The organism is Rubrivivax sp. A210 (genome assembly GCF_904426505.1).
Lineage (GTDB): Bacteria > Pseudomonadota > Gammaproteobacteria > Burkholderiales > Burkholderiaceae_C > Rubrivivax.
Map to the genome: position 1 here is coordinate 444,289 of NZ_CAJGBN010000012.1, position 57,671 is coordinate 501,959.

Consider the following 57,671-nt stretch of genomic DNA (forward strand, 5'->3'; position numbering starts at 1 on the left):
CGCGGCCCTGAACACCCGCCAGATCCTTGCGCTGAACACCACGCAGGCCGCCGCCCTGAGCTCGGGCGACCTGGCAGCCATCGGCAGCACGCAGTTTGCCGCCTTGGGCACCGCCAACGTGGCGGCGCTGGCCGTCGATGCCATCGCAGGCCTGACGACGAGCCAGATGGCCGCCATGAGCACGGCCCAGGCCGCCGCACTGGAAGTCGCGGCACTGAACGTGATGGCGACTGCCGACCTGGCGGCGATAGGCACGGCGCAGATCCGCGCGTTCTCGGCAGACCAGCTCAATGCGCTGGATGCGGCACAGCTGGCCGGGCTGACCACGCGCCAGGTGGCCGCGCTGACCACGACGCAGATCGAGTCGATGCTGCCGGCCTCGTTGGCCGCGCTGGGCACGGGCCACTTCGCCGCCATGGGCACGGCCCAGGTGGCGGCCTTCACGACCGACCAGGCCGCGGCGCTGGAAACCGCCGATCTGGCCCGGCTGTCGACGGCCCAGATCCAGGCCCTTTCGAACCAAGACCTCACCGCCCTGGATGGCAGCCAGGTCGCGGCACTGACGACCGCGCAGGTGGCCGCGCTGAACACCGCGCAGGTGGCCGCCATCGACCCGTCTGACCTGGCGCAAATGGGCACGTCCGCCCTTGCGGCCTTCAGCACCGCGGCCATCCGCAGCCTGAGCACCGCCCAGCTCGAGACCCTGGACGGCACCCAGCTGCAGAAGTTCGGCACCTCGCAGATCGCGGCGCTGAGCACCGAGCAGATCGCCAGCCTGGAGGCCAGCGACCTGGCCGCCCTCTCGACCGCGCAGTTCTTCGCCATGAGCACCTCGCAGCTCGCGGCCATCACTTCCACGCAGGCCGGCTCGCTGGAGACCGCCGACGTGGCGGCCCTGAGCACGCAGCAGGTGCGCGCGCTGGACCAGAACGCGGTGGCGGCGCTGTCCTTGGCCACCTTCCAGGCCCTCAGCACGGCCCAGGTGGCCGCACTGCGCACCGAGCAGGTCTCGAGGCTGACGGCCGAGCAACTGGCCGGCATGGAAACCGCCGATGTGGCAGCGCTCACCAGCGCCCAGGTCGCCGCGCTGTCCACGGCGCAGTTCGAAGCCTTCTCGACGCCGCAGCTCGACGCCCTCAACGCCAACCAGATCACGGGTTGGAGCACGACGCAGATTGCCGGCCTCACGCCGGCCGGCCTGGCCGCCCTGTCCACCGACAAGTTCGCCGCCCTGACCACCGAGCAGCTCGGCGCCATCACGGCCGAGCAGGCCGCGGCCCTGCCGGGTGACCGCATCGGGGTGCTGACGACGACGCAGATCCGGGCCCTGGACGCCGATGCCTTCGGCGCGCTGTCCACCGCCGCCATCGTGGCCCTGGGCACGAGCCAGGCCGTCGCCCTGACCTCGGCCCAGCTGCACAGCCTGAGCGCCGAACTGATGGGCGCGATGGAAACGCGCGACCTGGCCGCCCTCAGCACGACCCAGATCACGCTGCTGACGACTGCCCAGCTCGATGCGCTGAACACCGAACAGCTGTCGAACCTGACCACGCGCCAGGTGGAGGCCCTGACCACCGTCCAGCTCGCTGCGCTCGAAGCAACCGACCTGGCGGCCATGAGCTCCGCGCAGTTCGGCGCCATGACCACGCATCAGCTGGCGGCCATCACCACCGACCAGGCCACCCAGCTTGAAGGCGCCGATCTCTCGGCCCTCACGCCCACCGATATCCGCGCCCTTCGCGCCGCGGCGATCGGGGCGCTGTCCACCTCGGCCATCGCCGGCCTCGGCACGACGCAGGCCGCGTCGCTCACGTCGGCCCAGCTGGCCACGCTCAACGCCGACCAGATGGCGGCCTTCGAGACCGCCGACCTGATGAAGATCGCGACGGCCCAGCTGGCCTCGCTGAGCACGGCGCAGATCGACGCGCTGAGCTCGCTGCAGCTGTCCAGCCTGACCACCAGCCAGGTGGCGGCCCTTACCACGACACAGTTTGCCGCCATCGAAGCCAGCGACCTGGCGGCCATGGGCGGCACGCAGTACCGCGGCATGACGACGACGCAGCTGGCCGCGCTCACCTCCGACCAGGCCGGTGGCCTGGAGACCGCCGACATGGCCGCGCTCTCGACCCTGCAGATACGCGCCCTGGACAACGACGCCCTGGGCGCACTGTCCTCGCAGGTGATCGTGGCACTGACCACGGCCCAGGTGGCAGGCCTGACCACGACCCAGATCGGCGGCCTGACGGCCGAGCAGATGCTGGCGCTGGAGACGCGCGACCTCGCGGCCATGGGCACGGCACAGATCGCGTCGCTGTCGACGCTGCAGCTCGACGCGCTCGACACCAGCCAGCTCAACAGCCTGGGCACACGCCAGCTCGCCGCGCTGACCAGCACCCAGATCGAATCGCTGGCACCGGATGACCTCCGGTCGCTGGGCACTGCGCACTTCGCGGCGTTGAAGACCGCGCAGGTGGCGGCCATCACCGCCGAACAGGCAGCCGCCATGGACACGGCCGACATCGCCGTGCTGAACACGCTGCAGATCCGTGCCCTCGCCACCGATGCGCTGGCCGCGCTGTCCGACGCCAGCATCCTGGCCCTGGGCACCCTCCAGATGGCCGCGTTGACCACCAGCCAGCTCACCAGCCTGACGGCCGCACAGATCGCCGTCATCGCCACTGACGACCTGCGTGCCCTGAGCACGACCCAGGTCCAGGCCCTGACCACGAGCCAGATCGATGGACTCATCACCGAGCAGCTGACTTCGCTGACGACGCGCCAGTTCGGTGCCCTCACCACCGAACAGCTGGCGGTGCTCGATGCCGCCGACCAGGCCGCGCTCGGCCCGACGCAGTTCGGCGCCATGAACACGGCCCAGATCGCCGCCCTGAGCGCGGCCCAGGCCGCCATGCTGGTCACGGCCGACATCGCCGCGCTGAGCACGGTGCAGGTCCGCGCCTTGTCCACCGAGGCGCTGGCCGAACTTTCCAGCGCCGCCGTGCAGGCCCTCAGCACCGCGCAGGTGGCGGCGCTCACCACCGAGCAGGTGTCCAACCTCTCGGCCAGCGCGCTCGGCTCCCTCGAGACCCGTGACCTGGCCGCCATGAGCACGGCACAACTCGCGGCGCTGAGCACGGCCCAGCTCGACAACCTCGGCACAGCCCAACTGGCCGGCCTCACGACGCGGCAGATCGCCTCGCTGTCCGCCGACCAGATCGCCGGCCTCGAAGCCAGTGACCTGGCGGCCCTGGGGAGCGCGCAGTTCGCGGCCATGACCACCAACCAACTTGCCGCTTTCACGCTCGAGCAGTCCGCAGCGCTGGAGGGCGCCGACCTGGCCGCCCTGGGCCCGGTGAAGATCCGCGCCCTGCGCCCCGACACCATCGCCGAGCTGTCCACCGCAGCCTTGGCCGCGCTGACCACCCAGCAGGCCGCCGCCCTGACCACCGATCAGGTGGCCGCCCTCAGCGCGGCCAACCTGGTGGCGCTCGAAACGGCTGACCTCAGGGCCTTCAGCTCGAGCCAGATCAACGCCCTGGGCGACGCCGGCCTGGCCGCGCTGACCAGCACGCAGCTTGGCGCGCTGACCACCACCCAGGTGGCCAATCTCGACGAAGGCCTGTTGGCCGGCATGGCGCCAGCCACGCTCAACGCGCTGACTCCGACTCAGTTTGCCGCCTTGCGCACGGCCCAGATCCGCGCCCTCACCGACGAGCAGATCGCCGGCCTCGAAAGCGCCGACCTGCGGGCCCTGACCTCGTCCCAGGTCGCCGCCCTGGGCGACTCGCAGATCGTCGCGCTCGACGGCACCCAGATGGCCAGCCTGACCTCCAACCAGGTGCGCGCGCTCACCACCAACCAGATCGCGGTGATGGACGTGGCCGACTTCACGGCGATGGACACGAGCCAGTTCGCGGCCATGACCACGCTGCAGGTGGCCAACCTCTCGGCAGAGAAGATCGCCGCGCTCGAGACGGCCGACCTCGCCGGCTTGAGCATCACCCAGATCCGCGCCATCTCCACCGATGTCATCGGCAACCTCACGGCCGCGTCGGTGCAGGCCCTCACGGGCAACCAGGCGCAGGCGCTGACCACGTCGCAGCTCGCGGCCATCGCCCCCGCGGCGCTGGCCTCGCTGGACACGGCCGACCTCGCACTGCTCAGCACGGCCCAGATCCGGGCCCTGACCGGCGAACAGCTCGCCGGCCTGACCACGGCGCAGTTCGCCGCGCTGTCCGCACCGCAGGCCGCCGCCATCTCCACCGCCGAGATCAGCAACCTGTCGGTCGCCAACCTCAACGCCCTGGGCAGCGGCCAGTTTGCCGCGCTGAGCACGGCGCAGATCGCCGTGCTCACGGGCGAGCAGATCGCCGGCATGGAGACGGCCGACATCGCCGCCCTCACCACGCGGCAGCTGCGCACGCTCAATGAAGAGCAGCTCATTGCCCTCACCACGGCAGAAGCCGCCGCCCTGGGCACGAGCCAGATTCCCGGCCTGAACACGCAGCAGGTGGCCTGGCTCGAAGCCGCGGACCTGGCCGCCCTTGGCACGGCACAGTTCTCCAAGCTGACCGCCAGCCAGGTGGGCGCCATTACCGAAAGCCAGGCAACGCTGCTCGAGACGGCCGACGTGCGCGCCCTGGGCACGACCCTGATCACCGCGCTCAACACGGCGGCCATCGTGGCGCTCACGACCGAAGTCGTGGCCTCGCTGGCCACTGTGCAGGTCGCGGCGCTCACGACGCGGCAGTTCGTTGCGCTGGAAGCCAATGATCTGGCGGCCATGACCACCGACCAGTTCATGGCCCTGACCACGCAACAGCTGTCCCGGCTGACGGCGGAGCAGGCTGCGGCCTTCCAGACCGACGACCTGAGGGTGTTGACCCAGCCGCAGATTGCCGCGCTCAGCACCGAAGCCATCGTGGCGCTGAGCACGGCCTCGATGTCGCAGCTGACGACCAGCGAGGTCCAGTGGCTGACCACCAGCCAGGTGCAGGCCATCGCGGCCGAAGACCTGGCGGCCATGACCAGCGCCCAGTTCGAGGCGTTCCTGAACCCGCAGCTCGCGGCGATGACGGCCTACCAGGCCGGCGCGCTGCAGAGCGACGACCTCGCGCTGCTGAGCAGCAGCCAGCTGGCCTCGATCAGCACCGCGGCCTTCGCGGCGCTGAGCACCGACGTCATCAATGCGCTGGATTCAAGCCAGATCGCCTCGCTGGGCACGGCCCAGGTCCGCTCCCTGAGTGTCGCCACGGTGGCGGCCATGACCACCGACGACCTCAATTCGCTGACCACGGCACATGTGGCGGCGATGACCACCAGCCAGGTGCGCGCACTGACCAGCGACCAGCTGACGGCCCTGGACAGCCAGCACCTGGCCACGCTGACCACGGCGCAGATTGCCGCGATCGCGGACGTCGACCTGGCAGCCCTGTCGTCGGCGCAGTTCGGCACGCTGACGCCGACGCAGATCGGCTCCCTGAGCGCGGCGCAGATCATCGCGATGGCCACCGACGACATCGCCGGGCTGACCACGTTGCAGATGCCGACCCTGTCCACCGCGGCCATCGTGGCGCTGGACAGCGCCAAGCTCGCGGCCCTGTCGTCCGACCAGCTGCGCTCACTGGTCACGACCCAGTTGCGCGCCCTCGAGACGGCTGACCTGGTGAGCCTGGGCACCGAGGCCATCGGCGCCTTCCTGCCCGGCCAGTTCGCGGTCTTCACCACGGCCCAGATCGCCGCATTGACCACCGACCAGCTGTCGACCCTGCCTGGCGCCAGCCTGGCCGCCATGACCGCGGCGCAACTCCGGGCCATCGATCCGGCCAACCTCGCGAGCCTGACCACCGGCGAGTTCGCCGCGCTGACGCCTGCCCAGATGGGCAGCCTGACGACGGCGCAGATGGCCGCCATGGCCACCGACGACCTGGCTTCGCTGAGCGGCACCTTGCTGCGCGGCATCAGCACGGCCGGCATCGCGGCGCTCAGCGCCGCCCAGCTGGAAACGATGCAGCTCGGCGAGCTGACCACCAAGCAGATCCGCGCCATTGAAACCGCCGACCTGGCCGGCCTGAGCACCACCGCCATCAACGCGCTGCAACTGAACCAGCTGCCCGGCCTGAGCGCCGACCAGATGGCGGCGCTGAGTTCGACACAGCTGATGTCAATGACCGACCCGCAGCTCGGCGCACTGGGCACGACCCAGCTCAACGCCCTCGACTCGGCGCACCTGAACAGCCTGTCCAGCACGCAGTTCCAGATTCTTTCCACGACGCAGGTCGCCGGCCTGAGCACGACCCTGGTCGCTGCGCTGGAGACGGTTGACCTGGCCGCGCTGCGCACCGACCAGATCCGCGCGCTCGGCACCGCGGCCATCCAGGCCCTGGATGCCGCCCGGCTGCAGGCCCTGACCACCGACCAGGTCATGGCGCTGAAGACCAGCCAGATCGTCGCCATCGACTCGGCCGACCTGGCCACGATGGAGACTGCCGACTTCGCGGCCCTGGGCACGGCGCAGATCCGCGCCATGACCAGCGACCAGGTGTCGGCACTGAGCGCGGCCCAGCTCACGGTGCTGAGCACCGCACAGGTCGCGGCCATCGGCACCGCACAGATCGGCGCCATCGCCACCGACGACCTCAATGCCCTGTCCAGCGCGCAGTTCGCGGCCCTCACCACCTACCAGGTGTCGCGCCTGACGACCGCGCAAGTGCAGGCCCTCGAGACGGCCGACGTCGTCGCCCTCTCGACCAACCAGATCCGCGCCCTGGGCACGGCCGGCGTGAATGTGCTGTCGAGCAGCGCGATCGACGCCATGACCAGCAGCCAGTTCATCGCGCTGACCACGGCGCAGGTCCAGGCGCTGAGCACGTCCACCATCGGTGCGCTGCAGACGGCCGACCTGGTGACCATGAGCACCACCCAGATCAACACCCTGGCATCGCCGCAGCTGGCCGCCCTCACCGACTCGCAGCTGGCCAGCCTGACCACAAGGCAGGTGGCGGCGATCAACGTCGGCGCCGTGGCCCAGCTCTCGTCGACCGACCTCAACGTGCTGGGCACGAGCCAGTTCGCGGCCCTGAGCACGGCCCAGATCGCGGTGCTGAACACGACCCAGATGGGCGCCCTGGAAACGGCGGACATCGCCGCCCTGGGCACGACCCAGATCCGGGCGCTGACCACCGCCAGCATCGCCGCGCTCGGCACCGCAGGCATCGAGGCGCTGACCACGGCTCAGGTCGTGGCCCTGGCCACGGCGCAGGTCCGCGCCATCGAGACGGCGGACATCGCGGCCATGCAGACGGCCGACCTGGCCGCGCTGTCGACCCTGCAACTGGCCGCGCTGAGCACGGCACAGATCGACGCCCTGAGCACCGACCAGCTCTCGCACCTCAGCACCACGCAACTGGCCTCGCTGAGCACTGAACAGTTCGGCGCCCTCACGGGAGCCGATCTCTCTGCACTGACCAGCGCTCAGTTCCTGGCCCTGACACCCGTGCAGATGGCCAGCCTGGGCACGGCGCAGATCGCCACCCTGGAAACGCCGGAAGTGGCGCTGATGAGCACGGCACAGGTCCAGGCGCTGAGCGAGGCCAGCATCGCCGCGCTGAGCAGCAGCCAGCTGGTGGCCTTCACCACTGGCCAGGTCATGGCGCTGAGCGCCCTGCAGGTGCAGGCCATCGAGACGGCCGACCTCGTCAACATGGAGTCGGCGGACCTGCGCGCCTTCACGACGGCGCAGATCGCGGCCTTCACGTCCGAGCAGATCGACGCCCTCACCGACCCGCAGCTGGGGCAGCTGACCACCTTGCAGCTGTCGGCGTTGACGACGACGCAGCTGGCCACGTTCGACACCCAGGAGCTGGCGGCGCTGAGCACCGACCAGTTTGCCGCGCTGACCACCCTGCAGCTGCAGTCCCTGGACGAAGTGCAGATTGCCGGCCTGGGCACGGCCGACATCGCGGCCCTGACCACCGCGCAGGCCCACGCCCTGACGACGACGCAGATCGATGCGCTCACGACCACGCAGGTCGAGGCCTTCGAGACCGCCGACCTGGCGGCCATGACCGACGCACACTACAACGCCTTTGCCGGCGAAGACTGGGCCCACTTCAGCAACGAGCAGTTCCAGGCGCTGCAGAGCGTGACCCCGATCGTGCTCGACCTCAACGGCGACGGCGTGAAGACGCTGGCAGCCGCCCAGGGCGTGCAGTTCGACCTGACCGCTTCGGGCCAGGCCAGCCAGGTGGGCTGGGTCAGCGCGCAGGACGCCCTGCTCGTGCGAGACATCAACCAGGACGGCGTGATCAACGACGGGCGCGAGCTCTTCGGTGGCGCCACCGAACTCGCCGATGGGCAGCGCGCAGGCGATGGCTTCCGGGCGATGGCTGCACTGGACAGCAGCGGCGACGGCAAGCTTTCGGCGGCCGATGCCAAGTTCGGTGAACTCAAGCTCTGGATCGATGCCGACAGCGACGGCAAGACCGATGTGGGCGAGCTCAAGGGCCTGGTCGACTTCGGCATCGCCGAGATCAACCTCGACTTCGCCAAGAGCACCGAGACCGACAACGGCAACTTGCTGGGACTCGTGGGCAGCTACACCGCTGCGGACGGAAGCCAGCACGCCATGGCCGACGTCTGGCTCGCCAAGCAGGCGGCTGCGCCGGCCCTCACCGCCGATGAGTTGCTGGCCGCACCCGCGCCGGCCCTGCTGGGCTCGCCGGCCGAGGGCGCGACCGCACAAGTCGCCACGGCAACGGCGGCGCCGATGCAGGTGCAATGCAGCCTGGGCGTCAGTGCCGCCGACGACGAACTGCTGCGGCTCCAGCAGCCGCTGATCTAAGGCAGCGGCCTGCGACCCGCCCCGGCTGAAGGGGCGGTTCGCGGGCTCCGGCCCCAACGCAGGCAATCCGGCCCACAGGGTCGCCTTGAAAGGGTCTGCTCAAAGTGGCGCATAGTGGCGCGTCATTGGCGGCGGGCAGGAACCAGCCGCCACCCAGATTCCGCTCTGGAGGAACACATGATCGAGACGTATGCAGGCCAATCGCCGATTCCAAAAGCATGCTTTTAGTTCGACAAAACACCCGTCCCTCATTTCATTGCCAACCACAATGTAAACTATCCACCATTTCGGATGACTGATCGATCCATTGAAATGGCCGTGGCCGACGAATTTCTGAAACAATATCAGAGAGACGATGTCATGGAAATTGGCGCAACAACGCCATATTATTGGCCACATCGAATACCAAATATCGTCGACCCCACAGACAAGCACCCTCTCGTGAACATTAGAAGAGGTTTCATGGATGTCGAGATTGCCAATACGCCCGCCATCCTGTCGATCTCGACATTCGAGCACATAGGTCTTTCCGATTATGGCCTGCCTGAGGATCCGGCAGCCGTATCGGCCGCGCTGGCCAAGCTGCTGGCCGAAGGCCACGATTTTCTCGTGACCATACCAGGCGGCTACAATCCGACCCTGGACAGGCTGATACCAAAGGCCCGCGCGGGCAACGGCTTTGAAGTGTATTACTGGGAACGCCCAGTGATTGGCAACGAGTGGGTTTGGACCGACCCAGCAAGCATCGATATCGAAAAACTGAAATATGGCCCATTCTGGGCCAACCAGTTATTCATATTGCACCGCGGCCAGCCGCTTTTTGCCGGCACAAAGTAGAGGCCCTGCTCGACACCCCCGGGAACGCCTTTCGCCGGGTGTACTACGGCCTTCAACGCTGACGCCGCAGCACCGGGCGGCGCCGGCGGGCTTCAGCCAGGAAGCCGGGTGGTTTTAGGCACGGCCCAGCACGGACTTCCAGATGTCCAGGTGCTTTTCAGTGTACTTGGCCCAGGTCCAATCCTTGACCGGGTTGTATTCAAGACGCCTGAATATATTGTCCAGGTCTTCCTGGGTGCGGAATGGATAGTCGACCGGCAAGTCCTTCTGCCAATCCTGCACGCTTGAGATGGTTCGAATGCCGGCCTGTGAAGCGTCGAGGATGCTCTGGGCCATGCAATCCTCATCGCCGGTATACAGCACAAAATCCGCCCGCTCCAGGATCACCTTGTAGGTATCCATGTCGAAATCCGGCCGGTACTTGATGTCGAAACCCTCGCGGGCCAGTGGAGCCAGGACATACTCCCAGCCCTTGCCCATGACCAGAAAGGTGAAGCTCGATTTGTCTATCACCTTGCAGACCTCGGCCAGCATCCACTCCCGCTTGCGCTTGTCAGGGTACACGTTGGAGAGAATTGCGACGTTCTTCGGCCGCCTGGGAATGCTGTCATGGGCCGGCAGAACATAATCCAGCTTGCCGACTCCGAAACCATTCAGGTAAGACATCATCGTCGGCGAGAAGCAGATCCCGACATCGGCCGTAGCCATAATCTCCCGAATTCTCTCAATCTTGGAATCCGTGCCCTGGGTAAAATGGGTGATCATCACCGTATTGATGGTGTCCACATACTGGTATGGCCCGTAGTTGATGTGGTGGTTCACCGTCGCATCCGGGTCCGGCAGCGCCTTCACCGTGCATTCGACGCCGAGCTTGTCCAGCTCGGTCTTCATCGCCTGCGCATACTTTGACAGAATGCCAACGATGGCCAGCCCTTCCTCGTAATTGACCAGATTGACTCTCATGCTGATTTCCTTGCAATGTTGCGGCCACCGCCGACATCAATAACCACAATCAAGTTTGCGAGCAAGGGCGTCTTGTCGCCGCCCAAGCGCCAGAATATTGAATCTAGCGTGGCACAAAGCCAGCGCGGAATGCCGATCTTGGCATAGGCGAGCAGCGGCCTGACCCGGCTGGCATCCTCGATGTGGGCCTTGAAGGCACCGGTCTGCGCCAGCAGCCCGGCAATGATTTGGCGCGTGTAATAGTGTCGATGCGTGGGATCGACATAGGGCCGGTAGGTGACCCTCGAATCCGGCAATGACAGATCGTCTTCCTTCGGAATGGAGAGTATGACATTGCGCGAGGCAATCCTGATCATCTCCTGCAGAGCGCCAACATCGTCTTCGATGTGCTCGAGGACATTCCAGGCGATGACGCTCTCGAACTGCTTGTCGGAAAACTGCCTCAATTCGGTGCCGCAGTGAAACTCGCAGTCTGGATGGGCTTTCCGCGCCGCCTCCACATGCGCCGATTCAGAGTCGATTCCAACCGCCGGGATGCCCGTGCGGTTGAGAAACGCGACGAGATTACCCGTGTTGCAGCCGATATCAAGCGCCGAGCCCTGGCAGAACCGAAGAATGTGATTGCACTTCCACGCGTCCAGGGCGCCATCGTACTTGAATGGCTCAGCAGACATCGGCCGTCTCCATCTGCACGACCTTGCATACCCTTTCCACGAATGAATTCGGTATGGTGTAGTAAGTCGGCAAGGTAATGCCGCGATAGGCCACGCCGATGGAGCAGGCGCAACGATGCCTGACGTACTGCTTGTAGATATCCATCTGATGCAGCGGATAGAACATCGGGCGCGTCTCGATGTTGTTTCTGGCGAGCCTGGCCATTACCTCATCCCTGTGGCGGGCGAGGCAGGTATAGAGCCAGACCACCGGCTTGATATTGCTGGGCGCGCACCTGATCTCGATGCCGTCCACGCCGGTCAGCTGTTCGTCATACCAGATACCCACGTTCCGCCGGCGCCGCAGTATGTCGTCGATTTCTTCCAGCTGGGCCAGCCCGAGCGCCGCCTGCGGATTGGTCATGCGGTAGTTGTAGCCAACCACATCGTATTTGTACTTGTTATTCTTGTTCATGCCGTGATCCCGCATCACCAGCATTTTTTCGTAAACCTCGTCATCGTCGGTGGTACACATGCCACCTTCGCCGGTGGTGATGATCTTGTTACCATAAAAGCTGAATGCCCCGATGTCTCCGAGGCTGCCGACTTTTTTTCCCTGGTACTCGGCGCCATGCGCTTCGGCCGCATCCTCGATAATTTTCAGTCCGTACTCCACGCCGATGGCGGCTATCTCACTCATATTACACGGATAGCCGTACAGGTGGACAGGGATGATCGCCCTGGTTTTTGAGGTGATGGCTTCCCGAATCCTGGCCGGAGATATGTTCCAGGTGTCGGGGTCAATATCGACGATGACCGGCGTGGCCCTGGCATGCAGCACCGCATTGATGGTCGCGGCGAACGTCAAGTCCGGCACGATGACTTCATCGCCCTCGCCGATATTCAGGCTCAGCAGTGCGAGATGCAGCGCCACCGTGCCGTTGGTGACGGCCACGGCGTGCTTGGTGCCCACAAAGCGGGCAAAGGCGCGCTCGAAGTCGGGGATGAAGTGGCCCCTGGAACTTATCCAGCAACTGTCGAAGCACTCGTCGACATACAGCCGGGCCTTCTTGCCCAGGTAGGGCTCTATGAGTGGAATCGTCTGTTCGATCATCATGGCATTGGCCTTTGCGCGCCCGGCTGCCCGGCGCCAGCGGCCACGCCATCCCGCAGTTCCGTTGGAGCGCAGACCAACCGCGCACGAGGATTCGCCCAGGCGCAGGGGGTTCTGACTGCCGAACTGCGCATGGCGCCGGCGGCGCCTTGCGGGAACTGGATCGGAAGAGTGGCCACGGCTCAGGCTCTTTGGCTACAGTGCCACGAGCCTATGCGAGGCGTGGCCCGCCGATGGCCTCATTAGGCGTGCTTGCCGGCCCCAATTCGGCCTGTCGCCAGCCGCCAGCGCATGCACCATGGCAAGCCAACGGACGAAGGCGCCGCGGCAACTGCAGCGCCAGCCATGCCATGAAACCCACCCTCCCCGAGCTCGCCCCCCTGCGCATGGACGCGGTCGTGAACTTCGCTTCGCACAAGTACTGGGGCGTGAGCGATCCGGTGCGATTTCGCGCTTTGCTGGATGAGGCGCGGTCGCTGGTCACTTCAGGCCACTTCCTGGGCGACAACCTGTTCACCTGGGGGCGCAACAACTCGCTGTTCGAGGATGGTCCTTTCCGCGCCGCCTGGGAGGGCAACATCCAGAACGACGCCGACCATGCCATCGCCTGGCGCCGCTACATCCTGGCCTGCGCCGGCTTCCACTGCGTGCAGCTCGAGGGCGACTTCGTGGAGTGTGGCGTCTACACCGGCACCGGCATCAAGACCGTGATGGACTATCTCGGCGGGCCGGCCTTCCCCAAGACCTACTGGGGCTTCGACACCTTTGACTACAACCCCGTGCCCGGCCACAAGTTCGAGGGCCAGGAAGAAGGCTTCCACCAGAAGGTGCAGTCGCGCTTCGCGCAGTACCCGCAGGTGCGTCTCATCAAGGGCTTCATTCCCGATTCCTTTGCCCAGGGCTGCCCCGACAAGGTGGCCTATCTGCACATCGACCTCAACAACGCCGCCGGCGAACTGGCGGCGCTGGAGGTTCTGTTCGACCGCGTCGTGCCGGGAGGCATGGTGGTGATGGACGACTACGAATGGGCCGGCACCTACCGCCCGCAGAAGCAGCAGGAAGACCCGTGGTTCGCGGCCCGCGGCTACCGCATCTTCCCGTTGCCCACGGGCCAGGGCTTCCTGATCAAGCGCTGATCCCGCCATGCTGGTGATCTACACCGTGCTGGTAGGGCCCAAGGAGCCGCTGAACAACCCCCTTGCCGATCTGCCCAAGGGCACATCGACCGACCTGGACATCGACTTCGTCTGCATCACCGACGACCCGGCGCTGCATTCCGACGTCTGGCGCTTCGTGCCGCTCGCCACCCGGCACCTGCCGCCCGAGAAGCTTTCGCGGCGCCCCAAGGCCCTGCCGCACGATTACTTTCCCGACGCCAGCCACAGCCTGTACCTGGACAACACGGTGCGCCTGCGGCGGCTGCCTCAGGCGGCCGACCTGCACACCGAGCGGCCCTACCTGTTGCGCGCCTTCCGCCACCCTTCCCGCACCACCATGCTGGACGAGGCCGACGCGGTGGCGGCCCTGGGCTATGACGACGTCGACACCCTCTGCCGCCAGATCGACTTCTACGCCAGCCTCGCGGCCCTGGACAGCCTCACGCCGTTGACCGCGGGCACGGTGCTGCTGCGCTCGCACCATCACGAGACCGTGCGTCGCTTCGGCCAGCTGTGGTGGGAGACCCTGCTGGCCTTCTCCAAGCGCGACCAGTTGGCGCTGGACTTCGCGGTCCGGCAAAGCGGCGCCGAGATCGACTACCTACCTGGCGCCACGCACGACAACGACCTGCTGCACTGGCAGGGCTCGATGGGGCCCAAGCGGGTAAAGGCCAATTTCGACGCCCCGCTGTATGCCTGGCGGCACCGCCAGGACCCCGCGGCCCAAGCCGATCCCAGGGCACACTTTCTCGCCCACGACGAAAGCCACGACCGCTACCAGCGCCGCGTACCCTTGCTGGAATATGTGTGCCACCGCCAGCACAGCAGCCTGGGCCGGCATGTCGCGCCGCGGCGGGGCATGGCCGGCGCGCTGGAAGACCTGCTGCTGCCGCACCGGCGCCGGGGAGGTTGCCGCTACCTGATGGTGCTGGTGCAGGGCAGCCGCACACCCTGCGCCTTTGCCGCCGATGAACTCGCCAGCGCACAACGCGCCATCAGCATGGTGATGGGCCAGGGCGCCGTGGGTTCATCGATCGAGGTCCAGGCAGCCGAACTCGCGGGCTCGGCCATGGCCTACGGCGCCCAGAATCTGGCCTTCGACCTGATCGTGGTGCTGGGGGCCGAGGGCGAGCATCTGGCCGCCACCACGCAGCGCTTCGTGCGCCTGCTCGCGCCCGAGCGGGGCAGCCTGGTGCTGGCGCTGGCCAGCCCGGTCGCGCTGGAAGAGGCGCTGCGCGCCCGCGCCCTCATCGGCAGCCATGCGGCAGCGCCCGTGCGGGCCGCGCTGCAGGGCTCGCGCCACGACGACCTGGATGGGGGGCTGGACCACACCGTGGTCGGGTTCTCCTACGGCCCCGCCTGATGGACCGGGTGAGCCCCATGCCGCCGGCACCCGAAGCCGTCGAACGCCAGCTTCCCGCCGACGACGCTGCACCGCGTCGGGGCCGCTTCCTGCTCATCGAGCCCTGCGGGCGCGACTTCTGGCTCAACGTCCAGCACGTCGTGGCCCAGTTGCTGGTGGCCCAGCTCGATGACCGCCGGCCGGTGGTCCACTGGCCCCTGGATCAGGCCGCTGGCGCGGGCGCACCGGGCAATGCCTTCGAGCACTTCTTCGAGGCCGTGAGCCCGCTGAGCCTGGCCATGCTGGTGGACGCCACCGAAGCCGGTTCGGTTTACCCCCCTGCATGGCGCACCCGGCGCCCGGGGGCCGCGCCCGCCGCCGTGCGCCTGCCGCCGCCTGGGCCGCTCGGACGCAGCGAAACGCTGGTGGTGAGCGACCGCTATCTCGGCGTGGGCGACATCCTGCCGTCGATCTCCGGGTCGTCGCCCTATTTCGGATGGACCGAAGACAGGATCCACGAGTCCATCCTGGCCAGCCAGCTGCGCCCGGTGCCGGCCATCGTGCAGAAGGTCGAGGCCTTCGCGCGCCAACGCCTGGCCGGGCGGCCCTGGGTGGCGGTACACGTTCCAGGCCGCCAGGGAAGCGCGCCTGCGCAGGCCCGGGCCGGGCTGTTGGCGCAGAGCCTGTCCTTCGTCGACCGCATCGTCGAGCTCAATCCGCGCATCGGCGTCCTGTTGCTCAGCGCCGACAGCGAGGCGATTGCAGGCTTCGGCAAGCACCATGGCGCACGCCTTGTCTGCCCCGCGGCCGAACGCCCCGGCGCGCTGGACGGCGCAAGGCCGCCGGGCTGGGCCGACCGCGCCGGTGCCGAGGCCCAGCTGATCGACGCGCTGCTGGCCGCCCGCTGCCACTACCTGGTGGGCGATCAGGCGGGCGGACTCTCGCAGATGGCCTCACGCCTGCGGAGCTGGCCCCGGGGCCAGGTCTTCCTGCTGGGCATGCCGCCAGACGCGGAGGGCGCGTTGCCGCCGCCATCGCCGCGCGACTCCGATGCCCCGCCCGGCGCGGCCACGCAGGCCTGCTGCCGCCTGTGCGGGGGCGCGCTCGATGCCGCGCCGGGCCCGGGCCTCGGCCAGCGCCGCGGGGCGGCGCTCTACCGTTGCGCGGCCTGCCACTCGCTCCAGGCCGGGCCGCCGCAGGAGCCTGGCCATGCCGGCCCGGGCCTCGCGGCGGCCATCGACACCGGGCGGGCCGCCCGCACCCTGGCCCACGCCGGCGTCGTGCCGGCCCTGCTCCAGGCCCTGCCGTTCCGCCAGGACCGGCTGGCGCTGGACATCGGCAGCGGCCTCTTCACCCGCCTCATGCGGGACGCCGGCTACAACTTCCATTGCCTCGACAGCCAGGCCGCCGCCGAGTTCGCCGCCGGCTTCCGGCGCGACGGGCCGAGCCCCGCCTTCGACCTCGTCACGCTGCGCGAAGGACATGGGCTCGGCGCCGATCCGGCACGGCTGTGGCAGCAGGTCTTCGCCTGCGACCCCGATCTGGTGATCGGCGAACTGGGCGCCAGGGCCGACACCTGGAACGACCCCTGGAACGACCCCTGGAACGATACCCAGCACGGCACCCGCCCCGAGCATGAGGAGCCCGGCGCCCCGGCGCCGGACTTCCTGTATTCGCGCGCAGCGCTGGACAGCCTGGCCCAGCGCGCCGGCCGCCAGGCCTATCACTTCGGCAACTGGTTCATCTTCAGCCGGCGACGCCTTGGCGACACCGTGCTCGGCCGGCTGCAGGCCTGGCACGACGGCCTGCCCGCCCACGCGCAGCGGGCCTCGGTGCCGCCGTCGCCGCACAGCCGCACGCAGGCCGCCGCCGACCTGCAAACCGTCACGGCCTTCGAGCGCCTGCGCGCCAGCGGCCTCTCGATTGCCATCGACGGCGTGTTCTTCTGCTTCACCTCGGGCATTGCGCGGGTCTGGAAGAGCCTGCTGCAACACTGGTCGGTCAGCGATCTGGCGCCCAGCCTGGTGGTCATCGACCGCGGGCGCACCGCGCCCCGCCTGCCCGGGCTGCGCTATGTCGACGCGCCGCCCTATGACTACGCCCGCATGGTCCAGGACCGCGCCCTCATGCAGCAGATCTGCAATCGCGAGCGGGCGGGGCTGTTCGTGTCCACCTACTTCACGCAGCCGCTCACCACGCCGAGCGCGCTGATGGTGCACGACATGATTCCCGAGGTGATGGGCTTCGACCTGACCAATCTGCAATGGGTAGGCAAGCGGCTGGCCATCGCATCGGCCCAGGCCTTCCTCTGCGTCTCGCACAGCACCGAGGCCGACCTGCTGCGCTTTCATCCCCAGGCCCGCAGCCTGCGCCGGCGCGTGGTCCACAACGGCTGCAGCTTCGAGCCGGCCGACGCCGTCGACGTGGCGTCATTTCGCCAGCGCCATGGCATCACGCGGCCGTACTTCATGGTCTCGGGCAGCCGCACCGACTACAAGAACGTCGAACTTTTCTTCCGCGCCTTTGCCCGCCTGGGCGACGAGCGCTCGCGCCTGGCCATCGTCTGCACCAATGCCAATGCGGCCCTGGAGCCCGAGATGGCCGCGCTGACGGGCGACGCGGCGGTACACATGCTGGTGCTCAGTGACCATGAGCTCCAATGCGCCTACAGCGGCGCCCTGGCCCTGGTCTACCCCTCGCGCTACGAGGGCTTCGGCCTGCCGGTGGTGGAGGCCATGGCCTGCGCCTGCCCGGCCATCACCTGCCGCAACAGCTCGCTCGGCGAGGTCGGGGGCGAGGCCGCGCTCTACGTCGGCGAGGACAGCATCGACGAGATGCACCAGGCGCTGCGGGACGTGCAGGTGCCCGGCACGCGCTCGGCACTCGTGGCCCTTGGCCTGGCCCAGGCGGCGACCTTCTCCTGGACCAAGATGGCGCGCGAGGCGGGGCTGGCCCTGGCCACCTGGGCCGTCGACCTGCCTGGCCCCGTCTGACCCGGCCTGACCCGGCCCCGGCTGCGCGCCGGGGGCTACGGACTCAGCGGCGCTGGTGCAGCACGAAATTGTGCGAGCGCGCGCTTTCGGCGCCCAGCAAGACGGCAAAGCCCGCCGGCCAGGCCTTGAGGCTGGAGACCGCCAGTGAGACGTTGGACTCCTGGTTGCCGACGAAATAGCTGCAGCGTGCCGCCAGCAGCGCGTCGACGAGCACCTCCTCGCCCATCGTGCGCCCGGGGTGGCCCTGCATGTGGACGCCGTCGGGCGTGCTGCTGCGCCGGGCCGGCGTGACCAGCACCCTGGCGCCGTAGCGTTGCAGGTAGGCCTGGTGAAGCTCCACCGAATCGGTCAGCAGAAACAGGCCGATCGAGGGGTTGAGTTCGACGATGCGGTCGACAAAGGGGAAGTAGCCCTGATTGGTCTGGTTCAGTGCGCCCGACTCCAGGATCTTGTCGGTGCCGCGCACATGGACGGCCACCCACGGACGGCCTTGCATGTGCTCGGCGTGGAAGGCATCCACGCGCGCCTGGATCGCGGGAACCGGCCTGAGGTAGCGGGCGAAGAGCTCGCGGTAGATCTGGTCGTCGCTCTGGCCGTGGTAGCGCGAGCCCGTGCCTATCCAGGGCTGGATCGAGCTGACCGTGGCGTAGAAGTCCGACACCACCAGGGTTTCCTCGCGCCCGAAGAAATACGGTGCCGCCAGGCGCGCCCCCGGCCCATCCCACTTGTCGCGATTCTCGGCCGCGAGTTCACCGTCCTGCCACTTGGCCGGGTAGACCGTCACCTGCCGGGCAATGTCCAGCAACATGGGCAGGCTCAGCGGGCTCACGGCCTCGAAAAAGTGTTCGAAGGCATTGGCGGGCGTGCCGTCGCCGAACAGGCTGTTCGAACCCCAGTGCACCACCGGCCTGCGCCCGGTCAGCTCGGCCAGCAACAACTGGCCCAGCACATGGTGGACGTCGCTCCAGAAGCCGAAGCCCCAGGCCTTGATGAGCATGAACCGGCCTGAACGGGCCCGTTCGGCCTCGGAGGGTTCCACCAGCTGGAAGTCAGGCGCCAGGCCGTAGCCTCGCGCCACCTCGCCGAGGAGTCCGGCCACGGAGTCGGGATCGGCGCCCCGGCGGACCAGGCGGCGCAGGTGAAGCTCTGCCTGCGGGTAGTTCTTTTGCGCCAGCATCGCCGTGCCGGCCTCGAGATCCTTGTCGACGGCGGCGGCGGCCGGTGGCGGCAGGGCCTGCACCGGCCGGCCGGCCAGGCCCAGCAACACGTCCTCGAGCTTTCTGCAGAAGCCGTCGGTGTCGAACAGGGGATGGGTGGCACGGTTGGCCGCCAGCTTGGCCTTCACCGCGGCCAGGCGGCTGCGGTCGGACACCAGGTCGACGACCAGATCCTCATAGGCGCTCAGCGAGTTGGCGATGAGCTCGGGCAGGCCGATGGCGTGGAGCAGGCTGCCGGCCACCCGCGACTGGAAGGCATGGCCCTCGAAAGTGACCACGGGAAGGCCCACCATCAGCGCGTCGGCCGCCGTGGTGTGGGCGTTATAGGGCGAGGTGTCCAGGAAGACGTCGGCCAGCCGGTAGCGCGCCAGGTGGTCTTCCACCAGCGGCACGCGGGGTGCAAAGACCAGCCGCGCCGGGTCCACGCCGTGAGCCTGGGCCTGCTGGCGCAGGTTGGCCGTGGCCAGTTCGTTCTGCGCCACCAGCCACAACACGCTCGATTCCAGCCGCCCGAGGATGCGCATCCAGGCCGCGAACATGGCCGGATTGATCTTGAAGGCATGGCAGAACGAGCACAGCACCGGCCCGGTCTCGGGCAGGCCGCATTCAGCCCGCGTGGGCGTGCGCTCCGCGGGCGCGAGGCTGGCGTCGGTGGGGAGGTAGGCGTCGGGCAGGTAGGCGATCTTCTCGCTGTAGAAGGGCTGGTGTTCCGGCGGGATCACGTAGCGGTCGGCCAGCAGGTAGTCGAAGTGCTCGCTGCCCAGCGTGCCGGGGTAGCCGAGATAGGTCATCTGCACCGGCGCCGGCCGGTGGACGAAGACGTCGACGCGGGTATCCGAGGTGTAGCCGGCCAGGTCGATCAGCACGTCGATCTCGTGCGCGCGGATCAGTTCGGCGATCTGCCGCCCGCCGCGGCCCCGCACGTCGATGAAGTGGTCGAAGGCCTTGCGGATGCGCCCGCGCAGGCGGCTGCCGTCCTCGATGCCCACCGAGTAGGCGAAGGTCTCGACGCGCGTCCTGTCGTGGCGCTCGAAGATGCCCGCCATCAGGTGGCCCACGGGGTGCTCGCGCAGGTCGGGCGAGATGTAGGCCACGCGCAGGCGAGGGTGGGCATAGGCCTCGCCCTGCCACAGCGCAGGCCCCTTGCGGGGGAAAAAGTGGCCGGCGTACACCTGGGCCGCCAGGAACTGGTCTTCGGCCCGGTCGGAGATCGCCATCAGGGCCAGCGTCAGGCACACCTTGCGGTTGTTGCGCACCCCCTCCACCACCTGCGCCGACAGGGCCGCGTGGTCGGTCCAGTCGCAGATATGCACCATCTCGTGGCACAACTGGCCCAGGCCATAGGGATAGCCGGGGTTGATCGCCAGCAGGCGCCTGAAGATGTCGATGGCCTCCTGGCTGCTCTTGGTCTCGGTGAGCAGGATGCCGGCATTGGAAAGCGCCAGCTCGTGCTTGGGATTGATCTCGAGCACCCGCTTGAAGCGCTCCAGCGCCTCGAGGTGGCGGTGCATCTCGCGCAGCATGACACCGCTGTTGACCAGGGCACTCAGGTGCTCGGGGCTGAGCTCCAGCGCCTTCTCGTAGCTGCGCAGCGCCTCGTCCATCCTGCCCAGCGCATGCAGTGCCTTGCCGCGCGCAAACCACATCGGCACGAAGCCTGGCGCCGCCTTCACGCCCCTTTCGATGCAGTCCAGCGCCTCTTCGGTGGCCTGCGAATTCATCAGCAGCACGGCCAGCGAATACAGGGCCACCGGCTCGTCGGGGCTGCGCGCGAGGATGGCCCGGAAGGCCGCCATGGCCCTGGCGTCCAGGCCCTGGTTCTGCAGCTTCAGGGCCTGGGCGACGGCCGCGGCCTGGGATTTGGGGGCGCGTTGTGAGGGCATCGGCTTGGGCGGGCGCGGGCGCGGCCCGGATTTCTGAGGCGCTTGGGCGCTTGCGGTCACGGTCTGGCTCCGGACGATAGGGGGAACGGACCCGAGGCAAGGCCCGGGCAGCGACGGCGATGCTTCATTTCAACCATTCGAGCACTCCGCGGGCCAGCGACAGCAGGTTGGCATTCAGCTGCTGGCCGTCGGTGATGGCGTTGACATGGCTGATGCGCAGGTTGTAGTGCTCGGCCTCGGAGCCCATCACGTCGAACAGGCTGCGGCGGCCGAGTTGCTGCCACTGCTGCAGCGTGTAGTTGCGCACCTGCTCGCTGTCGCGCAGCACCATGCCCAGGCGGCGCGAGCGGTCGAAGCTGGCCTGCGTCTGCTCATGCACCTCGGCGGCGCGAAAGCGGCGCGCATCCAGCGCATCGGCGCGCTGCAGCTCGGCGGCGCGCGCACGCTTGCGCGCCGCGTCGCTGGCCGGTGCCACGCCGGGATTGAGCAGCGGGATGTTGACGGCCACGCCCAGCGAATAGCTGCTGTTGCGCGTGCTGCCGGTCGAGCCGCCGGCGCCCGCGGCCGAGGAGCCGTTGACGTTCCAGCTCACCTGCGGCTTGCTGCCGGCGGCCACCGCCTGCGCATAGCTGCCAGCGGCACGCGCCTGGGCCTCCAGCGCGGCGATCTCGCTGTTGTGCTCCAGCTCGGGCAGCAACTGCTCGAGCGCCGGCACCTGCAGCAGCAGCGTGCTCATGCCCTGCACGCTGGGCAGGCCGTCGCCCACCAGGCGGCGCAGCCTCACCTCCACCTGGCGGGCCTGCGACACCGCCTGCGCCTGGGCCAGCTCGGCCTGCTGCAGCGTCTTGCGCGCCTGCACCAGCTCGCTGGCGCGGCCACGGTCGGCACGCACGATGGTCTCCAGCGCCTCCAGCAGGCAGCTCATCTTGCGCACGTACTGGCCGTAGACCACCACATGCTGGCGGTAGCGGCTGCGCTCGAGCGCCAGCGAAACCGTGTTGAGCGCCAGCTGCTCGCGCGCCGTCAGGTGGCCCTGGCGCGCCGACTCGGCGAGCTGGGTGCGCCAGTCGGTGAGGCGGTCGATGCGGCCGCCGTCGTAGAGCAGCTGGCTCACGCTGATCGAGGCGCGCAGTTGCAGCGCCGAGGTCTCTGTGCCCGCCAGCGACTGGGAGCCGCCCGGCCCCAGGCCTGCATTCAGGCTGGCCTGGACCTGCTTGCCAGCGGCCGTTTCCTCGATGTCCTCCTGCGCCGCCTCGGCCGACAGGCGGGCCGCGCCGATCTGCTGGCTGCGCTCGAGCGCGTCGCGCACGAGGGTCTGAAGATTCACGCGCGGATCGACCGGCCTGGCTTCGACCGTCCTCACGTCCCCCGCCGCGGGCACGGCGGCAGCGTCGGGATCGTAGGCATCCTCGTCGACGCAGCGCGCCAGCGCAGGAAGCGCCTGCAACGCCAGGCTGGCGGCCAGCGCGATGGCGCCCAGGCACAGGTGCGGCCGACGGGCGAAATAGGGGCGGGGCATCATGGCGGCAATCCGAACGGGCGCGGGCCGGATCGGCTCGCACCGGGAAGTCTGGGCCGCAGGCACGGCTGCGTTCGCCGGAAATCAGGCGCCTAAGCCGGGCAATTCGGGGGCCTGCGCGGCAGAGGCCGCCATCCGTCCCCGTCGTCCATCCCGAGCTTTCGTCACTGCCGGCAGTCGCTCGTCGCATCGCGCAAGCGGCACCCCCGCCGCTTGCGTAAGCTCCCGGTCTTCGCCCCTTGCGGAAAGCCCCATGCCCTCGAAGACCTTGTCAGCCGCCGTCACCGCCCTGCGCCGCCTGTGGTGGCTGCTCGATGCCAGCCGCCGCGCCCTGCTCAATCTGTTGCTGCTCCTGCTTGTCGGTGGCCTGCTCTGGGCCTGGCTGGGCAGCGGCCCGGCCGGGCTCGAACCCAAGACCGCGCTGGTGATTGCCATCAACGGCAGCATCACCGAGCAGGCCAGTGGCGGCGGCCGCGACAGCCTGCTGCGCCAGGTCGACCAGCGCCAGGGCGGCCAGACGCGGCTGCGCGACATCGTCGCCGTGCTCGACGCAGCGGCCAAGGACGAGAAGATCACGCATGCGGTGCTGATGCTCGACGGCCTCACGGGCGCCGGCCTGCCGACGCTGCGCGAGGTGGCCGCGGCACTGCTGCGCTTCAAGGCCGCAGGCAAGCCGGTGCAGGCCTGGGGCTCGGAGTTCGACCAGCGCCAGTACTACCTGGCCGCCCACGCCAGCGAGGTCTGGCTGCACCCCATGGGCGCCGTCGTGATCGAGGGCTACGGCCGCTGGCGCAGCTATTACAAGGATCTGCTGGATCGCGCGGGCGTCAGCGCCAACGTCATCCGCGTCGGCAAGTTCAAGAACGCGGCCGAGACCTTTGCCGCCAACGCGCCCTCGCCCGAGACGCAGGAGTCCGATGCCGCGCTCTATGGCGGCCTGTGGGCCAGCTATACGGCGGCCGTGGAAGGTGCGCGCAAGCTGCCCGCCGGCAGCATCGCCCAGGCCATTGAATCGCTGCCGGCCAGCCTGCAGACCGCCCAGGGCGACATCGGGCGCTGGGCGCTCGAGCGCAAATGGGTGGACGCGCTGAAGACGCGCGACGAGTTGCGCGCCGCCATGATCGAGCGCGGCGCCCGCGACGAAGAGAACAAGACCTTCCGCCAGATCTCGCTGGCCGACTACCTGGGCCACCTCAAGCCGCGCCAGGACGGCGACGCCGTCGGCGTGATCGTGGCCCAGGGCACGATCAGCGATGGCCAGGCGCCGGCCGGCAGCATCGGCGGCCTGTCGACGGCCGAACTGATCCGCAAGGCGCGCGAGGACGACAAGATCAAGGCCCTGGTGCTGCGCGTCGATTCGCCCGGCGGCAGCGCCTTCGGCAGCGAGCTGGTGCGGCGCGAGCTGGAACTGGCGCGCAAGGCTGGCAAGCCGGTGGTGGTGTCGATGGGCGATGTCGCCGCCTCGGGCGGCTACTGGATCAGCATGGCCGCCGACGAGGTGATCGCCGACGAGGCCACCATCACCGGCAGCATCGGCGTGATCGCCCTGCTGCCCACCGCGGCCTCAGCCATGGACAAGCTGGGCGTGCGCACCGGCGGCGCCGGCACCACCTGGCTGGCCAGCGGCTACGACCTGCGCCGCGACACCGATCCGCGCTTCACGCAGCTGATCCAGACCGCCATAGCCCACGTCTACCGCGACTTCACCGTGCGCGTCGCCGCCGCGCGCAAGAGCACGCCCGAGAAGATTGACGCGGTGGCCCAGGGCCGCGTCTGGATCGGCAAGGACGCACTGGCCCAGGGCCTGGTCGACCGCCTCGGCGGCCTGGACGAGGCGCTGAAATCGGCCACCACCCGCGCCAAGCTGCCCGAGGGCAGCCGCATCCAGTACATCGAGGCCGAGGGCAGCCGGTTTGATCGCCTGTTGCGCCGCTTTGGCGCCGCCACCGGGCTGGACCTGGGTGGCTTGCAGGCCGGCTGGCGGCAGGCCCTGCTGGGCCCGGCCGCGGCGGTGGCCGGCCCGGTGGTCGATGCCACGGCCCGGGACCTCGGCCTGCTCGCCGAACTCACGCAGGGGCGGCGGCCCTTCTCGGCGGTGGTGCACTGCCTTTGCACGGCGCCCTGAACCCGCACACAGGACAGTCCCCGAGGGAACCCGACGGCTGGCACGGGCCTCGCGCAGGCCTCGCACGCAAGCGCTGAGCGTTGCCGTAGGCCGGCGGGGATAATCCGGGTTCTCCCTGATCGCCCGACTGCCTCGGCCCCGCTGCATGAAACCTGCTCTCGCCACCCCCTTCGGCACCCTGGCGCTTGCCACCTTGGCGCTTGCCGCCCAGGGACTGGCCCGGGCCGAACCCGGCCCGTCGCTCTACGAGGCACGGCGCGGCATCATCCACGGCAGCTCCAAGGGCATCCCCATCTTCGAGACCAGCCCCAAGGCCGCCGCTGCCGCTGCCAGCGCCGCCGCCGCCGCTTCAGCCGCGGGCAAGACCCCCGCCGAAGCAGCCGCGGACCGCTTTGCCCCCACCGGCACGGCCCTGCCCGCGGCCAAGCGCCTGGAAGCGGCCGACCTGGGCACACCGCTGCCCACCGGCACGCCGGCGGGCAAGGCCAGGTAGCCGGTCCGGCTCAGTCCTGGCGTGCGAAACACGCCCGGGCCATCGCCAGGCACGAGGCAGTCCGCAGGGGCGGCCGCATGGCCAGGCTCAATCCCCGCGCGGCGGTGCGATGGCCGGCCTCGCCATCTCGTCCAGGCTGAGGCCCTGCTGGCGCAGCAGCGCCTCCAGCGCCGGCCGCAGCGGGCCCAGGCGCTCGTCGATGGCGTCGCGCACGGTGTCGACGAAGACCTGGGTGCTGCGCTCGATCTCGATATTGAGCGCCGCACCCTCGGCCTTGCTGCCGAAGGTGGTGGCGCGCAGCGTCTCGGGGATCAGCCAGACCTCGAACCAGCCGCCGCCCCCGGGCTCGCGCGCCGCCTCGGCCACCGTCAGGCTGGCGCCATTGACGGCGATATAGCCTTTGGCGAAGACGTAGCGCATCCAGGGTGCCGGCACCGCAATGCGCAGCACCTGGTTGTTCTCGGGCCGGCGCACCTCGGCCAAGGTGGCCTTGAAGTCGACATGGCCCGACAGCGGGTGGCCGCCGATCTCGGCGCCATCGCGCGCAGCGCGCTCGACATTGACGCGGCTGCCCGCGGCCAGCTCGCCCAGCGTGGTGAGCGCCAGGCTTTGCTGCATGACGTCGAAATCCGCCGCATCGGCACCGGCCAGCGCGGTGACCGTGAGGCAGACCCCGTCGACCGCCACGCTGGCGCCTATGGCCAGGCCGGTGCAGAAGCCAGGCGCGAAGCCCAGCCTGAAGCTGCGCAGGCCGGGACGGTCTTCGAGGGCCTGGACGACCGCGATGCCTTGAACGATGCCGGTAAACATGGCCGCAATTTAACAGCCCGCGCCGAACGTGAAATCCGCGCGCCCTGCGAATGCGGGGTCTGACGCGCACACCGCAAATCAGAAAACTACCATCCCTAGATCGTGGTCCGTGATCCATCGGACCTGGAGATGGTGGTGCTGAACTTCTACATTCCCGACTGGCTTTACGAGCGCCTGCCCCTGCTTTATGCAGCCGCCGGCCTGTGCGCAATGCTCTTCCTGCAGGGCGGATTCGCAAAATTCAGCGGCCTCGTGCTGTGCGCGACGGCGGCCCTGGTCTGGAGCCAGCGCCGGCAATACCGCGCCCGCGAGCAGAAAAGGCTGCAGTTCCAGCGCCGCCAGCGCCGCCGCCACACCAACAACACACAGTGGGTCTGAGCGAAAGACCCCCGAGCCCCGCACCGACAGCTGCCGCGCATTCGTTCACGAAGCGCGTTCGGCTTGCGCTCGCCCCCCCGATTCCGGTGGTATCTGGGGTCAGGCCTGGGCCCTAGATTCGCGCCCCATGCAGCCACGGGCGGCGGCGTTGGGGGAGTGGGTGTGGCAAAGATGATTTCAAACGCGGTGACGTGGCTGCGCAGTACGATGCTGCTGGCGGCCGTGGCGGCCGCTCCGGCCCAGGCAGCCATTTATACCGGCGTCTGGGATCCCGCCTTTGGCGCACCCTTCACCAATCTGGGCTGGCGAGGCAGCGCCACCTTCACGGTGCCCGGAGCCTGTACGGCGCCTCGCGACGAAGAGGAGGAACCCCTCGCCGTCTGTGCGGCCGCAACGGTCAGCAATGCTCGCGTCTTCTTCTACGACATCCGGAATGCCGCCAGGACGACGATCGCGACGCTGACCTTTGCCGACGGGACATTGCCGGTGAGCGCCATCAGCCCTCCCGGAGGCCCTTTGTCGGCAATAGCGACCAATCTTTCGCCTTTCCTGAACCCGGTTGCCGAGGATCCGACGTTCGACCTTTCGCCGTTCGCCATCGGCCCCAACACTGCTTTCGCGCTGCAGTTCACGTTGAGCGGAGGCCCGCAACTGCATTACAGAAGCCCGCTCTGCACGACGCAAACGTCCTGCAACCCGACGGGAACCAACGACGCGACGACCTTCCCGGTGCAGTTCGCGATCACGCTCAACAGCGTCCCGGCGCCGGCCACCCCCTGGCTGGCCGGAACAGCCCTGCTGGGCCTGCTGGCACTGCGCCGCCGCAGCGCGGTGCTCTAAGCCCAAGTCCGCGATCAAGGCATCGGCGGCGCACGGCGCCGATGTCGCTTCAGCGACGTGCAGCGCCGGCCATCACGGTCGGCAAATCGGATTCCTCGGCCAGCGCGGCGTTCACCGCGTCCTCGGTTTCCCACTCACGGCCGGCCCGCACCGCGGCTTCGGCGTCGGCCGGCGCCATGCGCGCTCGGCCCTGTTGCAGCCGGGCTTGCCAGTTGGCTTCGTCCCAGGGAGATCGGCGCAGCTTGAGGCGCCCGCGTGCCTGGTCGGCCGCAGTGGCCAGCGAAAGCCCGGCCGTGGCGACGCCCCCGGCCAGTTCGAGCAGCGCCAGGTCATCCATGCAGCCCAGCATCTGGGCCCGCGTATCGAAGGCCTGGAACTCGCGCAAGGCCTGCTGCAGCAGCGGCCGTGCCGCCGCACTGCGGCCCAATTCGAGCTCGACGCGGCCCAGCCGCCAGGTGGCGCTGGCCTCGCCGCGCCTGTCACCCGCCGCCTTGCACACCTGGAGCGAGCGCTGCGCGGCGGCGCGGGCGCGCTCGGGCTGGCCCTGGCGCAGGTGGATGTCGGCCGCGGTGAGTTCGCACTCGGCCTCGACCTCGCGGTTGGCGATGTCGCGTGCAAAGCCCATCGCGCGCTCGAGGTGGTCGAGCGCCGATTCGGACTCGCCCGCCCAGGCGCTGATCTGGCCCAGGTGCAACCAACCAATGGCCTGGCCGCGCGGGTCGTCGACCGAGGCGAAGAGATTGAGCGCCTCGGCCTCGCAGTCGGACGCGCCCTCGGCATCGCCGGCCTGCAGGCGGGCCAGCGACAACGTCGACAGCGTGGCCGCGATCTCCACCGGATTGCCCTGCTGGCGGCGCAGCGCCAGACAGGTGGCGAGCATGCGACTGGCGGCCTCGTGGTCGCCCTGGCTCTCGGCCAGCGCGGCGCCGGTGTAGAGCGCCCAGGCCTTGGCCAGGCCGGACTTCTGCACCGCCGGCAGATCCAGCGCCGCCTGCACCAGCTCGCGCCCCTCGCCGGTGTGGCCGCGCAGGATCCAGAAGCTGGTGAGCGCCACAGCCAGCTTGACCGCCAGCACGGCGTCGGCCGTGCCCGCCAGCGCGGCGGCGATGGCGGCGCGCAGGTTCTCGAGTTCCTCGTCCAGGCGCAGCACCCAGCGCCCCTGCTCGGCGCCCTGCATGCCGCGCGCCGCCGCCTTGGCCAGCTCGAAATAGTGCGCGCAGTGGCGCATCGCCGTCGGACCGACGCCGCCGCACTCGACGAGCTTCTCGCGGGCATAGTCGCGCAGCGTGTCGAGCAGGCGGTAGCGGCGTGCCGCGCCTTCGCCCTCGCGCACGACCAGCGATTTCTGCACCAGCGAAACCATCAGCGGCGCGATGCGGCCGGCCGGCACCGCGCCCTCGGCGCAGACGGCGCGCACCGCGTCCTCGTCGAAGCCGCCGGCAAACACGGCCAGGCGCACGAAGACGCTCTGCTCCTCGGCGTCGAGCAGGTCGTAGGACCAGTCGACCAGTGCGCGCATGGTCTGCTGGCGTCGCTGCAGCAGGCGGCTGCCACCGGCCAGCAGCTCGTAGCGGTCATCGAGACCGTCGACGATCTCGGCGATGGACATCGTGCGCAGCCGTGCCGCCGCCAGTTCGATGGCCAGCGGTATGCCTTCGAGCCGGGTCACCAGCTCGAACAGCAGCCAGGTTTCCTGGGCCTCGAGGGCGAAATCCGGCTGCTGGGCACGGGCGCGGTCGGCGAACATGCGCACGGCCGGCGAATCCAGCACCGTCTGCGCGCCGGCCTCGCGCGGCGGCAGGGGCAGCGGCCGTATCGGATAGGCCTGCTCGCCCGGCACGTCCAGCAGCTCGCGGCTGGAGGCCAGCACCTGGGCCAGCGGCGCGCGGTCGAGGATGGCGTCCACCAACTCGCCGGCGGCGGCGGCGACGTGCTCGCAGTTGTCCAGCACCAGCAGCACGCGGCGCGACTTGAGCCAGGCGCAGACGGTGTCCAGCAGCGGCCGGCCGGGCTCGTCGAAGACGGCCAGCGCCCGCGCTGCCGCGCCCACCACCAGGGACGGGTCGGTGACCACGGAGAGGTCGACGAACCAGGCGCCATCGGGGTAGCGCGGCAGCAGATGGGCGGCGGCCTGCAGCGTCAGCCGCGTCTTGCCCATGCCGCCCATGCCCAGCACGGTAACCAGCGGCGAGGCGTCGAGCAGGGCCTGGATCTCGGCCAGCTCGGCCTCGCGGCCGACGAAGCTGGTGCGCTGGCGCGGCAGGTTGTTGGGGATGTCGGCCACCGCCGGGCGCGGGATGCGCGGGCCGGTGGGCACGGCTGCCTGGGCCGGGATGTCGCCCATCAGGATGGCGCGGAAAGCGGCTATCGACTGCGGCCGGTATTGCGGCAGCACCGCCAGGCCGCGGTCGACGGCAGCGATGAAGCCCGCGCTCAGGCGCCCGCCCGCCAGTTCGGACAGCGGCTTGAGGCGGTCGACGACGATGCGCTCGACCGAGGGCGTGGGCCGCACGCCCGAGGCCGCCACGTAGAGCACACTGGAAAGGGCGAAGACATCGGTCCACGGGCCCTGCTTCATGTCGGGCGATTCTCCGTACTGCTCGATGGGCGCAAAGCCGGGCTTGAGCACGGCGGTGAGGGCGTGGGTGAGATCACCGATGACGCGCCGCGCAGCACCGAAATCCAGCAGCACCGGCCCGCCGGCGGTGATGACGATGTTGTCGGGCGCAATATCGCGGTGGAAGCAGTTGTCGGCGTGCAGCACCTCGAGCGCATCGAGCAGCGGCATCAACCAGGCGCGCAATTCCTCTTCGGTGGGCAGGCGGCCAAGCTTGGTGAGCACGCGGCGCAGCGTCGGGCCCTCGTGGTAGGGCATCACCATGTAGGCCGTGCCGCGCTCTTCCCAGAACTGGTGTACTTTCACCAGCGCCGGGTGCTCGAAGCGCACCAGCAGCCTCGCCTCGGCCAGAAAGCCCTGCAGACCCTGGGCATAGGTGGCGGCATGGTCGCCGCTCTTGACCACCACCGAGATGCCGTCGCCACCGCGCGTGGCCATCTGCGACGGCAGGTACTCCTTGATCGCGACGCGGCGGTTCAGCGCCGGGTCGGTGGCCAGGTAGACGATGCCGAAACCGCCCTCGCCCAGCACGCCTTCGACCAGGTAGTCGCGCAGCCGCGTGCCCGGCGCCAGCGTGTGGCTGGGCGCGGCTGTGCCGCCACCCGTGGTCCCGGCGTCCACCGTCATCGGTACTGGCCCCGCAGAGCGCCGTCGCGATGGACTGCGGCTGTCGAATTCACCCTTGCAACCTCCGGCCCGCGGCCTGCCAACCGGCCCCCAGCGGACCGAGCCGTGACTCTAGTGCAGTGCGGGGGGTGGCAACAGGGTGTTCACGAGGCAGGAGTTGGCGCGACGGCTGCATCCCCCACGGTCGCAGGCGCCTCTGCCGCGGCCTCGGCCTGCGCTTCGGGCTCGATCCCGCCTTCGGCCAGTGCCACATGCCCCCCGCTGAGGTGGTCGACGAACACGATCCGGTCGGGGAAGTGCTGCAGGAAGAGCTTGAAAGACGAGAAGCCGAGGGTCTGCTCGTCGAAGGCGGGGAAACGCCGCTTGATGCCCTGCTTGACCTTGCCGCAGAAGATGTAGTTGCCCTCGCGCTCGGCCAGTTGGCGCAGCACCTCCAGCACGACCGGCTCCAGTTCCGACAGCGACGGCAGCGACGAGCCCTCGCCTTCCTCGGCCGCCAGCGCCGCGACAGGGCCAGCCAGCGCCACCGCGCTGGCATCCACCGCTTCGGCCGGGAGCGCGACGGCCGCCGGCTCGGGCTTGGCGATCTGCGGCAGCAGGTTCTCGTAGAACTTGTACTCGTTGCAGGCCGAGACCAGGAAGCGGCTGCTGCGCCCGATGACGCCGACGCCCGAGACAAAGCGTCCGGCCTGCTTGACCTTCTGCACCAGCGGAATGAAGTCCGAATCGCAGGAGACGATGACGACGTGCGAGAGGTGGTCGTGCCCGTGTACGTCGCTCAGGCAGTCCACCGCGAGGCGGATGTCGGCCGAGTTGCGCATATTGGCGCCACGCGGAAAGAGCTGGATCAGGTCGACCGCGCCTTCGTTGAGCACATGGCGGTAGTTGGCGAAGAACTGCCAGTTCGCATAGGCCTTGCAGATCACCACGTCGCCCAGCGAGGCGGCGTAGTTGAGGATGGGCACGATGTCGAAGAACATCGGCTGCACCGCCATGCGGTTGTCGCGGTAGGAGCCGTCGCCATGCAGCGCATCGGCGAAGGTCGCGTGCAGGTTCTCGAAGTCGATGTAGACCCCGACCTTGGGTGATTCGTCCCTGATCGCCATCGGCCAGCCTGTGTGAGTGAGGGCGCTGCATCTTGGCACAGGCACGGCAGGCCGCCCGCCAGCCGCCGGGCGGGGCAGGCATGGCGCATCGGCAAAGCGGACGATGCGCCGCGCCGGGCGGCCGTTGCAGCAATCTTGAGCTAGCTCATGGCAGGGGGCGAGGTGGGAGGCCTATGGTTCGCCTCGGCAGCTCGACCGAGCTTCCACCACGCCTTCGTGGGGGCCGTGCCAAGGCCTCGCACGGGGCCGTACTGTTGCCGGAGGTGCCATGTCTATCAAGCTCGATTTCTCGAAACTCTCGCTCATGGACGCGCTCGATCTCGCCACGCTGATCGAGGTCGAGGCGTTCAAGCGCTACACGCAGTTCGCCGAAAGGCTGGGCAGCAGCGCCGCCGGCGACGCAGCCTCGGTCTTCGAGTCCATGGCCCTCAACGAGAACAAGCACGGCGAGCAGATCGCCGAGCGCCGCATCGCGCTCTTCGGCGACCAGCGCCCGCAGGTCAGGATCACCGACATCTTCGACGTCGAGGCCCCCGACTACGGCGCACCCACGCGCGGCATGTCGCCGCTCAAGGCCTACTGGGTGGCGCTGTCGGCCGAGCGCAAGGCCTACGCCTTCTATGACCAGGCCCTGCGCCATGTGAGCCAGCCCGAGATCAAGGCGCTGTTCGAGGAACTGCGCGAGGAAGAGGCAGAGCACGTACAGATGATCGAGGCCATCATCGCCAAGCTGCCGCCCGAGGCCCGCGTCGACCAGGACGACGAAGACGACTACCCGAATTCGGACGTGCGCCTGCTGGCCAAGGACAGGTTCGAGTAGCTGGGGCGCGCGCCCACCTGCCCACCCAGCCGGCGGGTCTACGCCATGCCGTGGCGGTAGCGGGCGCGGCAGCGGCCGAAGCAGTCGAGCATCTCGGGCGCGTCCCAGCGCAAGCCCAGCAGTTCGACAGCGTCGGAATTCAGCCGCATGACGCGGTTGCGTGGCGAGGGCGGCACGTCCAGCGCCCGGGCCAGGGTCTCGCCCAGGCAGACGGCCGCCTGCAGCCGGCTGGTGGTGCAGGCATCGTCGTGGTGCGTGCGTATTGCCGACAGCACGTCAGCGGGCAGGTTCCAGTAGGCAGCCAGTTGCTCGCCGATCTGGCAATGGTCCAGCCCGAATATCTCAGCCTCCCGCTCAAGCAGGCGCCCGTCCGCGATGGACTTTTCGTAGGCTTCCTGGAATGCCCGCTCGTCCAGCAGGTGAAAACACAGTTGCCCGACGTCGTGCAGGATGCCGGCCACGTAGGCTTCGTCGGGCGAGACGTCGGAGAGCAGCGCCAGTTCCTGGGAAGTGACAGCCACCGCGAACGAGTGGTGGTAGAAGAACTCGCTGCCCTTGCCGCCGCCAATGAAGCGGTTCATGCCGACGCTGACGATGATGCGCCGCATATGGTTGATGCCGATCAGCGAGGCCGCATGAAAGGGGTCGGTGAGGTCTTCCTGGGCGTGCAGGCGGCGGATGTGGTTGGCCAGCCCGAGGATGTTGCCCGACAGCACCGGGTCGTTGCGGATCAGCCGCGCCATGACCTCGAACGAAGCCTGCTCGTCACGCACAAGGTCCAGCAGGCGCAGGACGACCCTGGGAAACGCCGGCAGCCGTGCGGCAAGAGCCTCGATGTCGTGCGCCGAGCCAGGCGCATTCATAGGACGCGACGCGCCAGGATCAGGGCGTCCCGCAGGGCCAGGCATGAACCGCTGGGCGACGGGCCGAAGATCTGGTCGAGCCGACGGCCGAAACGGGTGGCTGCCAGGTCGTCTTCAGGCTCATCACAGTCCGGCGGGCCGCCCACAGCCACGCACTCCACGCCCTTGACGACCATCTGCTCGATCGTGGCCTCGGTGATGGCGGCCCCGGTGGCCAGGTACATGGTCTGCAGCACGCCCGATTGCCCCACCACCGGGCGGGCGATCACCATGCCGGGGTGTACATCCACCATCGGCAGCCAGCGGTAGCCCGCGGGCACCATCGGTGCAGCGGATGCCTGGTTATCGTCGACGGGCTGGCTCGGCATGCGGGTCTGCTCCAGGCCGGGAAGGGCCAAAAAAACGCTTGTCCGGATCAGCATAGCCTGCGGCAGACCGGCTGAGAATGCGGCAAGCCCGATGTGCGACCGATCCGGCAAGGAAGAGGTCGCGGCGGCGGCGCGACCCGCGGCCGCAATGCCCATCAGAAGGACAAAAGGGACCTGACATCACTGTCAGATCCCTTCGTCGTCTACCTGGTAGGCCCTGGCAGGCTCGAACTGCCGACCAACGGATTAAGAGTCCGCTGCTCTACCAACTGAGCTAAGAGCCCGAAAACTTTGCAAACGTCGCGTGGTGGGTCGTGCGTGACTCGAACACGCGACCAACGGATTAAAAGTCCGCTGCTCTACCGACTGAGCTAACGACCCATCCGTAGAGCCTCACATTATATGCTGCAAATTCGCCTCTGTGTCACAGGCCAGCAAAAGTGTGATCGCTTCGCCGGCGGCAACCATGCCGAAGGTGGCGGTGACGGCCACGCTGGAGCCGTAACCGTGGCAGTTGAGCGAGCCGTCGCCCATGACGCAGCCATCGGCCGGCGCAGCCACGGCTTCGCGCGAGAAGACGCAGCGCACGCCGATGCGGCCCTGGCGCGGCGCGCCGTGGTCGCGGCGCAGACGCTGGCGCAGGCCGGCCAGCAGCGGATCGTGCGTGACCCCGGCCAGATCCTCGACCTCCACGCGCTGGGCCATGCGCTTGCCGCCGGCAGCGCCCACGCACACCAGGGGAACGCGGCCGTGCAGGCTCCAGGCCGCCAGCGCCAGCTTGGCGCGCGTGGCGTCGCAGGCGTCGATGAGCACGTCCACCGGCTGACGCAGCAGGGCCGGCCAGTTGGAGGGTTCGACGAAGTCTTCTACCGCCGACACCTGGCACCCGGGGTGGATGTCGGCGATGCGTTCGGCCAGCGCAATCGCCTTGGCCTGGCCGAGCGTGCGGCCCAGGGCCTGGACCTGGCGGTTGATATTGGATTCGGCCACATGATCGAGGTCGATCAGCACCAGGGCGGCGACGCCGCTGCGCGCCAGCGCCTCCGCGGCCCAGGAGCCGACGCCACCCAGCCCCACCACCGCCACGCGCGCACCGCGCAGCCGCGCATAGCCAGCATCGCCATAGAGGCGGCGCAGGCCGCCGAACCGGCGCTCTGCGTCGACCTCCAGGTCTGGCGGTGCGGCGGCCGTCATGCCTGGCGCTCCAGGCGCCAGGCCAGGTAGCGCAGCCCCAGCACACCACCGGCCAGGATGGCAGCCAAGGCGATGAAACTGCCCAGCGCCAGCGTCGAGACACCGCTGATGCCCTGGCCTACGGTGCAGCCCATCGCGGTGACGCCGCCCACGCCCATCAGCACTGCACCGGCCAGGTGATTGGCCGAGTCCTCGGTGCCGGCAAAGCCCTCCCAGCGGAAGCGCCCGGTGGCGAGCGCCACGGCGGCGGAGCCGAGCACCACGCCCAGCGTGGTGACGATGGCGAGGTTGAGCACGCGGCTCTTGTCGCTGAACATCGTCAGCCACTCCAGCGTGTAGGCGGTGGGCGCGACGAAGCTGAAGGACTCCATGCGGCCGGAGACGCTGGCCAGAAAGGCCGGCTCCAGCGTCAGCGGGTGCTCGTCCAGATGGCCCAGGCGGCCCGACACCCACCAGAGCCCCAACACCAGCGCACCCACGCCCAGGCCGCCGAGCAGCACTTCGGGCCGCCGGCCTTCGGGACGCGCCATCACCCAGGTCATGAGGCCAAGGCCGAGGCCGCCACCCAGCGCCAGGGCCAGTGATCTGGATGACATACCCAAGGCCGGGGCGAGCAGGCTGGGCAGATCCTGGCCCGTGGCCAGTGTCAGCGCCACCGTGTCGACGCTGGCGACGCGCGCCACTGCGGTGATGCCGCGCAGCGTTGCCGCCGTCGCCGTGGCGAGCACGAGGAAGACGACCAGCGCCTTCAGGCTGCCGCCGCCCATTCGCACCAGCGTCTTGCTGCCGCAACCCGACGCCAGCACCATGCCGAAGCCGAACAGCAGCCCGCCCAGGGCATGGGACAGCCACAGCAGGCGTGGCCCGGCATAGACGGTATCGGCGGCGCGCACCCAGCCGGCAGCCACCATGGCATTGAAGCCCAGCATGGCCACGGCCACGGCCAGCAGCCACATGCGCATGCGCGCCCAGTCGCCGGTGTAAACCACATCGGCCAGCGCGCCCATGGTGCAGAAATGGGTGCGCTGGGCCAGCGCACCGAAGGCCACGCCAAGCGCGAACCCCGCACCCAGAACCTGGGCCACGAGCCCGGGGAGATCGGCCTCCTGCATGCGCCCCAGCGGCCTACTTGATCGAGGCCAGCCGTTCCTTGCCGGCCTGCGCCGCCTCGGACGCCGGATAGGCCTTCATCAGTTCCTCGATGGTCTTGCGCGCGGCCTTGGGGTCTTTCATCTCGGCCTGGCTGTTGGCCAGCGCCAGCAGGGCCTCGGCCGCACGCGGATGCTCGGGCGCGGCGGTGACGAAGTTGCGGAAGGCGTTGATCGCCTCCTTGTAGTCGCGCTTGCCGTAGAGCGCATTGCCATACCAGAAGCGCGCCGAATCGCTGTAGGGGCCGGCCGGGTAGCGCCGCTGAAAGGTGCCGAGCAGGTTGACCGACTTGTCGAAATCGCCGGTGCGGATGGCGGCAATGGCGTCGTCGTAGGCCTTCTTCTCGTTCTGGTCAACCATCACCTCGGTGCCGTCGATGGCCACCTTGATGGGCTCGAGCTTGCGCATGCGCTCGTCGAAGGCCTGCGCGATGTCTTTCTGGCGCCGCTGGGCCTCGGCGATGTCGCGCGCCAGTTGCTCATCATTGCCGCGCAGCCTGGCCAGTTCGCCGCGCATGGCCTCAAGCTGATTGTTGAGGTCGAGCAAGCCGCGCCGCAGGCCCGCCAGTTGCTCGGTGAGCTGGGTATTGAGCGCCGCCAGTTCGCTGGCGCTGGTGGTGGCGTGAAGCTTGGCCTGGTCGTCCAGCGCGGCTACGCGGGCACGGAGTTCGACGATGGCCTTGCGCGCCTCCTCGTCGTCGAACAGGCCGGCACGGGCCGCGCCCGGGGCCAGCCCCAGGGCCGCGGCGAGGGCCAGCGCCGCGCCCCCGATGGCCAGCCGCATCTCAGCGGTCCTTCAGCTCAGCGCGGCGGTTGCGCGACCAGGCGTTCTCGTCGTGGCCTTGCTCGAGCGGACGCTCTTCGCCGAAGCTCACGGCCTCGAGTTGCGGGCCGGTGGCGCCCAGCAGCTCGAGCGACTTCACCACCGCGACGGCCCGCTTCTGGCCCAGGGCCAGGTTGTATTCGCGGCCACCACGCTCGTCGGCATGGCCCTCGATCACCATGCGCTTGGCACGGCTGGCCGCCAGCACCTTGGCGTGGCCTTCGATCATGTTCTTGTAGCTGTCCTTGATGGCATAGCTGTCGAAATCGAAGAAGACCACGCGCTCGCTCGGCGCGGCGCCGACGGCAGGCGGCTTCTGCGCCGCGGTGGAGTTCTTGGTGAGATCGACCGAGGAGACCTGCGACTGGCCGACACCGCCCGCATTGGCCGACGGAGTCACGGGCTTCGGCGCATCAGCGACGCTGCGTGACTCGACCGGCGCCGCGGCGGCGGGCGCCTTGGCCACCGGAGTGCTTTCACAACCGGCCAGCAGGGCCAGCGCAGCGGCGGCGACGACGGAAGCTCGGATCTGCAAACTCATGCTATCTCCTTCTAGGTATGGCGACGGCAGGGCCATCGTCGGGAATGGCCGCTTCAGCGGCCGAACGGGCCCCACGCAGGCTCGCGCATGTCGGCGCCGCTGGTGAGCAGACGCGTCTTGATCTTGCCATCAAGCGTGGTGGTCATCAACACATCGGCACCTTGCAGGCGGGTTGCATAGACGAGCAACCGGCCGTTGGGTGCAAAACTGGGGCTTTCGTCATCGTTGGTATCGGTCAGCGGGGTCAAGGTTCCGCTGTCGAGATCCTGGATCATCAGCCTGAAGGCCTGGTTCTGGCGCGTGATGAAGGCCAGCTGCTTGCCGTCGGGGCTGACGGCGGGGCTGATGTTGTAGTCGCCGACGAAAGTCACGCGCTCGACCGCACCGCCACCGGCGGGCAGGCGATAGACCTGGGGGCCGCCGCCCCGGTCGCTGACGAAGAAAATCCAGCGCCCGTCGGGCGCATACACCGGCTCGGTGTCGATGCCGCTGCTGCTGGTCAGGCGCGTGGGCGCGCCGCCGCCTGCCGAGATCGTGTAGAGCTGGGCCAGGCCGTCCTGCGACAGCGTCACCGCGAGCTGGCGGCCGTCGGGCGACCAGGCCGGCGCGCTGTTGGAGCCGCGGAAATTGGCCAGCACGCGGCGCTCGCCAGTGCCCAGGTCCTGCACCCAGACCACCGCCTTCTGCATCTCGAAGGAAACGTAGGCCAGCCGCTTGCCATCGGGCGCCCAGGCCGGCGAGATGACCGGCTCGGGGCTGGTCAGCGCGATCTGGCCGCCTTCGCCGTCGGCATCGGTGACGCGCAATTCGTAGCGGCGCCCGCTGCGCACGACGAAGGCGATGCGGGTGGCGTAGACGCCGCGCTCGCCGGTGAGCTTCTCGTGGATCTCGTCGGCCACGCGGTGCGCCGCGAGGCGCAGGTCGGCGGCCAGCACGACCTTGCTCTGGCCCAGCAGTTGGGTGTTGCGCACCGCGTCCCAGAGCTTGTAGCGCACATCGAATCGGCCATCGGCCAGGCGCGCCAGAGAACCGGCCACGAGGGCGTCGGCGCCGCGGCCGCGCCACTGCGTCAGGTCGACATTGCTGCGTTCGTCCAGGGCCTCGTCGGCCGCCAGGTTGCGGAACAGGCCGCTGCGCTCAAGGTCGGCGCGCACCAGCGCAGCGATGGGCACGGGGTACTTGGCCTCGTCGCGGAAGGCGGCGATGGCGATGGGCACCTGGGTCGCGCCGACGCCCGAGATCTCGACGCGAAACTGCGCCAGAGCGGGCCAGGCCGCGCCAGTGCCCCATGCGCCCAAGGCCGCCAGCAGGGCGCGCCGGGGCCGGTGCATGGCGTGGGGAGTCGGTCGTATCGGGTCGGGCATGTTCGGGGTTCGCAGCGGCGGATTGTAGGCAGCGCTTGGAAGGGGCCTGCCGGCGCCGATAATCGCCGCCGGCCAGCGGCCCAACCCGGCGCCCGCGCAACCGCCATCCCATGCCCACTCTGCTGCAGCGCCTGGCGCGCCTCCTGCCCTACATCCGCCACAGCCGCCTGGGCCTGCTGGCGGCATTGCTGGGCGCCATCGTCACCGCGGCCACCGAGCCCATGATTCCGGCCCTGCTGGGCCAGTTGCTCGACCGCGGCTTCGCCGGCGGCGGCCTGCCGCTGTGGCTGGTGCCGGTGGTCATCATCGGCCTCTTCACGGTGCGCAGCGTCGCGGGCTTCGTGGCCCAGTTCGGCCTCTCATGGGCGGCCAACCGCGCCGTGCTCAGGCTGCGCGAGCACATGTTCGCCCGCCTGCTCGCCGCCGCGCCGGCACTGTTCACGCAGAACACCGCCAGCGGCATGACCAACACCCTGGTCTACGAGGCACAGGGCGGTGTCTCGACCCTGGCCACGACCCTGCTGACCCTGGTGCGCGATTCGTTGATGCTGGTGGCGCTGCTGGCCTATCTGCTGACGCTGAATTGGCAGCTGACGCTGATCGTGGGCCTGCTCTTCCCCGCCGTGGCGCTGGTGATGCGGGCGCTGGGCCGCCGCCTGCACCGGCTGACGGTGGAAGGCCAGGTCGCCACCGACAGCCTGGCCTATGTGGTGGAAGAGAACATGCTGGCCTGGCGCATCGTGCGCCTGCACGGCGCCCAGGCCCACCAGGTGGCGCGCTTCTTTGAGCGCGCCGACCGCGTGCGGCGCCTGGTGATCAAGGCCGTCGTCGCCGGCGGCACGATGACACCAGTGACGCAGTTGCTGGCGGCCTGCGCGATTTCGGTGGTCATCGTCATCGCGCTCTGGCAAAGCCGCAACGGCGGCAGCTCGGTGGGCGAATTCACGGCCTTCGTCACCGCCATGCTGCAGCTGGTGGCGCCGGCCAAGCACCTGTCGGACGTGATGGCGCCGCTGACGCGCGGCCTGGCCGCGGTGGAGCGCGGCCTCGACCTGATCGACAAGAGCCCGACGGAGCTGGCCGGCGGCCACGACCCCGGCCGCGCCCGCGGCGAGATCGGCTATGAGGCGGTGAGCCTGCGCTACCGCGACGACGGCGCCGCCGCGGTGGAAGCGCTGTCGCTGCAGGTGCGCGCCGGCGAGACGGTGGCCCTGGTCGGGCCCTCGGGCGCCGGCAAGACGACGCTGGTGAACCTGCTGCCGCGCTTCATCGAGCCCACGGCCGGCCGCATCACGCTGGATGGCGTGGCCCTGGCCGACTGGGACGTGCGCGCGCTGCGGCGCCAGTTCGCCCTCGTGAGCCAGGACGTGGTGCTGTTCAACGACACGGTGGCGGCCAATGTCACCCTGGGCGCCGCGATGCCGCTTGAGCAGGTGCGGCAGGCGCTGGCGGCGGCCAATCTGCTGGCCTTCGTCGACGCCCTGCCCCAGGGCCTGGACACGCCCATAGGCCACAACGGCAGCCAGCTCTCGGGCGGCCAGCGCCAGCGCCTGGCGATCGCACGCGCAGTGGCCAAGGACGCGCCGGTGCTCATCCTCGACGAGGCCACTTCGGCGCTGGACAGCGAATCGGAGCGCGCGGTGCAGGAGGCGCTGGACCGCCTGATGCAGGGCCGCACGACCCTGGTCATCGCCCACCGCCTGTCAACCATCGAACACGCCGACCGCGTGCTTGCGCTCGAAGGCGGGCGCCTGGTCGAGCAGGGCAGCCACGCCGAACTGCTGGCCGCCGGCGGGCTTTATGCACGGCTGCACGCAATGCAGTTCAGATCATGAAAAGTAGCAAGGAGATGCGAGCATGAGCCCCCCCGCCCTTTCACGATTCCCGGTGCCCGAGCTGAAGGACCTGCCCGACGACCTGCGCGCACGCATCCTCGAGGTGCAGGACAAGGCCGGCTTCGTGCCCAATGTCTTTCTCACGCTGGCCCACCGGCCGGCCGAGTGGCGCGCCTTCATGGCCTACCACGACGCGCTGCTGCTCAAGGAAGGCGGCTCGCTCAGCAAGGGCGAGCGCGAGATGATCGTCGTCGCCACCTCGGGCGCCAACCACTGCCTCTATTGCGTGGTGGCGCACGGTGCCATCCTGCGCGTCTACGAGAAGAAGCCCCTGCTCGCCGACCAGGTGGCGATCAACCACCGCAAGGCCGACATCACGCCGCGCCAGCGCGCCATGCTCGACTTCGCGATGAAGGTCTGCACCGCGTCGCACGAGGTCGAGGAGGCCGATTTCGCCGCGCTGCGCGGCCATGGCTTCAGCGACGAGGACGCCTGGGACATCGCCGCCATCACCGCCTTCTTCGGCCTGTCCAACCGCATGGCCAATGTGATGGGCATGCGGCCCAACGACGAGTTCTTCCTGATGGGCCGCGTGCCTCGGCCGCCCAGGCCGGCCACGGCCTGACGACGCAACACCGGGCGCGGCCTGGCGGCACAGCCGGCCGGGGGCCGGCTGTGCGGGTTTACTGCGCCTGCTGCAGCGCGCGAATGCGGTCTTCGATGGGCGGGTGGCTGCTGAACAGCGCCATCAGGCCGCTGGGCTTGCCGCTGATGCCCATGGCCGCCACGCTCTGCGGCAGTTCGCCCGGCGCTATGCCGCCCAGGCGGGCCAGGGCATTGATCATCGGCTGCTTGCGGCCCATCAGCGCGGCGGCGCCGGCGTCGGCGCGGTATTCGCGGTGGCGCGAGAAGGCGGCCACCACCACGGCGGCCAGCACGCCGAGCACGATGTCGAGCACGATGGTGGTGATCATGTAGCCGATGCCGGGGCCTTCGCGGTCATTGCGCAGCACCACCTTGTCGACGAAGTAGCCGATCACGCGCGAGAGAAAGACCACGAAGGTGTTCATCACGCCCTGGATCAGCGTCATCGTCACCATGTCGCCATTGGCGACGTGGGCCACCTCGTGCGCGATCACGGCCTCGACCTCGTCGCGCTGCATGCTGTGCAGCAGGCCGGTGGACACCGCCACCAGGGCCGAGTTGCGGAAGGCGCCGGTGGCGAAGGCATTCGGCTCACCGTCGTAGAGGGCGACCTCGGGCGTGGCGACGCCCGACTTCTGCGCGAAGCGCTCGACGGTGGCGACGATCCAGCGATGGGTGGGGTCGGACGAGCCGTTGATGACCTGGGCGCCCGTGCTCCACTTGGCCATGGGCTTGCTCATCAGCAGCGAGATGAGGGCGCCGCCGAAACCCATGAGGGCGGCAAAGCCCAGCAGCAGGCCCAGGTTGAGCCCGTTGGCCGTGAGGTAGCGGTTCACGCCCAGCAGGCTGGCAGCGATGCCCAGCACCAGCATGACGGCGATGTTGGTGACGAGGAACAGCAGGATGCGTTTCATGGCGTGCTTGGGCGGCCGGCGGGCCGCGGAGGTTCGGGACAGCGCGTCATGTTAGGCCGCGGCCCCGCATTTCAAGCAGGCCCGTCCCGGCGTGGGGGCTCTCGGGCGGTGGCCCGCCGCCGCCAAGGCGCGGGCTATCGACGCAGACGCACCTGGGCCGGGTTGTCGGCCGGCACCAGTTCGAAGTGCTCGGCCAGCTGGCCGAAGAGCCGCGTCGACGGCGTGTTGCGGCCGAGCAGGCGCGCCTCGCGCAGGCGCTGCACCGCGACATTGAGCGCCAGGCCCTGGCCGGCGGCCAGTTCGGGCAGGCAGTCCAGCACCTCGGCCAGCGTGGGGCCGGCGCGGCCGAGGCCACGGGTGGCGGGCGCGGCAGACCGGGCGGGCGTTGCGGGAGCGGGCACCACTGGCGGCGGCGTTGGCGTCTCCGCCGTGATGGCCTGGACCGGCGCTTCGGCAGACACGGCCACGGGCGCTGCCGCGGCCGACTTGCGCGCCGCGGTCTTGCGCGGCGTCTTGGTCGCGGCGGTCTTGGCCGCCGCCTTTTTGGCCGCGGGCGCCTTCTTCGCCGCCGGTGCCTTGGCGGTGGCGGTCTTGGCAGTTGCGGTCTTGCCCGTGCTGCGCGTGGCGCGCTTGCGCGGTGGCGACTTCGCTTCGCTGGGTGCGGCGGTGGATTTGCGGTGTTCGAGCACCGTGAAGTCGTCGTAGACCTCCTGCGTCTCGTCGCCGGTCTTGCCCTGCTGGCCGATGCCGCGCACGACGCAGCCCTTCTCGCGCAGGCGCTGCACCAGGGGCGCGAAATCGCTGTCGGAGGAGGCGATCACCACCACGTCGGGCCGCTCGGCGAGCACCAGATCGATGGCGTCGACGGCCAGGGCGATGTCGGTGCTGTTCTTGCCCGCCGCCAGGTTGACCATAGGCTTGATGCCCAGGCGCTTGAAGGCGCCCTGGTTGGCCACCGCGCTCTCGGCGGTGCAATAGGCGCGCCGCACATGCAGGCCGCCGTGCTGGTTGAGCAGCAGGCGCACCGCCTGCTCCATCACGTCCACCGACACGTTGTCGGCATCGATCAGCAACATCACGCGGTCGGTGCTCATGGCATTTTCCAGTTCAGGGTTTCGCCGGCGCGCAGCGGCTTGATGAGCGCGTCGCCGAAGGGCAGCGCTTCGGGCAGGGTCCAGGGCTCGCGCCTGAGCGTCAGCGTGCCGGCGTTGGGCGGCAGGCCGTAGAAGGCCGGGCCGTGCAGGCTGGCGAAGCCTTCCAGCCTGGCCAGCGCGCCGGCGGCCTCGAAGGCCTCGGCATAGAGCTCGAGCGCCGCCGGCGCGGTGTAGCAGCCGGCGCCGCAGACGCTTTGCTCCTTCAGCGCGGCGGCATGCGGCGCGCTGTCGGTGCCGAGGAAGAACTTCGCGCTGCCCGAGGTGGCGGCCTTCACCAGCGCCAGGCGGTGGCGCTCCTTCTTGAGCACCGGCAGGCAGTAGTAGTGCGGCCTGAGCCCACCGATGAAGAGGGCGTTGCGGTTGTAGAGCAGGTGGTGGGCGGTGATCGTGGCCGCGGTCAGCGGCCCGGCGCTGTCCACGTAGTCGGCCGCTTCCTGCGTGGTGATGTGCTCGAACACCACCTTCAGCGCCGGAAAGTCGCGCCGCAGCGGCTGCATCACGCGATCAATGAAGACGGCCTCGCGGTCGAAGATGTCGACCTCGGGGTCGGTCACCTCGCCGTGTACCAGCAGCGGCAGGCCTTCGCGCTGCATGGCTTCCAACGTCGCATGGGTCTTGCGGATGTCGCTGACGCCGGCATCGCTGTTGGTGGTGGCGCCGGCCGGGTAGAGCTTGAGCGCCACCACGCCGGCCTCGCGCGCACGCCGGATCTCGTCGGGCTGCAGGTTGTCGGTGAGGTAGAGCGTCATCAGCGGCTCGAAATCCGAGCCCGCCGGCCTGGCCGCCAGGATGCGCTCGCGGTAGGCCGCCGCCGCCGCCGCGGTGGTGACCGGCGGGCGCAGGTTCGGCATCACGATGGCGCGGCCGAACTGGCGCGCCGTGGCGGGCAGCACCGCCGCCAGCGCGGCGCCGTCGCGCAGATGCAGATGCCAGTCGTCGGGACGCCGCAGCGTCAGGATCTGGATGGGCGAAAGGCTCATGCGGACGATTCTCGCATCCGCCCCTGCCGCTGCATTCAGTGCTGGAGGATCTTGGACAGGAACTCCTGGGCGCGCGGCGAACGCTGCTCGGTGTGGCCGAAGAAGGCGTCGCGCGGGCAGTCCTCGACGATGCGGCCGTGGTCCATGAAGACGACGCGGTGGCTCACCTTCTTGGCGAAGCCCATCTCGTGGGTGACGACCATCATGGTCATGCCCTCCTGGGCCAGCTGCACCATCACGTCGAGCACCTCGCCCACCATCTCGGGGTCGAGCGCCGAGGTCGGCTCGTCGAAGAGCATCACCACCGGGTCCATGCTGAGCGCGCGTGCAATGGCCACGCGCTGCTGCTGGCCGCCCGAGAGCTGGCCCGGGAACTTGTCCTTGTGTGCCGTGAGGCCCACGCGCTCGAGCATCTTGAGCCCGCGCGCCACCGCCTCGTCCTTGCTGCGGCCCAGCACCTTGATCTGGGCCAGCGTCAGGTTGTCGGTGACGCAGAGATGGGGAAACAGCTCGAAGTGCTGGAACACCATGCCGACGCGGCTGCGCAGGCGCGGCAGGTCGGTGCGGGGGTCGGCGATGCTGATGCCGTCGACCGTGATGTCGCCCTGCTGGATGGGCTCGAGCGCGTTGACGGTCTTGATCAGCGTGCTCTTGCCCGAGCCCGAGGGCCCGCAGACCACTACCACCTCGCCCTTGTGGATGGTGGTGCTGCAGTCGGTGAGCACCTGGAAGCTGCCATACCACTTGCTGACGTTGCGGATCTCGATCATTTGGGGACGGTCCGTTGGGTTGGAGGCGCGCGCTATTGGCGGCCCAGAAAGTCCCACAGCGCCTGCACGCCGGGCTTGACATGGCGGGCCGACTCGGGGCGTTCGCGGTAGATGCGCACCTCCATCGTCAGCTCCAGTTCGCCGGCCGGCGCCGCGTGTACGAGGCGGCGAGCCTTCAATTCCTTGCGCACCGAACTCTGCGGCAGGAAGGCCAGGCCGTGGCCTTCGAGCGCCATCGCCTTCAGGCCCTCGGCCATGTCGGTCTCGTAGATGGCGTCCAGCTGCAGCGGCTCGCCGGCCTGCTTGAGGATGACCTCGACCAGGCGCCCCATGTAGGCGCCCGAGGCATAGCTCAGGAAGGGCACGCGCACGCCCGGCCGCCCCGGCAGCGCGAACAGCGGCTCGCCCTCGGGCCCGGCCTTGGCATAGGGCGAGAGCGTCTCGCTCGACAGGCTCAGCATCTCGTAGCGCTCGGGGCTCAGCTGCAGCGGCGCCGAGGCATGGTGGTAGGCGATGAGCAGGTCGCAGCCGCCCTCGGTAAGGCGCAGCACGGCATCGTGGACGTTGAGCGCCGTGAGCCGCGTCTTGACGGCGCCGAAGCTGGGACGCAGGTCCATCAGCCAGTGCGGGAAGAAGGTGAAGGCCAGCGTGTGCGGCACGGCGAACTCGATCATGTCCTGCCCCGCCTGCTGGTGGCTGCGCATCATGTTGCGCGTGGCCTGCAGCGCTTCGAGCATTTCCAGCGCCTGGGCGTGCAGGGTCTCGCCGGCCGGCGTGAGCCGGGTCGGGTAGGACGAGCGGTCGACGAGATCGATGCCGGCCCAGGCCTCGAGCGCCTGGATGCGGCGCGAGAAGGCCGGCTGCGTGACATGGCGCATCTGGGCCGAGCGCGAGAAGCTGCGCGTCTCGGCAAGGCTCACGAAGTCTTCGAGCCACTTGGTTTCCACGGCGCGGAGTGTATCGGCGGGCAAGAGGCGTGGCGCAGTTGCCATAGACAGGCCCGTGGCCGGCCCAGGCGGCGGTATTGCGCGCTAGCATGGCCGCAACCCCTTCACGCCATCGGGAGAATCCCATGATCCACGCCTCATCCCGCCTCGTCGCCGTCGCGTTGCTGCTGGCCGCGGCCACCCTGCCGGCCAGCGCCGGCAGCTCGGCCTCGTCGGCCTCGTCCGAGGGCGCATCGGCCTCGGTCGGCAGCTCGTCGACCTCGGTCGAGAAGTCCAGCAACAGCTCGTCCAAGGACGACAAGGTCGCCGCCGGCGACTACCGCATCGTCGAGATGGCCGATGCCTCAGCCCGCCCCGGCCAGGTGCGCCTTCACTTGCAGGCCGCCGCCGGCGGCGACGAGTTCTACCTCTACGTGCCGCGCGAAACCGTGGCCCAGGGCGGCCTGGCCGCCGGCCAGCGGGTGACGGCGCGCACGCGCGACTACGGCACCGAGTTCGCGCGCACCGACAGCAAGCAGGCCTTCTTCCTGGTGCTGGAAGACGCCTGGCACCGCGAGCTGCAGACGCGGGCGCTCTGAGCTTGCGCGCCGGCCGCGCCGCGGCGCTGGTCCTGGCGCTGCTGCTGGTTGCCGGCTGCGCCCAGGCCGGCTCGACCCGCTATTGCGACGAGGGCCAGCCGCTCAACGCCGCGCAGAAAGACCGCCTGCTGCGCTTTGCCGGCATCGTGAAGGCCGAGCTCGGGCGCTCGGGCGCGCGCCTGGCCCTGGTCTCGCGCTCGGGGCTGGATCTCGATTTCTTCGGCGTGCGCTACTCGCACGGCGGCGTCAGCTTGCTGGCCGGCGCCGACACGCCCTGGGCCGTGCGCCAGCTGTATTTTTCCTGCGACGAACGCCGCCCCCGCATCTACGACCAGGGCATAGCGGCCTTTGTGCTGGGCACCCACCAGCCCGACATCGGCTATGTCTCGGCCGTGCTGCTGCCGCCCGAGGCGGAGGCGGCCGTCCAGGCGGTGGCCGCCGACAAGCAGCGCGCGCTGCAGTTGCTGGGGCCTGTCTACAGTGCCAACGCCTATGCCTTCGCCACCCTCTACCAGAACTGCAACCAGTGGACGGCCGAGCTGCTGGCCGCGGCCTGGGGGCCGGATCTGGGCACGCTGGACAGCGAGACGGCGCGCGGACGCGCCCAGGCCTGGCTGCGGGCCAGCGGCTACTACCCGATGGCGATGGAACTGGGCTGGCGCCCGCTGATGTGGGCCAGCGCCGCCATCCCCTGGCTGCACCGCGACGACCACCCGGCCGCCGATCTGGACGCCAACCGCTTTCGCGTCAGCATGCCGGCCGCCATCGAGGCCTATGCCCGCGCCCGCGCGCCGGGGGCGCGGCGGCTGGAGTTCTGCCACGACGCCAAGCAGGTCGTCATTCGCCGCGGCTGGGAGTTGCTGCCCGAGGGCTGCCGGCCCGGCCCCGGCGACGAGGTCATCGCGCTGGACTGATCCGGCCCGGCCCGCCGCAGCCCAGGCGGGCGTAGAGCGCATCGAAGGCCTGGCCCTGGTCCACGCCGGCCAGCAAGCCGGCCAGGCCCTCGCGGCCGGCGCAGGCCAGCCAGCCGCGCAGCTCATGGCCGGCGGTGCTGTAGACCCGGCGCAGGTTGTCGGGGTCTTCGGCGCGCGTTTCGCCATAGCGGCGCACGGCTTCGGTCCAGTCGCGGCGCGTCACCAGCTCGTCCAAGGTCGGCGTGCTGAGGCCGCGGCGCTGGATCTCCTGCCAGTTGGCAGGGCTGTGGCGGGCCTCGTCGGCCAGCACCACCGCAACGCCCTCGTCGAACCAGCGCGGGATGGCGCTGATGCGCCACCAGCCGCCCACGCGCCGGTAGAGCTCGGCGTGCGACCACTCGTGCGCCACCAGGGCGGCCTGCAGGCCATCGGGCGAGAGCCGGATGGCGCTGTCGCCGAAGGCCGCCGCGCGTTCGCCATAGGAGCCGAAGCGGCGCGCGCAATCGAAGCTGATGCAGGCGACGAAGTACGGCGCGGTGACGATGGCGCCAAAGAAGCGCTCGACCTGGGCGCGGCCGAGGGCGATCTGCTGCTCCAGCGCCTGGCGCTGGGCGGCGCTCATCGCAGGCTCGACAAAGAGGCCGGGCCGCCACTCCTCCATCCCCGACAGCGAGGGCGCCAGCATGCGCGCGCTGTTGAGCGTGCCGCAGCCGGCCAGCAGCAGTGCGCAGGCCGCCAGCAGGACCGAGCGCCAGAACACCGTCAAGCCCGTGCTCAAGCGCCGCATCCGCCGCCGCCCGGCGTCTCGATCACGAAGACATCGCCCGGCGCCATCGCGACCGAGCCGATATGGCCCAGGGTCTCGATGCGGCCATCGGCGCGCTCGATGCGGTTGATGCCGGTGGCACCCGGCCCGCCGCCGGCAAGGCCGAAGGCCGGCACGCTGCGGCCGTTGCTCAGGATGGCAGCCGTCATGGGCTCGAGAAAGCGCACGCGCCGCACGCCGCCATCGCCGCCGCGCCAGCGCCCGGTGCCGCCCGAGCCGGTGCGCAGGGCGTAGCTGTCCAGCCGCACCGGAAAGCGGAACTCCAGCACCTCGGGGTCGGTCAGGCGCGAATTGGTCATGTGGGTTTGCACCACGGACGTGCCGTCGAAGCCACCGACCGTCTGGCCCGCAGCGTCCTTCACCAGGCCGGCGCCCGAGCCGCCCGAGATGGTTTCGTAGTACTGGTAGGTCTCGTTGCCGAAGGTGAAGTTGTTCATCGTGCACTGGCTGGCCGCCATCACGCCCAGGGCACCGTAGAGCGCGTTGGTGACGCACATCGAGGTCTCGACATTGCCGGCCACCACGGCCGCCGGCGGGCGCGGGTTGAGCATGCAGCCCTCCGGCACGATCACCTGCAGCGGCTTCAGGCAGCCGGCATTGAGCGGGATGTCGTCGTCGACCAGCGTGCGGAAGACATAGAGCACGGCCGCCATCGTCACCGCCTTGGGGGCGTTGAAGTTGTTGGGCAGCTGGGCGCTGGTGCCGCTGAAATCGATGGTGGCGGCGCGTGCAGCGCGGTCCACCGTCACCTTGACGGCGATGCGGGCGCCGTTGTCCAGCGGCAGCGTGAACTCGCCATCCGCGAGCGCGGTGATGACGCGGCGCACCGATTCCTCGGCGTTGTCCTGCACATGGCCCATGTAGGCAGCCACGGTGTCACGGCCGAACTGCGCCACCATGGCGCGCAGTTCCTGCACGCCCTTCTCGTTGGCGGCAATCTGGGCCCGCAGGTCGGCCGTGGTCTGGGGCGGGTTGCGCGCCGGCCAGGGGCCGGCGGCCAGTTGCGCCAGCAACTCGGCCTCGCGCAGCTGGCCGCCGCGCACGAGCAGGAAGTTGTCGAAGAGCACGCCCTCTTCGGCGATGCTGGTGCTGAAGGGCGGCATGCTGCCCGGCGTGCTGCCGCCGATGTCGGCATGGTGGCCGCGCGAGGCGACATAGAAGGCCGGCGGCGTGGCGGCTTCTGCCGCCTGATCCGCCTGATCCGCTTCATGCAGCCAGACCGGCGTCACCACCGTCACGTCGGGCAGGTGGGTGCCGCCGTGGTAGGGGTCGTTGAGCACATAGACATCGCCCGGCTGCATGGCCGGGTTGCGCAGGATCACGGTGCGGATGCTCTCGCTCATGCTGCCCAGGTGTACCGGCATGTGGGGCGCATTGGCGATGAGCTGGCCCTGGGCATCGAAGAGCGCGCAGGAAAAATCCAGCCTCTCCTTGATGTTCACCGAGTGGGCCGTGTTCTGCAGCCGCAGGCCCATCTGCTCGGCGATGTTCATGAAGAGGTTGTTGAACACCTCCAGCATCACCGGGTCGGCCTCGGTGCCGATGGCGTGCCGGGCGGCGCGCGGTGCCACGCGCAGCAGTTCCAGCGCGCCGGCCGGCGTGATGGTCGCCTGCCAGCCGGGCTCGACCACGGTGGTGGCATTGCGCTCGGCGATCACCGCCGGGCCCAGGATGGTGGCACCGGCATTCAGCGTTTCGCGCACATGCAGGGCGGCGTCGAGCCAGCCGCCGCTGTGCATGCGCACGCGCGCCGCGGGCTGCGGCTCGTAGGGCACGGCCACGTCGGCCGCAACCGCGCCATCGTGGCGCTCGCCAGCGGCCACGGCCTCGACCGTGACGGCCTCGATGACCAGGCCGCGGCCCGGCATCAGGAAGGCGAAGCGCTGGCGGTAGGCGGCCACGAAGGCACTGCGGATCTCGTCAATGCCGCCCCAGGGCAAGGCCAGCGCGGTGTCGGTGCCCTGGTAGCGCAGCAGCAGCTGGCGGCGCAGTTCCACGGCCGCGGGCGCCACGCCCTGGCCGGCGAGTTCATCGCGCGCCGCTTCGCCCAGCACCTCCAGGCGGGCCGCGGCGGCGGCCAGGCCGGCGGCATCCAGCGCCAGCTCGATGCTGGCCTCGCGCATCGCGATCTGGTCGGCCAGGCCCATGCCGTAGGCCGACAGCACGCCGGCCAGCGGGTGGATGAAGATGCGGCCCATGCCCAGCGCGTCGGCCACGCCGCAGGCATGCTGGCCGCCGGCGCCGCCGAAGCACTGCAGTGTGTAGCGCGTGACGTCGTAGCCGCGCGCCACCGAGATGCGCTTGATCGCATTGGCCATGTTCTGGATGGCGATCTGCACAAAGCCCTCGGCCAAGCTCTCTGGCGTGGCGGCGCGCCCTCTGGCCTGGCGCACGCGTCCAGCCAGCTCCTCGAAGCGGGCGACCACGCCCTCAAAGTCCAGCGCTTCGTCACCGTCGGGGCCGAAGACCTTGGGAAACCAGGCCGGCTGCAGCCGCCCCAGCATCACATTGGCATCGGTCACCGCCAGCGGCCCGCCGCGGCGGTAGCTGGCCGGGCCCGGGTTGGCGCCGGCGCTCTCGGGGCCCACGCGCAGCCGCGCGCCGTCGAAGCCGAGGATCGAGCCACCGCCCGCGGCCACGGTGTGGATGCTCATCATCGGCGCCCGCATGCGCACGCCGGCCACCTGGGTCTCGAAGGCCCGCTCCAGCTCGCCGGCGTAGTGGCTGACATCGGTGCTGGTGCCACCCATGTCGAAGCCGATCACGCGCGGATGGCCGGCCGCCAGCGCGGTGCGCACCATGCCGACGATGCCGCCGGCCGGGCCCGAGAGGATGGCGTCCTTGCCCTGGAAGCGCTGCGCCTCGGTAAGGCCGCCGCTGCTCTGCATGAAGAACAGGCGCACGCCCGGCATCTGGGCCGCGACGCGGTCGACATAGCGGCGCAGGATGGGGCTGAGGTAGGCGTCGACCACCGTGGTGTCGCCGCGCGAGACCAGCTTCATCAGCGGGCTCACCGCGTGCGAGGCGCTCACCTGGGTGAAGCCGGCCTCGCGCGCCAGCCGCGCCGCCGCCTGCTCGTGGTCCGGGCTGCGCCAGCCGTGCATGAAGACGATGGCGCAGCTGCGCAGGCCGGTCTCGAAAGCCGCGCCCAGCTCGGCTCGCAGTGCCGCCTCGTCCAATGGGCGCAGCACGTCGCCGTGGGCATCAACGCGCTCGTCGGCCTCGATCACGCGGGCATACAACAGCTCGGGCAGCACGATGCGGCGGTCGAAGAGACGCGGCCGTGCCTGGTAGGCGATGCGCAGCGCATCGCGAAAGCCGCGCGTGGTGACCAGCAGCGTGGGCTCGCCCTTGCGCTCGAGCAGCGCATTGGTGGCCACCGTCGTGCCCATCTTCACGCACTCCACCCGCGCCGGCGTGATGGCCTCGCCGGCGGCCAGGTCCAGCAGCCGCCGGATGCCTTCCACCGCCGCGTCGGCGTACTGCTCGGGGTTCTCGCTCAGCAGCTTGAGCGTGTGCAGCGCACCGCCGGGGGCGCGGCCGACGATGTCGGTGAAGGTGCCGCCGCGGTCGATCCAGAACTGCCAGCGTTCAGCAATGAAGGGTGTAGGCATGGTGTCGTGCATGGTTCGGGGAAGCCCCGGGCAGGCGCGGGCCGGGCACGCCCTATGCTAGCCGGCACCGCGCACAAGAGGAGTCCGCATGACCGTCAAGTTCCTTCCCCTGGCCGCCACCCTGCTGGCCCTGGCTGCCACGGCCGCCCAGGCCCAGACCAAGTGGGATCTGCCCGCCGCCTATCCGGCCACCAATTTCCACACCGAGAACCTGGTGCAGTTCGCCGCCGACATCGACAAGGGCAGCGGCGGCAAGCTCAAGGTCACGGTGCATGCCAATGCCTCGCTGTTCAAGGCGCCCGAGATCAAGCGCGCGGTACAGGGCGGGCAGGCGCAGATGGGCGAGGTGCTGCTGGTCAACTTCCAGAACGAGTGGCCCATCTTCGGCGCCGATGGCCTGCCCTTCCTGGCCGACAGCTACGAAGAGGCGGCCAAGCTCTGGAAGGTGCAGCGCCCGCTGCTCGAAAAGAAGCTGGCCGAGCAGGGCATGATGGTGCTGTATGCGGTGGCCTGGCCGCCCCAGGGCATCTACACCAAGCGGCCGTTGGCCAGCGCGGCCGATCTCAAGGGCATCAAGTGGCGCGCCTACAGCCCGGCCACCAGCCGCATCGCCGAACTGGTGGGCGCGCAGCCGGTCACGGTGCAGGCGGCCGAGGTCAGCCAGGCCTTTGCCACCGGCGTCACCGAAAGCATGATGTCCAGCGGCTCCACTGGCTGGGACAGCAAGCTCTACGAGCACGTCAAGTACTGGTACGACACCCAGGCCTGGCTGCCCAAGAATGCGGTGCTGGTCAACAAGGCCGCCTTCGATGCGCTCGACAAGCCGACCCAGGCCGCGCTGCTGAAGGCCGCCGCCGACGCCGAGACGCGCGGCTGGGCCGCCAGCCGGCGCGCCAACGGCGAGACGCTGGAAAAGCTCAAGGCCAACGGCATGCAGATCCTGCCGCCCTCGCCGCAGCTCAAGGCCGATCTCAAGAAGGTGGGCGACACCATGCTCAAGGAGTGGCTGGACAAGGCCGGCGCCGAGGGCCGCCAGCTCGTCGACGCCTTCCAGAAGTAGCCGCCGCGGCATGCGCAGGCTGCTCGACGGCCTCTACGACGGCGCCGCCTGGCTGGCGGCGGCCTTCATGGTGGGCCTGCTGGTGATGGTGCTGCTCAGCGTGGCCAGTCGCGAGCTGGGCTTCCATGTGCCGGGCACCGACGCCTATGCCGGCTACCTGATGGCGGCGGCCGGCTTCCTGGCGCTGGCCCACACGCTCAAGCGCGGCGAGCACATCCGCGTGACGCTGCTGCTGTCGGCCCTGCCCGCCGGCCTGCGGCGCGGCTTCGAGCTGTGGTCGCTGACCGCCGCCTCGCTGCTGGCCGGCATCAGCGCCTGGTACAGCTGCCGGCTGGTGTGGCAGTCGCGCCTGTTCAACGACATCTCCACCGGCAACGACGCCACGCCGCTGTGGATTCCCCAGCTCTCGATGGCCGTCGGCACCGTGATCCTGGCCATCGCCTTTGTCGACGAGCTGGTGCTCGAATGGCGCGGCCTGCGCGCCGCGCCAGCCGCCGAAGCCGCCCTGCACAACGAATAGGCAGCAGTCATGGGCGACCTCGCCATCACCTTCGTCCTCATCGCGGCGCTCTTCCTCATCCTCGCCAGCGGGGTCTGGATAGGCCTCACGCTGACCGGCGTGGCCTGGATCGCGATGCAGCTGTTCAGCAGCCGGCCGGCCGGCGACGCGATGGCCGTCACCACCTGGGGCTCGGCCTCAAGCTGGACGCTGACGGCGCTGCCGCTCTTCGTGTGGATGGGCGAGATCCTGTTCCGCACCCGGCTCAGCCAGGACATGTTCCGCGGCCTCGCGCCCTGGCTGCAGGCGCTGCCGGGGCGGCTGCTGCACGTCAACGTGGTGGGCTGCGCCATCTTTGCCGCCGTCTCGGGCAGCAGCGCCGCCACCTGCGCCACCATCGGCAAGATGAGCCTGCCCGAGCTGAAGAAGCGCGGCTACCCCGACGACATCGCCATCGGCAGCCTGGCCGGCGCCGGCACGCTGGGCCTCTTGATCCCGCCCTCCATCATCATGATCGTCTACGGCGTGAGCGCCGATGTCTCGATCGCCCAGCTCTTCATCGCCGGCGTGCTGCCGGGCCTGCTGCTGGCACTGCTGTTCTCGGGCTACCTGGTGGTGTGGGGGCTGCGCCATCCCGACCGCGTGCCACCGGCCGACCGCCACTTCAGCCTGGGCCAGAAGCTGCATGAGTCGCGCCACCTGATCCCGGTGGTGCTGCTCATCGCCGCGGTGCTGGGCAGCATCTATTCCGGCGTCGCCACCGCCACCGAGGCCGCCGCCATCGGCGTGCTGGGATCGCTGGTCATCTCGGCCGTGCAGGGCTCGCTGAACTGGCCCACCTTCCGCGATTCGCTGCTGGGCGGCACGCGGCTGTACTGCATGATCGCCCTCATCCTCTCTGGCGCCGCCTTCCTGACGCTGGCCATGGGCTATATCGGCCTGCCGCGCCATCTGGCCGAGTGGATCGCCACCATGGGCCTGAGCCGCTGGCAGCTGCTGGCCGTGCTGCTGGTCTTCTACGTCGTGCTCGGTTGCTTTCTCGATGGCATCTCGATGGTGGTGCTCACCATGGGCGTGATCCTGCCCACGGTGCAGAAGGCCGGCATCGACCCGCTGTGGTTCGGCATCTACATCGTGCTGGTGGTCGAGATGGCGCAGATCACGCCGCCGGTGGGCTTCAACCTCTTCGTGCTGCAGGGCATGACGCGGCGCGAGATCGGCTGGATCGCTCGCGTCACCCTGCCCTTCTTCTTTCTCATGATCGCTGCAGTGGCGCTGATCTACATCTTCCCGCAGATCGTCACCTTCCTGCCGCAGCAGATGCGGCGCTGAGAGCCGGCACCCGGAAGCGGCAACAATGGGCGTGGCCACACGGCCGGCCGCCGCCCGAGGAAGCCCGATGTCCGACCCGTCCTTCGAATCGCAAGAAGACACCCAGCACGCCGCCCTGGGCGGCGAGTTCGCCTGGCCGACGCCCGATCTGGCCAGCTATCCCAGCGCCGAAGTCGCCTCCGAGCCGCTGGCCTGCCAGATCGAAGGCATCAACGGCAATCTCCTCGATGGTGAGCTGCTCGAGTTCGACCCCGCCCAGGGCCTGCTGCAGCTGCGCATGGCGCGCCAGCGCAAGCCGCTGGCGCTGCGGCTGGAGCAGTTCCGCCGCCTGCGCCTGGCCCAGCCGCTGCAGCCCACGCCGGTGGAAGAGCGCGAATTCAGTTCGCAGTTCGCCAGGGATCTGGGCGAAGCCCGGCCCTTGCTGCCCTTCCACATCGTCTTCAAGGGTGGCGCGGTGTGGGACGGCGTCACCATAGGCTGCCACGACGAACCCTGGGGCCTCTTCCTTTTCGAGCCGGCCGACGACGAGGGCACGCTGACACGCTGGTTCGTGCCGCGCGCCGCCTGCGACAGCGCCAGCGCCGGCCTGCGCCTGGGCGAGGCCTTGCTCAACGAGGCCACGTTGACGCAGGCCGAGCTGCAGGGGGCGCTGGCCGAGCAGCAGGCCATGCGCGAGCGCCGCCTCGGCGACATGCTGGTGGTGCGCCAGATCATCAGCGCCGAAGAGCTCGCCGCCGCCATCGAGCACCAGAGCCGCATGCCCATGGTGCGCATCGGCGAGGCGTTGTCGGCGATGGGCTTCATCACCGAGGCCCAGCTGGAAGACGCGCTGGCGCAGCAACGCGGCGACCGCGGCGTGCCGCTGGGCGAGCTGCTGGTGCGCCAGGGCCTGGTCTCGCGCGCCAATCTGCAGACGGCGCTGGCGCGCAAGATGGGCTACCCGCTGGTCGACGTGCTGGCTTTCCCGCCCGACACCGACGCGGTGGCGCGCCTGCCCTATGCCGTGGCCTCGCGGGCGCCGGCCCTGCCGCTGATGGTGCGCAACAACCGCCTCGTGGTGGCCGTGGAAGACCCCAGCAACCGCAGCATGATGGACGAGCTGGAGTTCGCCGCCCAGTGCAAGGTGGTGCCGGTGCTGGCGCGCGCCGGCGTGCTGCTGGGCGCGGTGGACCGCGCCTACGAGAAGATCGGCGCCCTCACCACCGGCGGCGGCCCGCGCTTCGGCAGCGACGGCAGCATCACGGCCGATTTCGAGCCCGGCGACGCCAGCAAGCTGCTGGCCTCGATGGAGCGCGTCGAGGCGCGCATCGACGAGGACGAAGACCACGCCATCGAGCAGAGCGACAACTCGCTGGTACGGCTGATCAATTCGATGATCCTCGAGGGCTACACCCAGGGCGTGAGCGACATCCACGTCGAATGCCCGGGCGGGCGCGAGAAGGTGCGCATCCGCTTTCGCAAGGACGGCCGGCTGCGCCCCTACCTGGAGCTGCCCCACACCTACCGCAGCGCCATCATCGGGCGCCTGAAGGTGATGTGCGACCTCGACATCAGCGAGCGCCGCAAGCCCCAGGACGGCAAGATCAACTTCTCGAAGTTCGTCGCCGGTGTGCGGCTCGAACTGCGCGTGGCCACCGTGCCCACGCACAACAACCTCGAGGACGCGGTGCTGCGCCTGCTGCAGTCGAGCCGGCCGCTGGCGCTGGGCGACCTGGGCCTGAGCCCGCGCAACCTCGAGCAGTTCCGCGCCCTGTCGCGCCGCCCCTACGGCATGCTGCTGTGCGTGGGCCCCACCGGCAGCGGCAAGACGACGACGCTGCATTCGGTGCTGGCCGACATCAACACGCCGGAGCGCAAGATCTGGACCGCCGAAGACCCGGTCGAGATCACCCAGGCCGGGCTGCGCCAGGTGCAGGTCAACGCCCGCATCGACTGGACCTTTGCCAAGGCGCTGCGCGCCTTCCTGCGCGCCGACCCCGACGTCATCATGGTCGGCGAAATTCGCGACAAGGAAACGGCCCAGGTCGCCATCGAGGCCTCGCTCACCGGCCACCTGCTGCTGTCCACGCTGCACACCAACAGCGCGCCCGAAACGGTGACGCGCTTGCTGGACATGGGCATGGACCCGTTCAATTTCGCCGACGCCCTGCTCGGCGTGCTGGCCCAGCGCCTGGTGCGGCGCCTGTGCCCTTCCTGCCGCGTGGCGCACGACTGCAGCGCTGAGGAAGAGACCGAGCTGCTGGACGACCACCTGCATGTGATGGCCGAGACCGAGCAGTCGCCCAGCGCCGACGCCGTGCGGGCCGATTGGCGCCGTCGCTACGGGCGCGACGGCCGACTCCTGGCCTGGCACTCGGCTGGCTGCGACGCCTGCGGCCACAGCGGCTTCCGCGGCCGCGCCGGCATCCACGAGCTGATGACGGTGTCGCGCAGCCTGCGCCACCTGATACAGACCGGCAGCCGCTCCGACGACCTGCAGCGCCACGCCATCGGCGAAGGCATGCGCACGCTGCGCCAGGACGGCATCGAGAAGGTGCTGGCCGGCATCACGACCATCGAGGAAGTGCGCGCCAATTCCTGAAGACACCAGCCCGGGCGGCGGCGGCACGGCCGGCACAATGGCCACCACCTTAGCCGCCACCGGCCCCCGAGGAGACCCGCCATGCAAGCCTTCGCCTACACCCGGCCCGCCACCCTGGCCGACGCGCTGCGCGCCGCGGCGCAGGATGACGTGCGGCCCATCGCCGGCGGCCAGACCCTGCTGCAGGCGATGAAGCTGGGGCTGATGGCGCCAGCGGCCCTGGTCGACCTGGGCGGCCTGGCAGAACTGCAGGGCATCCAGGTCGACCGTGGCACCGTCACGATAGGCGCCGGCGTCAGCCACGCCGCGGTGGCAGCCTCGGCGGCGGTGCGCCGGGCGATACCGGCGCTGGCCGACCTGGCCCACCGCATCGGAGACCGCCAGG

Annotated in this window: 41 protein-coding genes and 2 tRNA genes (2 of these 43 only partly in view); 19 read left to right on the forward strand and 24 right to left on the reverse strand. The window is 69.5% G+C overall.

The genetic code is table 11. The features are described 5' to 3' along the window. Both JMV16_RS10795 and JMV16_RS10800 read left to right on the forward strand, forming a co-directional pair. Positions 1 to 8,842, forward strand: the 3' portion of a protein-coding gene (locus tag JMV16_RS10795) for a hypothetical protein (RefSeq protein ID WP_201494236.1). 4,499 nt of this gene lie to the left of the window's left edge; 8,842 of the gene's 13,341 nt are visible here — the last part of the coding sequence; its start codon lies off the left edge, out of view; its stop codon occupies positions 8,840 to 8,842. Positions 8,843 to 9,154: 312 nt separating this feature from the next. After that, on the forward strand, positions 9,155 to 9,679 hold the full coding sequence (locus JMV16_RS10800; RefSeq protein WP_201494237.1) for a hypothetical protein: 525 nt from the start codon (positions 9,155 to 9,157) through the stop codon (positions 9,677 to 9,679). Between the two features lie 114 nt (positions 9,680 to 9,793). On the opposite strand, the gene JMV16_RS10805 is transcribed toward JMV16_RS10800, so the two are convergent. The 3 genes from JMV16_RS10805 to JMV16_RS10815 are packed head-to-tail and all read right to left on the reverse strand — an operon-like array spanning position 9,794 to position 12,412. Beyond that, positions 9,794 to 10,642, reverse strand: coding sequence for a hypothetical protein (locus JMV16_RS10805; RefSeq protein WP_201494238.1), 849 nt, complete (start codon positions 10,640 to 10,642; stop codon positions 9,794 to 9,796). Next, positions 10,639 to 11,316, reverse strand: coding sequence for a class I SAM-dependent methyltransferase (locus JMV16_RS10810; protein ID WP_201494239.1), 678 nt, complete (start codon positions 11,314 to 11,316; stop codon positions 10,639 to 10,641). The genes JMV16_RS10805 and JMV16_RS10810 overlap by 4 nt, the downstream gene beginning before the upstream one ends. Continuing rightward, complete coding sequence (locus JMV16_RS10815; RefSeq protein ID WP_201494240.1) at positions 11,306 to 12,412, reverse strand: DegT/DnrJ/EryC1/StrS family aminotransferase; 1,107 nt, start codon at positions 12,410 to 12,412, stop codon at positions 11,306 to 11,308. Before JMV16_RS10815 ends, JMV16_RS10810 begins: the two co-directional genes overlap by 11 nt. A 347-nt stretch (positions 12,413 to 12,759) precedes the next feature. On the opposite strand from JMV16_RS10815, the gene JMV16_RS10820 reads away from it, so the two are divergent. From JMV16_RS10820 to JMV16_RS10830, 3 genes are read left to right on the forward strand one after another with little or no spacing between them, the layout of a single operon-like run. After that, on the forward strand, positions 12,760 to 13,545 hold the full coding sequence (locus JMV16_RS10820; protein WP_201494241.1) for a TylF/MycF/NovP-related O-methyltransferase: 786 nt from the start codon (positions 12,760 to 12,762) through the stop codon (positions 13,543 to 13,545). A 7-nt stretch (positions 13,546 to 13,552) separates the two neighbouring features. Then, the gene (locus JMV16_RS10825) at positions 13,553 to 14,929 is read left to right on the forward strand and encodes a glycosyltransferase domain-containing protein (protein ID WP_201494242.1); all 1,377 of its coding nucleotides are present in this window, start codon (positions 13,553 to 13,555) and stop codon (positions 14,927 to 14,929) included. Then, complete coding sequence (locus JMV16_RS10830) at positions 14,929 to 17,901, forward strand: glycosyltransferase (protein ID WP_201494243.1); 2,973 nt, start codon at positions 14,929 to 14,931, stop codon at positions 17,899 to 17,901. The genes JMV16_RS10825 and JMV16_RS10830 overlap by 1 nt, the downstream gene beginning before the upstream one ends. Before the next feature lie 43 nt (positions 17,902 to 17,944). On the opposite strand, the gene JMV16_RS10835 is transcribed toward JMV16_RS10830, so the two are convergent. Then, complete coding sequence (locus JMV16_RS10835) at positions 17,945 to 21,001, reverse strand: tetratricopeptide repeat protein (RefSeq protein ID WP_201494244.1); 3,057 nt, start codon at positions 20,999 to 21,001, stop codon at positions 17,945 to 17,947. A 124-nt stretch (positions 21,002 to 21,125) separates the two neighbouring features. After that, positions 21,126 to 22,523, reverse strand: coding sequence for a TolC family protein (locus JMV16_RS10840; RefSeq protein ID WP_201494245.1), 1,398 nt, complete (start codon positions 22,521 to 22,523; stop codon positions 21,126 to 21,128). A 250-nt stretch (positions 22,524 to 22,773) separates the two neighbouring features. Between JMV16_RS10840 and sppA the strand changes: the two genes are divergently transcribed. Further along, positions 22,774 to 24,645, forward strand: coding sequence for a signal peptide peptidase SppA (gene sppA / locus JMV16_RS10845; RefSeq protein ID WP_201494246.1), 1,872 nt, complete (start codon positions 22,774 to 22,776; stop codon positions 24,643 to 24,645). Positions 24,646 to 24,790: 145 nt separating this feature from the next. Next, positions 24,791 to 25,138 (forward strand): hypothetical protein, encoded by a 348-nt coding sequence (locus JMV16_RS10850; RefSeq protein WP_201494247.1) that lies wholly within the window; start codon positions 24,791 to 24,793, stop codon positions 25,136 to 25,138. 87 nt (positions 25,139 to 25,225) lie between these two features. Here the strand turns inward: JMV16_RS10850 and JMV16_RS10855 are convergent, their stop codons facing one another. After that, positions 25,226 to 25,948: a riboflavin synthase subunit alpha gene (locus JMV16_RS10855; protein WP_201494248.1), complete on the reverse strand. Its 723-nt coding sequence runs from the start codon at positions 25,946 to 25,948 to the stop codon at positions 25,226 to 25,228. A 135-nt stretch (positions 25,949 to 26,083) separates the two neighbouring features. Between JMV16_RS10855 and JMV16_RS10860 the strand changes: the two genes are divergently transcribed. Both JMV16_RS10860 and JMV16_RS10865 read left to right on the forward strand, forming a co-directional pair. Then, on the forward strand, positions 26,084 to 26,326 hold the full coding sequence (locus JMV16_RS10860; RefSeq protein ID WP_201494249.1) for a hypothetical protein: 243 nt from the start codon (positions 26,084 to 26,086) through the stop codon (positions 26,324 to 26,326). Positions 26,327 to 26,488: 162 nt separating this feature from the next. Further along, the gene (locus JMV16_RS10865; protein ID WP_201494250.1) at positions 26,489 to 27,166 is read left to right on the forward strand and encodes a hypothetical protein; all 678 of its coding nucleotides are present in this window, start codon (positions 26,489 to 26,491) and stop codon (positions 27,164 to 27,166) included. A 49-nt stretch (positions 27,167 to 27,215) separates the two neighbouring features. On the opposite strand, the gene JMV16_RS10870 is transcribed toward JMV16_RS10865, so the two are convergent. Both JMV16_RS10870 and JMV16_RS10875 read right to left on the reverse strand, forming a co-directional pair. Beyond that, positions 27,216 to 30,410, reverse strand: a complete 3,195-nt coding sequence (locus JMV16_RS10870; RefSeq protein ID WP_201494251.1) for a protein kinase domain-containing protein — start codon at positions 30,408 to 30,410, stop codon at positions 27,216 to 27,218. A 143-nt stretch (positions 30,411 to 30,553) separates the two neighbouring features. Beyond that, positions 30,554 to 31,516: an NYN domain-containing protein gene (locus JMV16_RS10875; RefSeq protein ID WP_201494252.1), complete on the reverse strand. Its 963-nt coding sequence runs from the start codon at positions 31,514 to 31,516 to the stop codon at positions 30,554 to 30,556. A 268-nt stretch (positions 31,517 to 31,784) separates the two neighbouring features. Between JMV16_RS10875 and JMV16_RS10880 the strand changes: the two genes are divergently transcribed. Continuing rightward, on the forward strand, positions 31,785 to 32,336 hold the full coding sequence (locus JMV16_RS10880) for a ferritin-like domain-containing protein (RefSeq protein WP_201494253.1): 552 nt from the start codon (positions 31,785 to 31,787) through the stop codon (positions 32,334 to 32,336). Between the two features lie 38 nt (positions 32,337 to 32,374). Here the strand turns inward: JMV16_RS10880 and JMV16_RS10885 are convergent, their stop codons facing one another. The 9 genes from JMV16_RS10885 to tolB form a co-directional block, all read right to left on the reverse strand. After that, on the reverse strand, positions 32,375 to 33,199 hold the full coding sequence (locus tag JMV16_RS10885; RefSeq protein ID WP_201494254.1) for an HDOD domain-containing protein: 825 nt from the start codon (positions 33,197 to 33,199) through the stop codon (positions 32,375 to 32,377). Continuing rightward, positions 33,196 to 33,723 carry a hypothetical protein gene (locus JMV16_RS10890; RefSeq protein ID WP_201494255.1) on the reverse strand — a complete coding sequence of 176 codons (528 nt, stop codon included), beginning with the start codon at positions 33,721 to 33,723 and terminating at the stop codon, positions 33,196 to 33,198. The genes JMV16_RS10885 and JMV16_RS10890 overlap by 4 nt, the downstream gene beginning before the upstream one ends. Before the next feature lie 52 nt (positions 33,724 to 33,775). Further along, a tRNA-Lys gene (locus JMV16_RS10895) sits at positions 33,776 to 33,851 on the reverse strand. Between the two features lie 21 nt (positions 33,852 to 33,872). Further along, positions 33,873 to 33,948: transfer RNA gene (locus JMV16_RS10900), tRNA-Lys, on the reverse strand. 12 nt (positions 33,949 to 33,960) lie between these two features. After that, positions 33,961 to 34,761 carry a ThiF family adenylyltransferase gene (locus JMV16_RS10905; protein WP_201494256.1) on the reverse strand — a complete coding sequence of 267 codons (801 nt, stop codon included), beginning with the start codon at positions 34,759 to 34,761 and terminating at the stop codon, positions 33,961 to 33,963. Then, positions 34,758 to 35,873, reverse strand: a complete 1,116-nt coding sequence (locus JMV16_RS10910; RefSeq protein WP_201494257.1) for a YeeE/YedE family protein — start codon at positions 35,871 to 35,873, stop codon at positions 34,758 to 34,760. The genes JMV16_RS10905 and JMV16_RS10910 overlap by 4 nt, the downstream gene beginning before the upstream one ends. Positions 35,874 to 35,886: 13 nt before the next feature. Beyond that, positions 35,887 to 36,693: a tol-pal system protein YbgF gene (gene ybgF, locus JMV16_RS10915; protein ID WP_201494258.1), complete on the reverse strand. Its 807-nt coding sequence runs from the start codon at positions 36,691 to 36,693 to the stop codon at positions 35,887 to 35,889. 1 nt (position 36,694) lies between these two features. Then, positions 36,695 to 37,273 (reverse strand): peptidoglycan-associated lipoprotein Pal, encoded by a 579-nt coding sequence (gene pal / locus JMV16_RS10920; RefSeq protein WP_201494259.1) that lies wholly within the window; start codon positions 37,271 to 37,273, stop codon positions 36,695 to 36,697. Between the two features lie 53 nt (positions 37,274 to 37,326). Continuing rightward, on the reverse strand, positions 37,327 to 38,604 hold the full coding sequence (gene tolB / locus JMV16_RS10925; protein ID WP_236580457.1) for a Tol-Pal system beta propeller repeat protein TolB: 1,278 nt from the start codon (positions 38,602 to 38,604) through the stop codon (positions 37,327 to 37,329). 143 nt (positions 38,605 to 38,747) lie between these two features. On the opposite strand from tolB, the gene msbA reads away from it, so the two are divergent. Both msbA and JMV16_RS10935 read left to right on the forward strand, forming a co-directional pair. Then, positions 38,748 to 40,472: a lipid A export permease/ATP-binding protein MsbA gene (gene msbA / locus JMV16_RS10930; protein ID WP_201494261.1), complete on the forward strand. Its 1,725-nt coding sequence runs from the start codon at positions 38,748 to 38,750 to the stop codon at positions 40,470 to 40,472. 22 nt (positions 40,473 to 40,494) lie between these two features. Beyond that, positions 40,495 to 41,097, forward strand: coding sequence for a peroxidase-related enzyme (locus JMV16_RS10935; protein WP_201494262.1), 603 nt, complete (start codon positions 40,495 to 40,497; stop codon positions 41,095 to 41,097). A 58-nt stretch (positions 41,098 to 41,155) separates the two neighbouring features. Here JMV16_RS10935 and htpX read toward each other — a convergent pair whose 3' ends face one another. The 5 genes from htpX to JMV16_RS10960 form a co-directional block, all read right to left on the reverse strand. Continuing rightward, entirely contained in the window at positions 41,156 to 42,031 is an 876-nt protein-coding gene (gene htpX / locus JMV16_RS10940) for a protease HtpX (RefSeq protein ID WP_201494263.1), read from the reverse strand. Positions 42,032 to 42,165: 134 nt separating this feature from the next. Further along, a complete protein-coding gene (locus tag JMV16_RS10945; protein ID WP_201494264.1) occupies positions 42,166 to 43,125 on the reverse strand; it encodes an NYN domain-containing protein in 960 nt (319 codons plus the stop codon). Further along, a complete protein-coding gene (pyrC, locus tag JMV16_RS10950) occupies positions 43,122 to 44,165 on the reverse strand; it encodes a dihydroorotase (protein WP_201494265.1) in 1,044 nt (347 codons plus the stop codon). The genes JMV16_RS10945 and pyrC overlap by 4 nt, the downstream gene beginning before the upstream one ends. A 35-nt stretch (positions 44,166 to 44,200) precedes the next feature. After that, positions 44,201 to 44,935: an amino acid ABC transporter ATP-binding protein gene (locus tag JMV16_RS10955; protein WP_201494266.1), complete on the reverse strand. Its 735-nt coding sequence runs from the start codon at positions 44,933 to 44,935 to the stop codon at positions 44,201 to 44,203. 32 nt (positions 44,936 to 44,967) lie between these two features. Further along, positions 44,968 to 45,882 carry a LysR substrate-binding domain-containing protein gene (locus JMV16_RS10960; protein WP_201494267.1) on the reverse strand — a complete coding sequence of 305 codons (915 nt, stop codon included), beginning with the start codon at positions 45,880 to 45,882 and terminating at the stop codon, positions 44,968 to 44,970. 125 nt (positions 45,883 to 46,007) lie between these two features. Here JMV16_RS10960 and JMV16_RS10965 point away from each other — a divergent pair, with 125 nt between their 5' ends. Together JMV16_RS10965 and JMV16_RS10970 are read left to right on the forward strand one after the other, a co-directional pair. Further along, positions 46,008 to 46,460, forward strand: coding sequence for a hypothetical protein (locus tag JMV16_RS10965; protein ID WP_201494268.1), 453 nt, complete (start codon positions 46,008 to 46,010; stop codon positions 46,458 to 46,460). Positions 46,461 to 46,462: 2 nt separating this feature from the next. Then, on the forward strand, positions 46,463 to 47,374 hold the full coding sequence (locus tag JMV16_RS10970) for a DUF2145 domain-containing protein (RefSeq protein WP_201494269.1): 912 nt from the start codon (positions 46,463 to 46,465) through the stop codon (positions 47,372 to 47,374). Here the strand turns inward: JMV16_RS10970 and JMV16_RS10975 are convergent. Together JMV16_RS10975 and JMV16_RS10980 are read right to left on the reverse strand one after the other, a co-directional pair. Then, the gene (locus tag JMV16_RS10975; RefSeq protein WP_201494270.1) at positions 47,358 to 48,152 is read right to left on the reverse strand and encodes a hypothetical protein; all 795 of its coding nucleotides are present in this window, start codon (positions 48,150 to 48,152) and stop codon (positions 47,358 to 47,360) included. The genes JMV16_RS10970 and JMV16_RS10975 overlap by 17 nt on opposite strands. Then, positions 48,149 to 51,814, reverse strand: coding sequence for a hydantoinase B/oxoprolinase family protein (locus JMV16_RS10980; RefSeq protein WP_201494271.1), 3,666 nt, complete (start codon positions 51,812 to 51,814; stop codon positions 48,149 to 48,151). Before JMV16_RS10980 ends, JMV16_RS10975 begins: the two co-directional genes overlap by 4 nt. Positions 51,815 to 51,902: 88 nt before the next feature. Here JMV16_RS10980 and JMV16_RS10985 point away from each other — a divergent pair, with 88 nt between their 5' ends. The 5 genes from JMV16_RS10985 to JMV16_RS11005 all read left to right on the forward strand — a co-directional run. Continuing rightward, the gene (locus JMV16_RS10985; RefSeq protein ID WP_201494272.1) at positions 51,903 to 52,874 is read left to right on the forward strand and encodes a TRAP transporter substrate-binding protein; all 972 of its coding nucleotides are present in this window, start codon (positions 51,903 to 51,905) and stop codon (positions 52,872 to 52,874) included. A 10-nt stretch (positions 52,875 to 52,884) separates the two neighbouring features. Then, complete coding sequence (locus JMV16_RS10990; RefSeq protein WP_201494273.1) at positions 52,885 to 53,394, forward strand: TRAP transporter small permease; 510 nt, start codon at positions 52,885 to 52,887, stop codon at positions 53,392 to 53,394. 9 nt (positions 53,395 to 53,403) lie between these two features. Next, on the forward strand, positions 53,404 to 54,705 hold the full coding sequence (locus tag JMV16_RS10995) for a TRAP transporter large permease (protein WP_201494274.1): 1,302 nt from the start codon (positions 53,404 to 53,406) through the stop codon (positions 54,703 to 54,705). Between the two features lie 67 nt (positions 54,706 to 54,772). Then, positions 54,773 to 57,286 carry a GspE/PulE family protein gene (locus tag JMV16_RS11000; protein ID WP_236580458.1) on the forward strand — a complete coding sequence of 838 codons (2,514 nt, stop codon included), beginning with the start codon at positions 54,773 to 54,775 and terminating at the stop codon, positions 57,284 to 57,286. Between the two features lie 81 nt (positions 57,287 to 57,367). After that, positions 57,368 to 57,671 carry the 5' end (the start) of an FAD binding domain-containing protein gene (locus JMV16_RS11005; RefSeq protein ID WP_201494275.1) on the forward strand. It continues 482 nt past the right edge of the window, so only the first 304 of its 786 coding nucleotides appear in the window; the start codon lies at positions 57,368 to 57,370; its stop codon lies beyond the right edge, outside the window.

Excerpts from the sequence above, each read along its gene's own strand:
- JMV16_RS10955 (WP_201494266.1), bottom strand. The coding sequence starts at position 44,935 with ATGATCGAGATCCGCAACGTCAGCAAGTGGTATGGCAGCTTCCAGGTG.
- ybgF (WP_201494258.1), bottom strand. The coding sequence starts at position 36,693 with ATGCGGCTGGCCATCGGGGGCGCGGCGCTGGCCCTCGCCGCGGCCCTG.
- JMV16_RS10810 (WP_201494239.1), bottom strand. The coding sequence starts at position 11,316 with ATGTCTGCTGAGCCATTCAAGTACGATGGCGCCCTGGACGCGTGGAAG.
- msbA (WP_201494261.1), top strand. The coding sequence starts at position 38,748 with ATGCCCACTCTGCTGCAGCGCCTGGCGCGCCTCCTGCCCTACATCCGC.
- JMV16_RS10815 (WP_201494240.1), bottom strand. The coding sequence starts at position 12,412 with ATGATGATCGAACAGACGATTCCACTCATAGAGCCCTACCTGGGCAAG.
- JMV16_RS10800 (WP_201494237.1), top strand. The coding sequence starts at position 9,155 with ATGGCCGTGGCCGACGAATTTCTGAAACAATATCAGAGAGACGATGTC.
- sppA (WP_201494246.1), top strand. The coding sequence starts at position 22,774 with ATGCCCTCGAAGACCTTGTCAGCCGCCGTCACCGCCCTGCGCCGCCTG.
- JMV16_RS10965 (WP_201494268.1), top strand. The coding sequence starts at position 46,008 with ATGATCCACGCCTCATCCCGCCTCGTCGCCGTCGCGTTGCTGCTGGCC.
- JMV16_RS10995 (WP_201494274.1), top strand. The coding sequence starts at position 53,404 with ATGGGCGACCTCGCCATCACCTTCGTCCTCATCGCGGCGCTCTTCCTC.
- pyrC (WP_201494265.1), bottom strand. The coding sequence starts at position 44,165 with ATGAGCCTTTCGCCCATCCAGATCCTGACGCTGCGGCGTCCCGACGAC.
- JMV16_RS10890 (WP_201494255.1), bottom strand. The coding sequence starts at position 33,723 with ATGGGCATTGCGGCCGCGGGTCGCGCCGCCGCCGCGACCTCTTCCTTG.
- JMV16_RS10875 (WP_201494252.1), bottom strand. The coding sequence starts at position 31,516 with ATGGCGATCAGGGACGAATCACCCAAGGTCGGGGTCTACATCGACTTC.
- JMV16_RS10825 (WP_201494242.1), top strand. The coding sequence starts at position 13,553 with ATGCTGGTGATCTACACCGTGCTGGTAGGGCCCAAGGAGCCGCTGAAC.
- JMV16_RS10945 (WP_201494264.1), bottom strand. The coding sequence starts at position 43,125 with ATGAGCACCGACCGCGTGATGTTGCTGATCGATGCCGACAACGTGTCG.
- JMV16_RS10880 (WP_201494253.1), top strand. The coding sequence starts at position 31,785 with ATGTCTATCAAGCTCGATTTCTCGAAACTCTCGCTCATGGACGCGCTC.
- JMV16_RS10850 (WP_201494247.1), top strand. The coding sequence starts at position 24,791 with ATGAAACCTGCTCTCGCCACCCCCTTCGGCACCCTGGCGCTTGCCACC.
- JMV16_RS10905 (WP_201494256.1), bottom strand. The coding sequence starts at position 34,761 with ATGACGGCCGCCGCACCGCCAGACCTGGAGGTCGACGCAGAGCGCCGG.
- JMV16_RS10830 (WP_201494243.1), top strand. The coding sequence starts at position 14,929 with ATGGACCGGGTGAGCCCCATGCCGCCGGCACCCGAAGCCGTCGAACGC.
- JMV16_RS10820 (WP_201494241.1), top strand. The coding sequence starts at position 12,760 with ATGAAACCCACCCTCCCCGAGCTCGCCCCCCTGCGCATGGACGCGGTC.
- JMV16_RS10835 (WP_201494244.1), bottom strand. The coding sequence starts at position 21,001 with ATGCCCTCACAACGCGCCCCCAAATCCCAGGCCGCGGCCGTCGCCCAG.
- JMV16_RS11000 (WP_236580458.1), top strand. The coding sequence starts at position 54,773 with ATGTCCGACCCGTCCTTCGAATCGCAAGAAGACACCCAGCACGCCGCC.
- JMV16_RS10985 (WP_201494272.1), top strand. The coding sequence starts at position 51,903 with ATGACCGTCAAGTTCCTTCCCCTGGCCGCCACCCTGCTGGCCCTGGCT.
- JMV16_RS10935 (WP_201494262.1), top strand. The coding sequence starts at position 40,495 with ATGAGCCCCCCCGCCCTTTCACGATTCCCGGTGCCCGAGCTGAAGGAC.
- JMV16_RS10980 (WP_201494271.1), bottom strand. The coding sequence starts at position 51,814 with ATGCCTACACCCTTCATTGCTGAACGCTGGCAGTTCTGGATCGACCGC.
- JMV16_RS10840 (WP_201494245.1), bottom strand. The coding sequence starts at position 22,523 with ATGATGCCCCGCCCCTATTTCGCCCGTCGGCCGCACCTGTGCCTGGGC.
- htpX (WP_201494263.1), bottom strand. The coding sequence starts at position 42,031 with ATGAAACGCATCCTGCTGTTCCTCGTCACCAACATCGCCGTCATGCTG.
- JMV16_RS10885 (WP_201494254.1), bottom strand. The coding sequence starts at position 33,199 with ATGAATGCGCCTGGCTCGGCGCACGACATCGAGGCTCTTGCCGCACGG.
- JMV16_RS10805 (WP_201494238.1), bottom strand. The coding sequence starts at position 10,642 with ATGAGAGTCAATCTGGTCAATTACGAGGAAGGGCTGGCCATCGTTGGC.
- pal (WP_201494259.1), bottom strand. The coding sequence starts at position 37,273 with ATGAGTTTGCAGATCCGAGCTTCCGTCGTCGCCGCCGCTGCGCTGGCC.
- JMV16_RS10990 (WP_201494273.1), top strand. The coding sequence starts at position 52,885 with ATGCGCAGGCTGCTCGACGGCCTCTACGACGGCGCCGCCTGGCTGGCG.
- JMV16_RS10870 (WP_201494251.1), bottom strand. The coding sequence starts at position 30,410 with ATGACGGTGGACGCCGGGACCACGGGTGGCGGCACAGCCGCGCCCAGC.
- tolB (WP_236580457.1), bottom strand. The coding sequence starts at position 38,604 with ATGCACCGGCCCCGGCGCGCCCTGCTGGCGGCCTTGGGCGCATGGGGC.
- JMV16_RS10910 (WP_201494257.1), bottom strand. The coding sequence starts at position 35,873 with ATGCAGGAGGCCGATCTCCCCGGGCTCGTGGCCCAGGTTCTGGGTGCG.
- JMV16_RS10855 (WP_201494248.1), bottom strand. The coding sequence starts at position 25,948 with ATGTTTACCGGCATCGTTCAAGGCATCGCGGTCGTCCAGGCCCTCGAA.